General features: G+C 71.1%; 35 protein-coding genes (1 of these 35 cut by a window edge). 14 read left to right on the plus strand and 21 right to left on the minus strand.

Annotated features, from left to right (window positions below):
• Window positions 1-1,056, plus strand: the 3' portion of a protein-coding gene (locus tag MXD59_RS18345) for a thiolase family protein (protein ID WP_248813514.1). It extends 129 nt beyond the left edge of the window; 1,056 of the gene's 1,185 nt are visible here — the last part of the coding sequence; its start codon lies off the left edge, out of view; it ends in the stop codon at window positions 1,054-1,056.
• A 73-nt stretch (window positions 1,057-1,129) separates the two neighbouring features.
• On the opposite strand, the gene MXD59_RS18350 is transcribed toward MXD59_RS18345, so the two are convergent.
• Genes MXD59_RS18350 through MXD59_RS18360 form a run of 3 tightly spaced genes read right to left on the minus strand, consistent with a single transcriptional unit; the run spans window position 1,130 to window position 4,193 of the window.
• Window positions 1,130-1,951, minus strand: coding sequence for an SDR family NAD(P)-dependent oxidoreductase (locus MXD59_RS18350; RefSeq protein WP_248825910.1), 822 nt, complete (start codon window positions 1,949-1,951; stop codon window positions 1,130-1,132).
• On the minus strand, window positions 1,948-2,997 hold the full coding sequence (locus MXD59_RS18355) for a phosphotransferase family protein (RefSeq protein ID WP_248825911.1): 1,050 nt from the start codon (window positions 2,995-2,997) through the stop codon (window positions 1,948-1,950). Before MXD59_RS18355 ends, MXD59_RS18350 begins: the two co-directional genes overlap by 4 nt.
• A complete protein-coding gene (locus tag MXD59_RS18360; protein WP_248825912.1) occupies window positions 2,994-4,193 on the minus strand; it encodes an acyl-CoA dehydrogenase family protein in 1,200 nt (399 codons plus the stop codon). Before MXD59_RS18360 ends, MXD59_RS18355 begins: the two co-directional genes overlap by 4 nt.
• 298 nt (window positions 4,194-4,491) lie before the next feature.
• On the opposite strand from MXD59_RS18360, the gene MXD59_RS18365 reads away from it, so the two are divergent.
• Window positions 4,492-5,088, plus strand: coding sequence for a TetR/AcrR family transcriptional regulator (locus MXD59_RS18365; protein ID WP_248813508.1), 597 nt, complete (start codon window positions 4,492-4,494; stop codon window positions 5,086-5,088).
• A 121-nt stretch (window positions 5,089-5,209) separates the two neighbouring features.
• Here the strand turns inward: MXD59_RS18365 and MXD59_RS18370 are convergent, their stop codons facing one another.
• The 3 genes from MXD59_RS18370 to MXD59_RS18380 all read right to left on the minus strand — a co-directional run bounded on the left by MXD59_RS18370 (window position 5,210) and on the right by MXD59_RS18380 (window position 9,261).
• On the minus strand, window positions 5,210-6,112 hold the full coding sequence (locus MXD59_RS18370) for an IclR family transcriptional regulator (protein ID WP_248825913.1): 903 nt from the start codon (window positions 6,110-6,112) through the stop codon (window positions 5,210-5,212).
• Window positions 6,113-6,421: 309 nt separating this feature from the next.
• Complete coding sequence (locus tag MXD59_RS18375) at window positions 6,422-8,077, minus strand: AMP-binding protein (RefSeq protein WP_248825914.1); 1,656 nt, start codon at window positions 8,075-8,077, stop codon at window positions 6,422-6,424.
• Window positions 8,078-8,193: 116 nt separating this feature from the next.
• Window positions 8,194-9,261, minus strand: coding sequence for a phosphotransferase (locus MXD59_RS18380; RefSeq protein WP_248825915.1), 1,068 nt, complete (start codon window positions 9,259-9,261; stop codon window positions 8,194-8,196).
• Window positions 9,262-9,756: 495 nt separating this feature from the next.
• Here MXD59_RS18380 and MXD59_RS18385 point away from each other — a divergent pair, with 495 nt between their 5' ends.
• From MXD59_RS18385 to MXD59_RS18430, 10 genes are all read left to right on the plus strand, one after another.
• Window positions 9,757-10,965, plus strand: a complete 1,209-nt coding sequence (locus MXD59_RS18385; RefSeq protein WP_248825916.1) for a CaiB/BaiF CoA transferase family protein — start codon at window positions 9,757-9,759, stop codon at window positions 10,963-10,965.
• The gene (locus MXD59_RS18390) at window positions 10,962-11,516 is read left to right on the plus strand and encodes a Zn-ribbon domain-containing OB-fold protein (RefSeq protein WP_248825917.1); all 555 of its coding nucleotides are present in this window, start codon (window positions 10,962-10,964) and stop codon (window positions 11,514-11,516) included. The genes MXD59_RS18385 and MXD59_RS18390 overlap by 4 nt, the downstream gene beginning before the upstream one ends.
• Window positions 11,513-12,718 carry a thiolase family protein gene (locus MXD59_RS18395; RefSeq protein WP_248825918.1) on the plus strand — a complete coding sequence of 402 codons (1,206 nt, stop codon included), beginning with the start codon at window positions 11,513-11,515 and terminating at the stop codon, window positions 12,716-12,718. The genes MXD59_RS18390 and MXD59_RS18395 overlap by 4 nt, the downstream gene beginning before the upstream one ends.
• Before the next feature lie 94 nt (window positions 12,719-12,812).
• Complete coding sequence (locus MXD59_RS18400) at window positions 12,813-14,282, plus strand: aldehyde dehydrogenase family protein (RefSeq protein WP_248825919.1); 1,470 nt, start codon at window positions 12,813-12,815, stop codon at window positions 14,280-14,282.
• Window positions 14,283-14,385: 103 nt separating this feature from the next.
• Entirely contained in the window at window positions 14,386-15,606 is a 1,221-nt protein-coding gene (locus tag MXD59_RS18405) for an amidohydrolase family protein (RefSeq protein WP_163548067.1), read from the plus strand.
• Window positions 15,607-15,610: 4 nt separating this feature from the next.
• Window positions 15,611-15,868 (plus strand): ferredoxin, encoded by a 258-nt coding sequence (locus tag MXD59_RS18410; RefSeq protein ID WP_248825920.1) that lies wholly within the window; start codon window positions 15,611-15,613, stop codon window positions 15,866-15,868.
• 191 nt (window positions 15,869-16,059) lie between these two features.
• Entirely contained in the window at window positions 16,060-17,298 is a 1,239-nt protein-coding gene (locus MXD59_RS18415; protein WP_248825921.1) for a cytochrome P450, read from the plus strand.
• Window positions 17,299-17,334: 36 nt separating this feature from the next.
• Window positions 17,335-17,778, plus strand: a complete 444-nt coding sequence (locus tag MXD59_RS18420; protein WP_248825922.1) for a nitroreductase family deazaflavin-dependent oxidoreductase — start codon at window positions 17,335-17,337, stop codon at window positions 17,776-17,778.
• Between the two features lie 201 nt (window positions 17,779-17,979).
• Entirely contained in the window at window positions 17,980-18,729 is a 750-nt protein-coding gene (locus MXD59_RS18425) for an enoyl-CoA hydratase/isomerase family protein (RefSeq protein ID WP_248825923.1), read from the plus strand.
• A 60-nt stretch (window positions 18,730-18,789) separates the two neighbouring features.
• Window positions 18,790-19,656, plus strand: coding sequence for an LLM class flavin-dependent oxidoreductase (locus MXD59_RS18430; RefSeq protein WP_248813486.1), 867 nt, complete (start codon window positions 18,790-18,792; stop codon window positions 19,654-19,656).
• Here the strand turns inward: MXD59_RS18430 and MXD59_RS18435 are convergent.
• On the minus strand, window positions 19,637-20,620 hold the full coding sequence (locus tag MXD59_RS18435) for an LmeA family phospholipid-binding protein (protein WP_248825924.1): 984 nt from the start codon (window positions 20,618-20,620) through the stop codon (window positions 19,637-19,639). The genes MXD59_RS18430 and MXD59_RS18435 overlap by 20 nt on opposite strands.
• Before the next feature lie 890 nt (window positions 20,621-21,510).
• Here MXD59_RS18435 and MXD59_RS18440 point away from each other — a divergent pair.
• Window positions 21,511-21,852, plus strand: a complete 342-nt coding sequence (locus MXD59_RS18440; RefSeq protein WP_248825925.1) for a cupin domain-containing protein — start codon at window positions 21,511-21,513, stop codon at window positions 21,850-21,852.
• Between the two features lie 100 nt (window positions 21,853-21,952).
• On the opposite strand, the gene MXD59_RS18445 is transcribed toward MXD59_RS18440, so the two are convergent.
• From MXD59_RS18445 to MXD59_RS18490, 9 genes are all read right to left on the minus strand, one after another.
• On the minus strand, window positions 21,953-23,035 hold the full coding sequence (locus tag MXD59_RS18445; protein ID WP_248813481.1) for an S-(hydroxymethyl)mycothiol dehydrogenase: 1,083 nt from the start codon (window positions 23,033-23,035) through the stop codon (window positions 21,953-21,955).
• A gap of 99 nt (window positions 23,036-23,134) precedes the next feature.
• A complete protein-coding gene (locus tag MXD59_RS26565; RefSeq protein WP_283097108.1) occupies window positions 23,135-24,772 on the minus strand; it encodes an NAD(P)-binding domain-containing protein in 1,638 nt (545 codons plus the stop codon).
• A 33-nt stretch (window positions 24,773-24,805) separates the two neighbouring features.
• On the minus strand, window positions 24,806-25,129 hold the full coding sequence (locus MXD59_RS18460) for a hypothetical protein (RefSeq protein WP_248825926.1): 324 nt from the start codon (window positions 25,127-25,129) through the stop codon (window positions 24,806-24,808).
• A 155-nt stretch (window positions 25,130-25,284) separates the two neighbouring features.
• Window positions 25,285-27,063: a serine/threonine-protein kinase gene (locus MXD59_RS18465; protein ID WP_248825927.1), complete on the minus strand. Its 1,779-nt coding sequence runs from the start codon at window positions 27,061-27,063 to the stop codon at window positions 25,285-25,287.
• A gap of 116 nt (window positions 27,064-27,179) precedes the next feature.
• A complete protein-coding gene (locus MXD59_RS18470) occupies window positions 27,180-29,396 on the minus strand; it encodes an HsdM family class I SAM-dependent methyltransferase (protein WP_248825928.1) in 2,217 nt (738 codons plus the stop codon).
• Window positions 29,393-30,286, minus strand: coding sequence for a DISARM system phospholipase D-like protein DrmC (drmC, locus tag MXD59_RS18475; protein WP_248825929.1), 894 nt, complete (start codon window positions 30,284-30,286; stop codon window positions 29,393-29,395). The genes MXD59_RS18470 and drmC overlap by 4 nt, the downstream gene beginning before the upstream one ends.
• Window positions 30,283-32,217: an MrfA Zn-binding domain-containing protein gene (drmB, locus tag MXD59_RS18480; RefSeq protein WP_248825930.1), complete on the minus strand. Its 1,935-nt coding sequence runs from the start codon at window positions 32,215-32,217 to the stop codon at window positions 30,283-30,285. Before drmB ends, drmC begins: the two co-directional genes overlap by 4 nt.
• Window positions 32,217-36,365: a DISARM system helicase DrmA gene (drmA, locus tag MXD59_RS18485; RefSeq protein WP_248825931.1), complete on the minus strand. Its 4,149-nt coding sequence runs from the start codon at window positions 36,363-36,365 to the stop codon at window positions 32,217-32,219. The genes drmB and drmA overlap by 1 nt, the downstream gene beginning before the upstream one ends.
• Before the next feature lie 423 nt (window positions 36,366-36,788).
• Entirely contained in the window at window positions 36,789-37,163 is a 375-nt protein-coding gene (locus MXD59_RS18490; protein WP_248825932.1) for a winged helix-turn-helix transcriptional regulator, read from the minus strand.
• Window positions 37,164-37,309: 146 nt separating this feature from the next.
• On the opposite strand from MXD59_RS18490, the gene MXD59_RS18495 reads away from it, so the two are divergent.
• The gene (locus MXD59_RS18495) at window positions 37,310-38,080 is read left to right on the plus strand and encodes a globin domain-containing protein (RefSeq protein ID WP_248825933.1); all 771 of its coding nucleotides are present in this window, start codon (window positions 37,310-37,312) and stop codon (window positions 38,078-38,080) included.
• A gap of 7 nt (window positions 38,081-38,087) precedes the next feature.
• Here MXD59_RS18495 and MXD59_RS26570 read toward each other — a convergent pair whose 3' ends face one another.
• The 5 genes from MXD59_RS26570 to MXD59_RS18530 form a co-directional block, all read right to left on the minus strand.
• Window positions 38,088-41,870, minus strand: a complete 3,783-nt coding sequence (locus tag MXD59_RS26570) for an AAA family ATPase (RefSeq protein ID WP_283097109.1) — start codon at window positions 41,868-41,870, stop codon at window positions 38,088-38,090.
• 1 nt (window position 41,871) lies between these two features.
• Window positions 41,872-43,101, minus strand: a complete 1,230-nt coding sequence (locus tag MXD59_RS18515; RefSeq protein WP_248825934.1) for a metallophosphoesterase family protein — start codon at window positions 43,099-43,101, stop codon at window positions 41,872-41,874.
• Window positions 43,102-43,342: 241 nt separating this feature from the next.
• Complete coding sequence (locus MXD59_RS18520) at window positions 43,343-43,708, minus strand: hypothetical protein (RefSeq protein ID WP_248813458.1); 366 nt, start codon at window positions 43,706-43,708, stop codon at window positions 43,343-43,345.
• A 6-nt stretch (window positions 43,709-43,714) separates the two neighbouring features.
• Window positions 43,715-44,776, minus strand: a complete 1,062-nt coding sequence (locus tag MXD59_RS18525; RefSeq protein ID WP_248825940.1) for an EndoU domain-containing protein — start codon at window positions 44,774-44,776, stop codon at window positions 43,715-43,717.
• Between the two features lie 335 nt (window positions 44,777-45,111).
• The gene (locus MXD59_RS18530) at window positions 45,112-45,651 is read right to left on the minus strand and encodes a DUF4352 domain-containing protein (RefSeq protein ID WP_248813454.1); all 540 of its coding nucleotides are present in this window, start codon (window positions 45,649-45,651) and stop codon (window positions 45,112-45,114) included.
• Window positions 45,652-46,098: the final 447 nt, after the last annotated feature.

The following is a 46,098-nucleotide window of genomic DNA, read 5'->3' on the forward strand; positions in this document are numbered from 1 at the left end:
GGCCTCGACCCGGCGCTCGTCGGGCAGCTCGTCGTCGGTTGCGTCAGCCAGGTCGGCCAGCAGGCGGCGAACATCGCCCGTAACGCCTGGCTCGGTGCCGGCCTGCCACTGGAGGTCGGCGGTTCCACCGTGCAGGCCCAGTGCGGGTCGTCGCACCAGGCGACCACGCTGGCGCACGCGCTGGTCGGCTCGGGGCTGATCGACATCGCGGTCGTCGGCGGTATCGAGTCGATGAACCAGGTGCCGATCAACGCCAGTGTCGACGTGCCCTTCGGCACCGGGCGGGGCGAGCGGTTCCGCGAGCACTACGAGGTGACCACCCAGTTCGAGGGCGCGGAGCGCATCGCCGAGCAGTGGAACATCACCCGGGACGATCTCGATGCCTACGCGCTGCTCGCCCAGCGGCGCGCGGCCGTCGCCGTCGCCGAAGGACGTTTCACCGGTCAGATCGTCCCCGTCTCGGCGCCGGTCACCGACGACGAGGGCACCGTCGTCGGCCACAAGCCGTTCACCATGGACGAGGCGCTGCGGCCCACCACCCTCGAGGGTCTGGCCAAGCTGAAGACGAACATGCCCGACCGTCCCGGCGGCAGCCGGCACACCGCGGGCACGTCGTCCCAGTTCGCCGACGGCGCCTCGGCGATTCTGCTCACCAGCGCCGACCGCGCGCAGCAGCTCGGCCTGCCCGCCCGCGCCCGGCTGGTCCACTCGGTGCTGGTCGGCTGTGACCCGGTGACGATGCTCACCGGGCCGATCCCGTCCACCCGCAAGCTGCTCGCCGAGACCGGCCTGACCATCGACGACATCGACGTGTTCGAGGTCAACGAGGCGTTCGCGTCGGTCGTGCTGGCCTGGCGCAAGGAGCTCGGCGCCGACCTGGACAAGGTCAACCCCAACGGGGGCGCCATCCCGTTCGGCCATCCGCTCGGCGCGTCCGGTGGCATCCTGCTGACCCGTGCCCTGCACGAGCTCGAGCGCACCGGCGGTCGCTACGGCCTGATCACCATGTGCTGCGGCGGTGGCCTGGGCACCGCGTCCCTGATCGAACGTCTCTGATCCCGACCGGCTGAGACCCCGTCCCACTGACCGCGCCCGACAGGCCGCGCGGTCAGTGGGACGGGTCGCGCGGTCAGTGGCAGGACATGCCGCCGTCGACGGCCAGCGTGATGCCGGTGACGTAGGACGAGCCGGGTGCCGCGAGGAAGATCACGGCGGCGTCGAGTTCGTGGGACTCGCCGATGCGAGGCAGGATGCCGGTGTTGGTGATGAACGCGGTCAGGGTCTCGCGGGGGACGTCCGCGGTCAGTTCGGTCTCGAAGTAGCCGGGGGCGATGGCGTTGACGCGGATGCCCTTGCGGTCGGACCACTGCTGGGCAAGATCGCGGGTGAGGCCGATCAGACCGGACTTGCTCGCGCTGTAGGCGGCCTGCGGGGTGTACGACTTGACCAGACCCAGCACGCTCGCGATGTTGATGATGGACGAGCCAGGGCGCATGTGGCGGGCACAGGCCTGGGCGGCCCAGTAGGCGCCGTTGAGGTTGATGTCGATGACCCTGCGGAACTCGTCGGGCTTCTCCCGTGAGGCGGGGACGGCGGTGCCGATGCCGGCGTTGTTGATCAGGATGTCGATCCGGCCGAACTCGGCGAAGGCCGCGTCGGCGAGGGCCGTGCAGGCGTCGGGGTCGGCGATGTCGGTCTCGACGGCGAGGGTGCGCCGTCCGGTGGTCTCGGCGACCGTGGCCGCGACCTCGCGCAGCCGGTCGGCGCGGCGGGCCGCCAGCACCACGTCGGCGCCGGCCTCGGCGAGAATCCGGGCGAACCGGGCGCCGAGCCCGGAGCTCGCGCCGGTGACGACGGCGACCCGGCCGTCGAGCCGAAACAGATCGAGCACGCCGCCGACTCCGGCGGTGCTGGTGCCGTTGGAGCCGGTGGCGGGGCTGTCACCGCTCATGCCGGGACCGCCTTTCCGTCGTAGGTACGGTCCGCCAGGGCCTGCAGGCCGGCGGCGGCGAGCGGGGCGGTGGCCTCACCGACCCGGTCGAAGCCTTCGCCGCGGGTGAGGCCCTGCAGGTGACGGGCGTGAATGCCCTCCGCGATCACCGCGATCTTGAAGTAGGCCAGGCCGAGGTAGAAGGAGAACGCGCCAAGGCCGCGGCCGGTGGCGGCGACGTACCGGTCGATCAGGGCGTCGGCGGCGGGCATCCGCGGGCTGGTGGCGGCGGCGGAGCCGGCGAGTACCGGGGCGAACGCCGGATCGGCGTAGGCCAGGTGCAGACCGAGGTCCGCGAGCGGGTCACCGAGGGCGGCCATCTCCCAGTCGACGACGGCGCGGATGTCGGTCGGGTCGGCCGGATCGAGGATGACGTTGTCGATGCGGAAGTCTCCGTGCACGATCGACGCGCCGGACTCGACCGGGCAGAGCTCGGCGAGTCGGGCGTGCAGCGCGTCCACATCGGGCAGTTCGGCGGTACGGACCCGCTGCCACTGGTCGTACCACCGACGGACCTGGCGGGTGAGATAACCCTGCGGCCGGCCGAAGTCGGCCAGGCCCACCGCGGCGGGGTCGACGGCGTGCAGCCGGGCGAGCACGTCGACGAGCGCGAACGCGCAGGCGTCCACCTGGGCCTGGTCGAGCGCGGCGAGCTCCTCCTCGGTGCGGATCACCGAGCCGTCGACGAACTCGACGACCGCGAACTGCACGCCGAGCGGGCCGGTCGCGTCGCTGGACACCACCGCCCGGGCCACCGGCACGCCGCTGTCGGCGAGCGCCGAGACGATCCGGTACTCCCGCAGCATGTCGTGGGCGGACGGGGTGAGCCCGCCGAGCGGCGGGCGGCGCAGCACCCAGCGGTACTCGCCCGCGGTGAGCAGGTAGGTCAGGTTGGACCGGCCGCCCGAGAGCAGCCTCGCCGACAGCGGCCCGGTGAAGCCCTCGACCCGCTCGGCGAAATACGCCTCGAGCGCGGGCAGATCAAGTCCCTCGACGGCGCCGCTCACCGACCGGCACCAGACGTGGCGGCGTGGCGGGCGACGCGGCGGGCGATCGCCCAGCGGTGGGTCTCGGACGGACCGTCGTAGATGCGGAACGGCCGGACCTCGCGCAGGAAGCGGCTGAGCGGGATGTCGCCGGAGACACCGAGCGCGCCACAGATCTGCAGCGAGCGGTCGACGACCCGGTAGATCGCCTCGGCGCAGAACGTCTTGGCGATCGCGGTCGACTGGGCGCCGGAGCGGCCCTGGTCGAGCTCCCAACAGGCCTGGTTGATGAGCCCGCGGGAGGCGGCGATGTCGATCTCGTTGTCGGCGATCATCTGCTGGATCATGCCGAGCTCGACCAGTCGCGAGCCGAACATCTCCCGCTCGTTCGCCCGGCGCACGGCGATGTCGCGGGCGTGCTTGGCGATGCCCAACCAGCGCATGCAGTGCGTCATCCGGGCGGGACCCAGGCGCACCTGGGCGTAGCGGAAGCCCTCGTCCACCTCGCCGAGGACGGCGGAGTCGGGCACCTCGCAGTTGTCGAAGACCAGCTCGCAGTGGCCGCCGAACAGCGTCTCGTCCAGCGTCTCGATATGGCGAATGATCTTCATGCCGGGGTTGTCGGCGTCGACCAGGAACATCGTGGCGCCGCCGGTGGCGACCCCGGGTTCGCCGGAGGTACGGGCCATGCAGATCGTGAAGCCCGCGCCGTCCGCACCGGTGATGAACCACTTGCGGCCGTTGATCCGCCAGCCGCCGTCGATCCGCTCCGCCCGGGTGAGCAGCGCCCGCGGGTCGGAGCCGGCGCCGGGGGCGGGTTCGGTCATCGCGAAGCAGGAGCGGATCTCCCCGGTGGCCAGTGGCCGCAGGTACCGCTCCTTCTGCTCATCGGTCGCGACGATCTCGAGCATGTGCATGTTGCCCTCGTCGGGCGCGGCGATGTTCAGCGCGAGCGGGCCGAGCAGCGCGTAGCCGGCCTCCTCGAACACGGTGGCGCGACCGCGCATGTCCAGTCCGTGACCGCCGTACTCGGCGCTGACATGCGGAGCGAACACCCCGGCGGCACGGGCGGCGTCCTGCAGTTCGCGGCGACGCTCGGGGGTGGGAGCGACGACGCCGTCGCGGGCCTCGAGCGGCAGCACCACATCACGGACGAACGCGGCGGTGCGCCGGGCCAGATCCGCGACGGACGGCTCGGGGGCGAGGTCAATGGTCATCAGGTCTCCACCGGAGCGGCGTTGCTGGCAGCTGATGGCGACCGATACCGGCCGCGTTTAGCTAATGGTCGTTAGCGTAATTCTAGAAGGGGTATCCATCCCTCGCAACAGGTGCGGGCTAGGATCGGAAGGCCGCGAGAACATCACCTGGCTAGCGACCGTTAGCGGCCTTGGCAGCTGCCGGTGGCCCTTGGACGCCGTGGGTGGCCGCTGGACGCCGGATGGGCATCCGCATCGACGTTCAGGCGGTCACGCCGGCCGCCGGGCGCCGGGCGCGGGGGGATCGGGAGGGGGACGGATGGGCCGGACCGGCTCGGAGCGTTCCGGGGAGATCCTGGCCGCCGCGCTCGACCTGTTCACCCGCCTCGGCTACGAGGCGACCACGATGGCGGACATCGGCGCCGCCATCGGGGTACGCGGGCCCAGCCTGTACCGGCATGTGGCGTCCAAGCAGGACATCCTGGCCCAGATCATGACGCGGACGATGACGGAGCTGCTGGGCGCGCACCGGTCCGCGCTCGCCGGTCTCGCCGGCACCGCGCAGGACGATCCGGTCGAGCGGCTGCGCCGGGCCACCGAGGCGCATGTGCGCTACCACGCGCGGCACCGGCGGGAGGCGTTCATCGGCAATCGGGAGATCCGCAGCCTGGTCGCGCCGGGGCGGGCCCGGGTCCTGACGCTGCGTTCGGAGTACGAGCGCTGTTTCCGGGATCTGATCGAGACCGGTATCCAGGCCGGGCGCTTCGATGTGACGTCCGCGCGGCTGGCTTCCTACGCCATTCTCGATCTCGGCATGGGAGTGGCCGTGTGGTTCCGCGACGGCGGTGAACCGGGCGAGGACGCGGTGGTCTGGCAGTACGGCCAGTTCGCACTGCGCCTGGTCGGCGCGCGCTGAGTTCGATGGTCACGGTGTCAGGCGGTCACGGTGGTCAGGCGGTCACGGTGGTCAGGCGGTCACGGTGGTCAGGCGGTCACGGTGGTCAGGCGGTCACGGTGTCAGGCGGTCACGGTGCCGCTCAGACGCCGGCCGGGCCGCTACCGGTTGCCTTGCTGGCACGCTGGGCGGCTTCGGCGACCTGGCGGCCCAGCGCATGCATCTCGCGGCTGCTGAGGTCGTAGCTCGGACCGAGCAGCATCAGGGCGGCGACGACCTTGCCGGCGAGGTCGAGCACGGGTGCGGAGATCTGGGTCACCCGCCCACTGACCTCGTCACTGGCCTCGGGCACCGGAACCAGGTACTCGGAGTGCTGCATCAGGTCGACCAGTTCCTCCTGCTTGCGACGGGCGGCGCTCACATCGGGGGCCGCGTCCATCAGCGAGAAACCGGTGGAGAAGTCGGGAATCTGGCCGCTGGCGACAGTGATGCTGTAGCCCCGGGCCCGGATGGCCTGTAGGGCGTCCTCCCAGATCCGCATCTGGCCGCCGGGCAGGGTGTCATCGACGCGGGAGAGCCAGGCGACGGAGTCGGCCTCGCTCCAGGCGACGAGTACCGCCCCGAACGGCGGCACCAGGGGCATCGACTGGCCGGGCCGGGGGCGCAGGCCCAGCGGCGGGCCCCAGTCGGACACCGACATCACCCGGGTCTCGGTCCCCGCCCGGGCCGACACGGCCACGCAGGCACCGAGTTTCTGGGCGAGATCCTCCGCCTCCCGGCTGGCCGCGCTCAACGTCGGGTTGATCACCCGGGTGACGTCACCCAGCGCGATGCAGAACGCGCCCAGCTCGTAGCGCAGCCCCGGCTCGCGACGAACCACGAGACCGTGCTCGGCCAGGGCCTGCAGAATCGAGTCGCAGGTGGCCCGCGGAATGCCCACGGACCTGGCCAGCTCCGAGACCGAGTAGGACTCGGAGGGCCGCCGTGCCATGAGCCACAGCAGCTGGCCGGCGCGCAGAACGGCCGGGGACGGGTTGATCGGCATGTTCATCCCCAGGGGATGGTGTGAGTACGAGGGGTCTTGCTAGTATTTCAAACAGGACGCCCATATACTAGCATTGCTTTGACCGCATCTCCGCTGCGATCCACTACCGTCGGTGCAAAATGCTGACTTCGGGTGTTCATTCGGTACACAACGTTCACCTGGACGCCGCGCGGCCAGGAAAGGACTGCGGTACGCAGCCGAATCCCAGCCCGGATGAGCAACCCGAACGGGCGGGCCCACGACCAGACCGGCGACTACCAGTGGCCCTGGGCCCAGCCCGCTGCTACCCGGGACGAGCCGCGCATGCGGTCAGGTCAGGCGGGTCGCGGCCTCGCGCCGCAGGGTCGCCTTGATGATCTTTCCGGTGGACGTCCGGGGAAAGTCCTCGACGGCCTGGACGTACTCCGGCGTCTTCTGCCGGCCGAGGCCACCCTCGATGAGGCGCTCCCGCAGCACCGTCGGCGTCGGCGCGGTCGCGTCCGCGGCCAGCCGCAGCACCGCGCAGGCCTTCTCACCGAACCGCTCGTCGGGCACGGCGACGACCGCGACCTCGAGCACCTCCGGCGCGACCTTGAGGATGAGCTCCTCGACCTCGGCGGCACTGATGTTCTCGCCACCCCGGATGATGATGTCCTTCTTGCGGTCCGTGATCGTCAGGCAGCCCTGGTCGTCGAGGACGCCGACGTCCTCGGTGCGGTACCAGCCGTCATCGTCGAACGCCGTCAGGTTGATGGTCGCGTCGGTGTAGCCCAGGCACAGGTCGGGCCCCCGCGACCAGATCTCCCCCGGCACCCCGACCTCGGTCGGCTCGCCCGCGTCGTCCAGCAGTCTGATCTCCACCCCGGCCAGCGGCCGGCCGTCGGTGTAGAGCCGGGAGCGCTTGTCGTCCTCGTGACGACTGCCGGTGATCGACGGGTGCTCGGTCGAGCCGTACATGCGGACCACCGAGGTACCGGCCGCGGTCGCCCGGTCCGAGAACGCCTCGGGCACCGCCGCACCGCCAAGCCCCACGTAGGCGAGGTAGCGCATGTGCTCGGGAGTGAGGTCGGGATGGTCGAGCAGACTGCCGAGAAAGTACGTGGAGCCGGCACCGGTGGCCAGCTTGTGGCGCAGCACGATCTCCAGCACCCGCTTCGGGTCCCAGACGTCGATCATGTTGACCTCGGTGCCGCCCAGCACCGGCATCTGCAGGGCGGCCAGCATGCCCATGAAGTGACCGATGGGCGTGCCGGTGAGGTTGTTCAGGCCGCCACCGGAGTTCATGGCGCGCAGCTGGTCGGCCTCGAAGCAGATGGTGTTGTGCGAGTGGATGACGCCCTTGGGCTGCGAGGTCGTGCCCGAGGTGAAGGCGATGATGGCCGGGGAGTCCGGGTCCACCTGGGCTGCCCCGGCCAGGGGCTCGGACGCCTCGAGCTCCTCGAACGCCACGGCGCCGGCCGGCAGCTCCGCGTCACTCGCGCCGACCACGGCCAGCACCCGCAGTGACGGCAGGTCCGTGACGACCTCACCGAGGTCGTCCAGGTAGGTGCGCCGGCCGAAGCGGGCCGCCGTGACGAAGGCGGCGGCCTCGGTGCGACGCAGGATGAACGCCACCTCCTTCGCCCCGTAGAAGTGCACGATCGGGACGACTGTGGCGCCGAGGAAGGCGGTCGCGTAGAACGCGACGGCCCCCTCGACCCAGTTGGGCAGCTGGAAGGCGACCGCGTCGCCCGGTCCCACCCCGCGCGCCCGCAGGCCGCCGGCCACCGCCAGAGCGCGGGCCCGCAGCTCACGGAACGTGCCCTCCCAGGGCCGTTCCAGGGAGTGGACCCGCAGAATCTGATCACCGTGTTCGCGCAGCGCGTCTTCGATCCGTACGCCCATCGGGACGTCGCCCCACAGGCCGTCCGCCCGGTACCGTTCCGCCAGGTGAACCGGAACGTCACGGGTGACCCATTGCTTTTCTGACCTGGGCTTGTCTGACACAGCAGCTTCCTCGTCAACGCAGTTCGACAGTGGTCAACGCAGTTCGACAGTGACGGCTCGGTGGCCGGTGGATCGCGTGCCGCGGACTACGGGCCGCGGACCACAGCTGCCGGATGTCAGAGGCCGACAACGGCGAACACGTCATGGTCCGCCGCGGCGCTGCCCAGGCGGTGCAGCAGTTCGGCGCGCACCTCGGGCCGCACGATCTGCGTGATCCCCCACAGGTAGAAACCGTGCAGGATGCCGCCGCGCAGATCGCGCCAGGCGGCGTCCCAGGCGGGCGGTTCGACCCCACCGGCACGCAGTTCGTCGAGATAGTGGCGCAGCAGGTCCTTCTCGTGGGTCCGACGCTCCCCGGGGGACAGCGTCGACCCCAGGTGGTAGCCCACGTCCAGGTACCAGGGACCGCGCTGGGTGAGCTGCCAGTCCAACAGGGCCGGACGACCGTCTGCCTCGAGGTACAGATTGCCGACGTGCGCGTCGCCGTGGATCACCGACCAGACCGGAGCGGCGGCGGTCTGGTCGGCCAGCGCCCGGTAGGCCGCCACGAGCCGGTCGGCGTCGCGCACCTCGGCCGGGACGCCTGCACCGACCTCGGTCTCGAAGTTGATCTTCCGGATCACCTCGGCGCTCATCAGGCCGCAGAGAGTGTGCAGCCGCGGCGCCAGCCACGGCGTGTCCGCGATCTTGGGGCTCAGCCAGGTGGCGGCGTGCAGCCGGGCGAGCTGCGCGAGGCTCTCGGCGACCCGTTCCGGGCCGTACTCGCTGGTCGGGTCGAGGAAACGGGCGCCCTGGGCGACGACATCCTCGGTGATGACCACGCTGTCGTGGGTCCGCGGATCGACATCCGCATACAGGCTGTTCAGGGTACGCACGCCGGTGGCATGCGCCAGGTCACGATAGAAGTAGACCTCGAAGGCCCCGACCGCGCGGGCGGCCGCACCGCCCTCGGTGAAGTATCCCTTGCCGCACAGATGAGCGGACAGGCCCTCGGGAAGGCCGCCCGCCGCCTCGATCTCGAAGCGGGCGTTGGTGGAGACCCGGCTGACGATCGGACCAGGCGTGACCTTGGTGATCTGCACGCCCGGAAAGCGCTCGGCAAGAGCCGTGTTCAGCCACTGTGGCGACTGCAGCTCCGCCAGATCGGTGGGGATCGGCACGATGCGTTCGCTGCTTAAGCTCATCCGTCACCTCGGAATGCTAGCATTATAGCGCTGACGATGGCATGTTAGCGCCCCCATCACCCCCTTGCCAGGCTTCGTCGTGATCCGGGTCGCATCCCAGCGCCTAAATCGGGCAAACAGGGCGAAGTCCTTCGATGGGATCGCATCAGGAAGTCAACTGGACACGCGCAGCAATATCGACTGGAGTCGGTGCTGCCGGTCACATAATTACGGCCGTCCCACTGGCGCATGACACGGCTTGTTGCTACGATTTCCGCAAAGCTGTTGAAATGCTAGCAGGTGCCGGCTGACACGGATCTCGATCGGCACAGGTACGGGCTGACACAGGTAGCCGCTGGTGCAGGTACCGGCCTGTCCTGGCGGTCGCCAGCAGGTGTTCGGTGCGGGGTGGCCCGCGTGCATCCGCCGGCTCTGGTGGCATGTGACAGCGGTGGCGCGTGACAGTGGTGGCAGACGCAGTCCGCGGGCAGTCGCCCGCTGGGAGGAGAAGTCACAGTGGACCAGGGTGCATTCGAGGGCTTACGCGTCGTCGAGCTGGCGCAGTGGGTCTTCGTCCCTGTGGCCGGCGCGCTGTTGGCGGACTGGGGTGCGGACGTCATCCGGGTCGAACGCCCCGAGGGCGACCCGTACCGGGCGCTCGCCACACAGGGCATCGGCTCGGATGCCGGCGGGGTGAACCTCTCGCTGGCGCTGGCCAACCGGGGCAAGCGTTCGGTCGCTCTCGACCTGCGCAACGAGCGGGGCCGCGCCATCCTCGAGCGGCTCCTCGAGACCGCCGACGTGTTCCTGACCAACTTCCGCCCCGGGGCGCTCAAGCGGCTCGGCCTGGATGCCGAGAGCCTCACCGAGCGCTTCCCCCGGCTGGTCTACGCCCGCGGCAACGGCTACGGCTCCCGTGGGCCCGATGCCGGTCTGCCCGGCTACGACTCCTCGGCGTTCTTCGCCCGGGGCGGGCTCGCCCACGTCCTGACCCCCGCCGACCGCGACCAGCCGATCGGCCAGCGCGGCGCGATGGGTGACCGCAACGGGGCGATGGCGCTGGCGTTCGGGATGGCCGCGGCGCTGCTGCGCCGCGAGCGCACCGGCAGGGGCTCGGTCGTCGACGTCTCCCTGCTCGGCATGGCGATGTGGACCCTGTCCTCGGACCTGCTCTCGGCGATGCAGGGCCAGCGGCCACGGGCGATGTCCAGCCGCGAGCAGATGCCCAACCCGCTGGTCAGCAGCTACCGCACCAGCGACGGTCGGCACATCCAGCTGGTGTTCCTGCAGCCGGACCGCTACTGGCCGGACTTCTGCCGCCTGATCGACCGTCCGGACCTGATCGAGGACCCGCGGTTCGTCGATCTCGCCGCCCGCGGGAAGAACCGCACGGAGTGCATCGCGGTGCTGGACGAGGAGTTCGCCAAGCGCACCTACGCCGAGTGGAAGGAGCTGCTCGCGGGGATCGACGCCCCGTGGGCGCCGGTCCAGGCCGTCGAGGAGCTGCTGACCGACCCGCAGGTGCTCGCCAACGACTACATCGGCGAGGTCGACGAGGACGGGTTGAAGTACACCCTGCCGACCGTCCCGGTGCAGTTCGACGAGCTGCCACCCGAGCTGCACCGCGCGCCGGAGCACGGCGAGCACACCGAGTCGGTGCTGCTCGAGCTCGGCTACAGCTGGGAGGACATCTCCGACCTCAAGGACGCGGGAGCGCTGCCGTGACCCCGGCGGGTACCGCGGGCGCCACGGCGCCCGCCGGTGCCGGCACGCCCGCCGCGGAGTTCCCGCGGCCGGTACCGGTGCCGGACGAGCGGTCCGCCCCGTTCTGGGCGGCGGCGGCCAGCCATGTGCTCACGGCGGCCCGCTGCGCCCGGTGCCGGTCACTCGCGATCCCGCCGGACCAGGTGTGCCCGCACTGCGACGCCACCGATCCGGAGTTCGTGTTCGAGCCGGTGAGCGGCCGGGGCCGAATCCGGTCCTGGACGGTCGTCCGGCAGTCGTTCCTGCCGGGCTTCAACGCCGAACTGCCATATCTGCTCGTCGACGTCGAGCTGGACGAGCAGCAGGAGCTACGGATGATCGGGCGGTTACTCGACGGCCCGGACAGCCCCGTGCGGCTGGGAACCCCTGTCCGCGTGGCCTTCGAGGACCTCGCGGACGGCGTCTCGGTCCCCGCCTTCGTCCTCGCGAGCGACCCGGGCAGCACGGGCGGCTCGGACAGCACGGGCGACTCGGGCAGCACGGGCGGCTCGGACCCGCGGGAGGGTGCATGAGCGGCAGACTGACCTCCAGTAACAAGGTCGCCGTCGTCGGCTACGCGCACAGCGTCGTACAACGGCACAACCCGCGTCCGCTGGGCGCGCTGACCGTCGACATCGTCCGGGAGGCGATCGCCGACGCGGGGCTCACCCCGGCGCAGGTCGACGGGATCGTTGCCGCCACCCTGTTCCCGTCCGCCGGTTCGCACACCGTCGAGGACGGCGTGCACACCGTGACCACCAACTGGCTGGCCGAACGCCTGGGCGCCTCGCCTCGCTATGTGGCCGGTTTCCAGGGTGTCGGGCAGGTGTCCGGCTCGGTGGCGCTGGCGGTCAACGCGATCGTCAGCGGGGCCGCCGACCACGTGGTGCTCTACCGGTCGCTGCACAACCCCAGGGGCAGTTACCACGCCAGCTCGACAGACGCCTTCGGCGGCCCGGCCCAGTGGACCGCGCCGACCGGCTACTTCGGTCCGCTGGCGATGATCGCTCTGCCGTACAACGAGTACCTCCAGCGCTACGGCGCGACCCGCGAGGCGATGGCCGCGGTTCTGGTGGAGGCGCGCAAGAACGGCGCGCGGATCCCCTGGTCCTACTGGTACGGCAAGCCGCTGACGGCCGAGCAGTACCTCGCCGCGCCCACCCTCACCGACCCGATCTGCCGCTACGACTGCGACATCCCGGTCGACGGGGTGGCGGCGTTCGTCCTGACCTCGGCGGATCGCGCGGTGGACGGGCCGAACCGGCCGGTGTACGTCTCCGGCTACGCCCACGCCGTGCCGAAGACCAACAACCGGCTGCCGTTGCACTGGCCGCTCGACGACATCATGACCGCCGGTCTCGACACGGCCCGACGGCTGTGGGAGAGCGCCGGGGTGAAGCCGGGCGAGGTCGACCTGCCCCAGATGTACGACGGGTTCTCGCCGTTCGTCTGGTTCTGGCTCGAGTCGCTCGGCCTGTGCCCGGTCGGGGAGGCGCACCGGTTCGTCCAGGACGGACGGATCGACAGCGACCGGCCCGACGCCCTGCCGATCCTGTCCGGTGGCGGCGCGCTCGGTAACGGCCGGATGCACGGCATCCCGCAGATGCTCGAGTGCTACCTGCAGCTGGCCGGCCGAGCCGGCGACCGGCAGCGGGCCAAGGCCACGCTGGCCGTGGCCTGCCAGTCCTCGCCGCACTACGGCGGGGCGGTCGTCTACAGCGCCGATCCCTTCTGACCCCGCCCGAGCGACCCCACCGGGGTCGTCCAGCAGGCACGGTTCACGGCGGGGACGCCGCAATCGTCATCCAGCGAAGGAAAGGGAGAGGCCGGTGGCACTGATACCTCAGACGTCGTCGTACGTCGCCGGGAAGTGGATCGACAGTGGCGATGCCTTCGCCGTGGAGAACCCGGCCGACGAGTCGCGGGTCACCGATGTGGTGAGCGCGCCGGCCGCCGAGTTCGAGCGGGCGATCGTCGCGGCGCGCCAGAGCTTCGACTCCGGTGTGTGGGCGGATCTGGTGCCCCGGGAGCGGGCCCGGATCCTCAACGTGTTCCTCGACGCGATCGTGGCGACCCGTGCGGAGCTGGTCGACACGATCATCGCCGAGGCGGGCCTGCCGCGGTTCTTCACTGAGGGCGTCCAGGTCGACGGAAGTATCACCCTGGGTCGGGAGACGCTCGACCTCTATCTGGCGCTGCCAGAGGAGGACTTCAACCCGGTTCCGGTCAACCAGCTGGTCGCCGGCGGCGCGAAGCTGAGCGTGCGCCGCTACGAACCGGTCGGTGTGGTGTCCGCGATCACCCCGTACAACGCGGCGATCATCATGGGCATCCAGAAGATCATCCCGGCGCTGGCGGCCGGTAACTCGGTGGTGCTGCGGCCGAGCCCGCTCACCCCGATCTCCTCGCTGGTCTTCGGCGCGGCGGCCGAGGCGGCCGGGCTGCCCCCGGGTGTGCTCAGCGTGCTGATCGAGTCGGGTGCGGCCGGCGCGGAACTCATGACCACCCACCCGGCGGTGGACCTGGTGTCGTTCACCGGCTCGACGGCGATCGGCAAGGCGATCCTCGCTCAGGCCGCGTCCACGGTGAAGCATGTGGCGCTCGAACTCGGCGGCAAGTCCGCGCAGATCTATCTACCGGACGCGGTGGACGCCGCCGCCCGCGGTGGCGCGGCTGTGGTCGCGGCGACCGCCGGGCAGGCCTGCGTGGCCGCGACCCGGATGTTCGTCCCGGCCGACCGCAAGGCCGAGGTCGTCGCCGCGGTCAGCGCGACCTACCAGCACCTCAAGGTCGGCGACCCGGCGGTGGCCGGCACGATGATCGGCCCGGTGATCAGCGCCGGGCAGCGCGAGCGGTGCGAGCGGTTCGTCGCCCTCGCCCAGGAGCACGGCGCCACCGTCGCCACCGGTGGACGTCGTCCCGAGGGCCTGGAGCGTGGCTACTACTTCGAACCGACCGTGCTGGACCTGCCGGACAACACCAACCCGGCCGCGCAGGAGGAGATCTTCGGCCCGGTACTCGGCATCATCGGCTACACCGATGTCGACGAGGCGGTCCGGATGGCCAACGACAGCATCTACGGGCTGTCCGGCCAGGTCTACGGCGCCGACGTCGCCGCGGCCACCGCGGTGGCCCGCCGCATCCGCGCGGGCGCCGTCAATGTCAACGCCAATGGGGGGCTGAACGCGTACGCCCCCAGCGGTGGATACAAGCAGAGCGGTCTTGGCCGGGAACGCGGGCCGGACGGCATCCGCGCGTTCCAGGAGATCAAGAACCTCACCGTCGGCTCACTGGGCTGACCAGCTTCGGCCGGCAACCACCCGGGGAACGCTCTGGCCGGCCCGGCCAGAGGACACACTCCGGCCGGGTGACGGCCGAGAAAACAAGGAAGGGAACAAGGAAATGGCATCAGAACTCAACCTGGACTGGCTGATCTCCGTCGACGACCACGTCCTGGAGCCGCCGACGGTGTGGACCGACCGGGTCGCGGCCAAGGACCGCGACCGGGCGCCGCACATGGAGATCGACGACTCCGGCATGGACTACTGGGTCTATGACGGCAAGAAGTTCCCCAGCTCCGGCCTGTCGGCGGTTGTCGGCAAGTCGAAGGAGGAGTTCAGCCCCGAGCCGCTGCCCTACAGCGAGATGCGGCCCGGCTGTTACGACGCCAAGGCCCGGCTCGAGGACATGGACCGCGCGGGCGTGCTGGCCTCGCTGTGCTTCCCGACCATCACCCGGTTCTGCGGGCAGCTGTTCATGGAGGCCAGCGACCGTACCTTCGGGTTCGAGTGCCTGCAGCACTACAACGACTGGATGATCGACGAGTGGTGTGCCGCGGCGCCCGGCCGCTACATCCCGTTGATCCTCATCCCGATGTGGGACCCGCCCCTGGCCGCCAAGGAGATGGAGCGCTGCGCCGCCAAGGGTGCGACCACCTTCGCCTTCTCGGAGAACACCGAGCCGCTCGGCCTGCCGACGATCCACGACGTGAACCACTACTGGGACCCGGTGATGGCCGCGGCCAACGAGCTCGAGATGGTCGTCTCGATGCACGTCGGCTCGTCCTCGCAGCTGCCGGCGATCGCCAAGGACGCGCCGTTCATGGCGAACCTGACCTGGGGTGCCTCGCGGACCTCCGGCACGATGCTGGCCTGGCTGTTCAGCGGCCTGTTCCAGCGGTTCCCGAAGCTGAAGATCGCCCTGTCCGAGGGTGAAGTCGGCTGGATCCCGTACTTCCTCGAGCGCGCCGAGCAGGTCGTCGACAAGCAGCGTCACTGGGTCAAGCGCGGCGGGCGCTTCGACACCCACGCCGGCGCCGGTGACCTCGACCTGGACACGTTCAACGTCCGGGAGACGTTCGCCAACCACGTGTACGGCTGCTTCATCGACGACGCGCACGGCATCGCGAGCATCGGGGAGATCCCCGAGGACAACCTCATGTGCGAGACGGACTACCCGCACTCGGACACGACCTGGCCGGACAGCATCAAGGTCGTGCAGAGCCGGATCCAGCACCTGCCGGACGCGCTCCAGTACAAGATCCTGCGTGGCAACGCCGAGCGGCTCTACCGGTTCACCCCGGCCGAGCCGCCCGTCGCCGCCACTGTCACGAGCGGAGTCTGAGCCGATGGCGGGCCACGTTGTCATCGACCGAGAGCTGTGTCTCGGCAGTGGCATGTGTCTCGTCTACGCGCCGAACACGTTCGCGCATGACGAGCAGAGCAAGGCCGTCATCGTCGACCCGGCGGGCGACTCGGCCGAGGAGATCGACACCGCGGTCGACGCCTGTCCGGTCGGCGCGCTGAGCTGGGCTCCCGGCGACGACACGGGCGGCGCTACTGATGACGTGCCGAGCACGGCAGGTCACGGCTCCACCGCGGGATGACCCGGATGCCGCTGGCGGGCACGGCCGACGAACCGACGGTCGTGCCCGCCAGCGGCGATGTCCCGGTCCAGGCAGCGTCGACGCGGCAGGTGACGAGATGACCCCGGCAACCGAGACAACGACCCTGATCACACATACGAGGCGAGCGGCGAAGTTACGTGAGTGGCTGTCGCCGGAGGTGAGCAGCTGACATGACCACGGCGATCCTGGACCGCGAGCGGATCAAAGCCCTTTTCGACCTGCGCAGCGCCGCCAACGTGTGGACGGGCGGTGACTTCGAAGCCGACCCGTACCCGATCTGGGCGAAGCTACGGGAAGACGCGCCGGTGCACGAGGGCACTCTGCACAAGCTGACCGGCTACCCGGGCGAGGCGATGTTCCAGGGCCTTCCCGAGCCCGACCGCGCGCATTTCACCGCTTTCAGCTACGCGGCCCTCGACGCGGCCTACCGCGATCCCGAGACGTTCGCCTCGTCGGGATCGGCCATCGACCCGACAACCGCCGGGCTCGAGAACAGCATGATTTACATGGGTGGCACCCAGCACCGCCGGTACCGCGGCCTGGTGCAGCCGTCCTTTGTTCCGGCCAAGGCCCAGTGGTGGCTCATCAACTGGATCCAGGAAGCGGTCCAGGAGCTCATCAACAACTTCGTCAATGACGGCCGGGCCGAACTGAACGTCGACTTCTGCGCGGCGATTCCGGTGCTGACGATCACCGGAAGCTTCGGCATCCCGCCGGAGGAGGCCCTGGATCTGCGGGCCGTGCTGCAGGATTCGGCGGCGGTCATCCAGCGGCTGGTCCCGATCGTCGCCGCGCGCCGCGAGGAGCCGAAGGACGACCTGATCTCCATCCTGGTCCAGGCGACCATGCAGGACGAGGACGGCGTCTCCCACCAGCTTTCCGACGGCGAGATCTACGCCTTCGCGCTGCTGCTGCTGCACGCCGGGTCGGGCACGACCTGGAAGCAGATGGGCATCACGCTGGCGAACCTGCTGGCACGTCCCGAGGTGCTCGCGCGGGTCCGCGAGGACCGGGCGCTGCTGCGCCCGGCCATCGAGGAGTCGCTGCGCTGGGTGCCCACGGACCCGATGTTCTCCCGGTACGTCACGAAGGACGTCGAGTTCTTCGGCACCGAACTGCCCAAGGGCGCCGTGCTGCACCTGAACGTGGCCTCGGCGAACCGTGACCCGGCCCGCTGGGACAACCCGGACGAGTTCGACATCACCCGGCAGGCCCGGGCGTCGTTCGCGTTCGGCGGTGGCCCGCACATCTGCCTGGGTATGCATGTGGCGCGCGCCGAGATCCGCGCGGGCGTCTCGGCCCTGCTCGACCGGCTGCCGAACCTGCGCCTGGACCCGGACGCCGAGGCGCCCCGCTTCATCGGTATGTACGAGCGCGGGGTCACCGAGATCCCGGTGCTCTTCGGCTAGGTCCCCGATCAGCCCGCCCACCGACAAGAGGCAGAGATGACGACTGCAGAACCCGGCTACACCGCGCCGGATGCCACCCTGCTCAACGCCGAGCATGTCGCCCGTTACCGTGAGACCAACGGCGAGGTCGGCTACATCTGGAACGGCGTCACGATCCTGCTGCTCACCACGACGGGCCGCAAGTCGGGACAGCCGCGGACCACACCGCTGATCTTCGCCAAGGACGGCGACGACTTCCTGGTGGTGGCCTCCCAGGGCGGTGCGCCCACGCACCCGCTGTGGTTCCTGAACCTGGAGGCCGACCCGAAGGCCGAGGTCCAGGTGCTGGACAAGACCATCCCGGTCCTCGGTCGCGCCGCCTCCGAGCAGGAGAAGCCGCGGCTGTGGGAGATCGTCTCCGCCGCGTGGCCGAACTACCACGTCTACCAGACGCGCACCACGCGGCCGATTCCGGTTGTGGTCCTGACGCCCCGCGGATAGGACGTCACGTCCGCGTTCCGCCTTGTCCCGCCCTCGTCACGCCCGCCGCTGGTGGGCCTGACGAGGGCGGGTTCCGTTGCGGGGGGCGTCCGGGAACGGCTACGTTGGCCAATATCGACATCGATGTCGATGTCATTTGGCAGCCGTCCAACGGCGGAGATCCAATGGCAGGGGTCCGGCAGTGACGAAAGGATCATTTCGGTGACGGTGGGTTACGAGGTTACGGACGGAATCGCCTATCTCTCGTTCAACCGGCCCGACAAGCACAACGCCCTGCGGGACGAGGATGTCCTGGGCCTGATCAGCGCCCTGGAGCGCCTTGACCAGGACGATGACGCGCAGATCGGCATCCTGTTCGGCCAGGGGCGGTCGTTCTCCAGCGGCGGGGACGTGAAGGACCGGCTGCAGCGCTCGATGGAGGAGGGCAGCACCGGCGGCCGGGCGCACGAGCGCGAGGCCTTCCTGAACACCGTGAACTGGAAGCCGGTCATCGCCGCGACGCACGGTTACTGCCTGGGTCATGCGCTGGGGACCGCGTTGTTCTGCGACGCGATCGTCGCCGCGCGCAACACCCTCTTCCAGGTGGTCGAGATCAAGATCGGTCTACCGATGGCCTCGTTCGTCCCCCGGCTCGGCAAGGCGGCGTTCGCCAACGAGGTGTGCCTCACCGGCCGGATGTTCACCGCCGCGGAGGGCCTGGACGCGGGTTTCGTGACCCGTCTGGTCGAGGACGGTGAGCACGTGCGGGAGGCGACGGCGCTGGCCCGCCTGATCCTGGACAACCCGCAGCCCGCCGTACGCGAGCATGTCCGCGTGCGGCGCCTTGTCGCGGCGCAGGACGTGTCCCGCTTCGGGGATCTGTCCGCCACCTTCGTCGACAACTGGACGTCGAACACCGCCGCCCAGGCCGCCGTCGCCGCCCGCACCGCCGGTCTGGCCGCGAAGAGCTGACCGGCCCGCCGCGGGGGCCCGTCCCGCGGGCCCGACTGGCACGTTGACGGAGGGATCGCCGTGGAGTTCCATCTGTACCTGCCGCAGATGCGGTTGACCCCGGACCGGCTCGCCGAGCGGGCACGGGCCGCGGAGGCCGCGGGCTTCGACGGCATCGCCGGGATGGACCATCTGGCCCCACCCCTGGCCGAGGACCAGCCGATGTTCGGTGCGGCCGTCACCAATGCCTGGCTGGCCGCGCAGACCACCCGGCTCACACTCGGCTCGCTGGTGTTGTGTGACGCGTTCCGCCATCCGGTCATGCTCGCCCAGGAGACCGTCAGCCTCGACCACCTGTCCGCCGGGCGCTACGAACTCGGCATCGGCTGGGGGTCACGCGGCGGCGAGTTCACCACCTACGGGGTGACGCCGACCGAACCACGGGCCCGGGTACGCCGGCTCCGGGAGACCCTTGAGATCCTGCGCGCCCTGTGGATGGGCGGTCCGGTCGACTACGACGGCGAGTTCTTCCAGCTGCGCGGTGCCCGACAGGCGCCCGCCCCGCTCGGCCACATTCCGATCACCGTCGGCGGCGCCGGCCCGCGGACGATGGAGCTCGTGGCCGAGTACGCCGACTGGTGGAACGTCCACGTCGGCATCCTCGACCGGTTCGACGAGATGCGCCCGCGTGCCGGCAGGGCCCGGGTGTCCCTGCAGCACATGGTCGCCCTGGTGCACACCGAGGCCGACCGGGAGCGGGTGACCGCGACCGCGACCCGCCGGTTCGGCACCAACGGCGTGGTCGTCGGCTCCCCCGCCGAACTCGTCGACTTCTTCGGTGGCCTGCGTGAGCGGGGTGTCGAACGGGTCTACGCCTGGTTCTGCGACTTCGCCGACCCCGCCACCCTGGCCGCCTTCGGCGCGTCCGTCATCCCCGCGCTGCGCTAGCCGCCCCGCTCCGCGCCAGCCCGCCCACTCCGCGCCGCGCCGCGCCCTGGGCCTGGGTGCACTGCTGTTCGGCCTGCTCCATCGAGGGCAGGGTGACGTCGCTGGCCGTGGCCGTGACCGACAGTCCGGTCGCGTCGGTCTCGGCCGTGGTGATGATCAGATTGAACGGAAGATCACCCAGGGGGATGGGCAGGGCCGCCAGGGCGCCGGCGAGGAAGTCGAGCGGGATGGTGAGGTTCACGATCCCCTTCAGCGAGATCTGACTGGGGACCAGTGTCAGCTGGTTGTTGTGCACCGCGAAGGTGACGATTCCGGCGACCTGCTGCGTTCCCAGCAGCGGGACCTCCACCGTCGCCGAGATCTCCAGCCGACTACCGCCGTCCACCGCGGTGATGTGGATCCTGCCGGTCTGGGTGGCCAGGTAGGTGTTCAGGTCGGCGTAGGTCATCCGTACGGCCGCCCGCATCCGGTCGACCGTGATCTCGCCATCCCCGCCGGTGGCCAGCTTGAGGATCGGAACGTGCACACCCTGCAACCGGGCGCTGATCGCCTCGATCCGCGGCCCGGGTGTCGGCATGTCGGTCAGGGTCATGCCAAGATCGCTGAAGGTCCCGGTGAGCACCTGGGTGAGGAACGGGAAGCCCCCGATGCTGACGTCCCGCACCGTCGGTGGCCGTGTCCCGCAGGGCATGCCGGCCACCACCCCGGAGCGGATCTGCCGGGCCATCTCATGCTCGACCAGCTGGACGCTGACCCGGTCCACCACCACGAACTGCAGGATCAGCGCGATCGGCAACACGATCGACAGCACCCGCCGCCGCGACGCGTGCAGCGTCCAACCTCCCCCGCCGCCCTCGGACGTCCCACCGCCGTTCGTCCCACCGCCGTTCGAGCCGTGACGGCCCAGGCGCGCACCGAGCTGGCCGAGTCGTCCACGCCAGCCACCCTCGACCGCGGTGGGCACGGGCCCGGCGAGGTTCGCCGTCGGAGCTGGTTCGGCGTACCGGCCCGGCGAAGCACCGCCGTAGCCGGCTGGCAGATCATCGCTCGGCTCTGACCACTCGACATCGTCCGATCCAGACCGCCTGGTGTCGCCGGATCGGAGCGGGTGAGTCTCGCCGGGATCCGCCGGCCGGGATTGGTCGTAGCCCCGTGACCAGGGCGGTGGCACGTCCGAAGAACCCGCGGGGTCAGGCGGGTGGTCCCAGGCGTCTCCCGGCGTCCGTGCCTGCCCAGCATCCACGTCCCGCACCCTCCAGCTCTGACGCCCCGCGCTCCGCCCCTCGGATCATCTCTCGGCCCCCGGCGCGGCCGTCGTCACGGCCCCTGGACGCGCAGGGCGAGTGACACCGAAAGCGTCCGCGGCACCACGCGGAGCAAGCCTGCGGCGCACGGGGCGGGCGGCTCCACTCGGGGCGGTCCGGGTACATGATGGATCTCCTCTGGTAGCGGACCAATCACCCGGCGAGCAGCGCGGTGGATGAGCGCCGAGACGCATCAGTGCGGGCGGTCCGCCCAGGTTGACAGTTTCCGGGGAAAGTGATGAAGTTAATCCCGGTTAGCCGTTCCAATTTCAGCCTCCCACGATACCCGAGCCATACTGATGGCACTACGCGTCAGATCTTCGACGCTGCGAAGCCGTGACTGACAGGCATTGCGTCGCGGTCGAACCCTTCATGCGCCGACATAGGTGCCGCCAATTCTGCTGACGATGTGTTCGCAGGGGCCGGGTCACCCTGGGTGCCATACTGAAAGGACACTTCCGTGCCGCACTCGAAGCCGAGTGAACTAAAGCCGGGTCACCTCCGCTGGCCGGTCGCCGGACCATCGTTCAAGTCGGAGCAGTGGGGCGACATGGAAGTCGGCCACACAAAGGTCGAAGAACCCCTTGACTGCACGGACCTCTACAAGATCGGGGGCCTTCCGGGCGGTGTCTGTCAGTGTCCGCACTATGGTTATGTCTTCAGCGGTTCCATCCGCGCGGTCTACCCGGGCTCGGACTGGCCGGATGAGGTCGCGGTGGCCGGCGAGGCCTACTTCTTCCCAGCCGGGCACGTCCTGATCTACCCGGAGCCGACGGAGATCCTCGAGCTGAACCCGGCCGCCGCGCTGGTCTCCTGCATGGAGGCGATGCAGCGGGCCCTCGATCGGGGCGCGTTCGACCAGCCCGTCGAGGAGCCCGCGGCGGCGAGCTGACATCCCTGGTTCGTCAGGCCGGCGCTTCGGCCGGCCGCGGAGGCATCAGCGCTCTCCCGCGGCCGGCCGAGTCCGGCCCCCGTACCACCGTTCCCGATGTTCAGAGGACGACGACGGAGCGGAGCACGTCGCCGGTGTGCATTTTCGCGAACGCGGCCTCGACCCCGTCCAGGGGGATCTCCTCGGTGACGAACGCGTCGAGGTCGAGGCGTCCCTGCTGGTAGAGATCGACGAGCAGGGGGAAGTCCCGCGAGGGCAGGCAGTCGCCGTACCAGGAGGATTTCAGCGCGCCGCCGCGGCCGAACACGTCGAGCAGCGGCAGTTCCAGGGTCATCTCGGGGGTGGGGACGCCGACGAGGACGACCGTGCCGGCCAGGTCGCGGGCGTAGAACGCCTGTTTGTAGGTTTCGGGGCGGCCGACGGCCTCGATGACGACGTCGGCGCCGAACCCGCCGGTGAGTTCCTGGATGGCGGCGACCGGGTCGGTCTCCTTCGCGTTCACCGTGTGGGTGGCGCCGAAGCCCCTGGCCCATTCCAGCTTGCGCGGATCGGTGTCCACCGCGATGATCTTCGCCGCGCCGGCGAGACGCGCCCCGGCGACGGCACCGTCCCCGACTCCGCCGCAGCCGATCACGGCGACCGAGTCGCCCCGGCCGACCTGCCCGGTGTTGATCGCCGCGCCGAGGCCGGCCATCACCCCGCAGCCGAGCAGACCGACGGCCGCCGGACGCGCGCTCGGGTCGACCTTGGTGCACTGGCCGGCGTGCACGAGTGTCTTCTCGATGAACGCGCCGATGCCGAGCGCGGGGGCCAGCGGCGTGCCGTCGGTGAGGGTCATCGGCTGGGTCGCGTTGTGGGTGTTGAAGCAGTACCAGGGCCGGCCGCGCAGACAGGCCCGACAGGTGCCGCAGACCGCCCGCCAGTTGAGGATGACGAAGTCGCCGGGCGCGACGTCGGTGACGCCGGCGCCGACGGTCTCGACGATCCCGGCCGCCTCGTGGCCGAGCAGGAACGGGAAGTCGTCGTTGATGCCGCCCTCGCGGTAGTGCAGGTCGGTGTGGCACACCCCGCAGGTCTGCACCCGGACCACCGCCTCCCCCGGGCCGGGATCGGGCACCCGGATCGTGGTCACCTCGACCGGCGCCCCCTTACCCCGGGCGATCACCCCACGGACTTCCTGCACGGTCGTCTCCTCTCGACGCTGAGATCACGCATCCACCTGCTCGGCGCACCACGCGAGCCACCGAGATCTCCACGCCACCCGACCGCGCCAGCTACCCGACTACCCGGCTGTTCCGGCTCCGGCGTCCGGGCCGGGCACGGATCTGGTCTCGGTGGCGTTCGGTGGGCCGGCGGCGGTGAAGGTGGTGCCGGGTGGGTCGATGGCCCAGGCGGGGGCCTCGCCCCAGGTCTCACCGTAGACGAGTTCGGCCAACGGCCGGCGCCGTACCGGGCCGTGCTGCCCGGCGGGCCGGCCGAGGGTGATCGCGCCGGCGATGACGGTGCCCTCGGGCACGTCGAGCAGCGCGCGTAGCTCGGCATCGACGGCGAGGCCGAAGCCGGTGAGCGCTCCCCCGTAGCCCAGCGCGCGTGCCGCGAGCAGCAGGTTCTGGCACGCCGGATACACCGAGGCGCCTTCCATCAGCGTCGGCTCCCGGTAGCGGACCAGACAGGGCAGGATCAGGACCGGTACCTGTTCGAAGGTGTCGACGTAGTGCCGCATGGTCCGCGCCAGCCGGGCCCGGGGCGATGCGGGTTCGGCGTCGGCCCGGTCGTAGCCGTCGGTGTGCTGCTTGGTCTGCCAGATCCGGCGGGCCGCGTCACCGACGAGCCGTTTGGCGGCGTCGGCGTTCGGGCCGTCGGCCAGCACGACGAACCGGAACGGCTGCCGGTTGGATCCGCTCGGCGCGCGGGTGGCCGCGAACAGGATCGCCCGCAGCGCCTCGGCCGGCACCGGTTCGTCCCGGTAGCGGCGGATCGCCCGGGTGGTGGTGAGCCCGGCGAGCAACCCCACCGTGTCGGCCGGTAGCCCCGCCTCGAGCGGGGACGGCCCGCCCGATGCGGCGGACTCGAGGGTGTCGGCGGCGGGTTCGAGGGTGTCGGCGGCGGTGGCGAGCAGGCCGAGGTGGGTGCCGGCGGCGGCGGCGAGTTCCTTCGCGGTGGCCACGTCCTTGGTGATGTACCGGCCTGCGGCGGCGTGCAGGCCGGCGGACGAACCGGCGGCGCGCACCGTGCCGAGGGCGTAGCTGGCGCCGCTGCAGTGGCCGATCGCCTCGAGCGCGCGGGCGGGATCGATCCCGAGCTCTCCGGCGAGCCGCTCGGCCTCGGCGACCAGGGCGACGTTCGCGCCGAACAGGGCGTTGTTGACCAGTTTGACCCGCTGCCCGTCGCCAAGCCCGCCGACGTGCAGGATCGGCGACGCGTAACTGGCGAGCACCGGGCGGACCCGCTCGAGGACGGCCGCCTCCCCGCCGACCAGCAGGGTGATGCGGCCGGCCGCCGCGTCCGCCGGGCCGCCACTGAACGCGGCGTCGAGCACGCTGACCCCGCGGGCCTGGCCCACCCGTGCGAGCTCCGTCGGGGTCTCGGGGCTGCAGGTGGTGTGAACGACCAGGGTGCTGCCCGCGGGCAGCGTGGCGAGCAGACCATCGTCGCCCCCGCACACCTCGTGGACCTGCGCGTCGCTGAAGACGCAGACCACGGCCACGTCAAGGGCGGCGCCGAGCTCCGCGGGCGACGCGACGCTGGTGGCCCCGCAGACGGCCACCTCCCGGGCCACCTCGGGCCGGCGGGCGTGGAACGACACCTCATGCCCAGCCCGAACCACCTGCTCCAGCATGGGCCGACCCACGCTGCCGACACCTACGAAGCCGACCCTCAACCCACGCTCCCGATCCGCCGGTGACCGCCCACGCACCATCCTGCGCCCGGTGCACCGCCTCGCGAAAGCGGTTCAGACCGCCTGGGCCAGCGTGGGGCCCCGCCGACCCGCGCGCTCCCGCCGGCGGGCGAGAAGCGCGTCGGCCAGGGCATCGGCCCGTTCCATGTCATCGAGCGTGGCGCGGGAACGGCCCTCGACCGTGAGGATGGCGGCCAGCAGCTCCGCGGACAACCTCGTGCGCCCGGCCACCCGGGCCACGCTGGGCGGCAGAACGCCCGCGGCGGGCTGGGCCGCTTCGAGGCCGTCGCCGGTTTCGGCCCGCTGGGCGGGTACCTGCTCGCCAGAACCAGCCTGACCCTCGGACCCGCCCCGGGGACGCGCCCGGACCGCGAACACATCACGAACGCCGAAGGCACGCGCCGCGGAGGCCCGACTTCCGGGCGCACGGCTGTGAACGACACGAGATCCGGAGGCATCGAACATACATTCGATAATGCCCGGTGGGAGATCGTCCTGTCAAGGACGCCGACGCGGACCCGAGCCGTGCCGGGTCAGGGTCGTCCGGTGGCGCCGGGCAGGACAGTCGTCGAGGCGCCGGCGGAGGCCGGATCGGCGCCGGGCAGCAGCTGGCCGACGGCGCTGGCCATCGGGTGCGACGCCCCCCAGATCCGCACGATGTCGGCGAGCAGCGCGGCCAGCGTCTCGCCGGCGGCGACGCGCTGGCCGGCACCGAGCTGCAACAGCCCGATCTGACGACGCAGCTCGAGCACCCGGGGGTCGTCCACGCCGAACTCGCGTTCCTGGTCCGGCCGCAGGGCACCCAGCTGCGCCAGTGCCCGCTCGACGTCACCGGTCATCGCTCGGCAGGTCGCCTCCCGCAGGCGGACGTGTAGCAGCCGCTCGCTGTCCCGGTCATCGCGGCGGGTCAGTTCGTCGACGAGCTGTGCGTAGCCTCGGGCGGCGCGGTGAAAGTCGCCCCCGTCGAACAGGATGTCGGCGAGCTCCAGACGCAGCGCGAGCACGTCGGCACCGGCCACCGAGGTGGCCCGCGCGGCCCGGTCGACCGCGTCGGCCAGCACGGCGGCGGCCTGGCTGTAGCGGGAGGCACGGGCGAGCCCGCGTGCCTCGTCCCGGGCCTGACGCAGCTCGGCGCGGCTGACCTCACCGGCGCTCCCGCCCTCGCGCGCGGCGGGCACCACCGGCATCGTCGGCCCGGCCGTCGTGGCTGGCCCGACGGTCACCGACGCCCCCACCGGACCGGACGGGCCAACCAGGCCAACCGGACCGGACGCCGGTGGCGAGGTGGCCGAGCCCGGTGCGTCGCAAGGCCGGGCTGGATCGGTCCGCGCGCCGGCGACAGCCGGCCCACCAGCACCGGCCGGCACCACCGGCGGGGGTGCGGGTGCGGTGTCCGGATGCACCTGGGCGGTGATGCGGGCGTAGGTCCGTACGGGATTGTTCGGCTCGGGGTCGATGACGCCGGGCAGCGGTTCGAGACCCGTGGCGATGCGGGCCAGCACCTCGTACACCGCCTCCACCCGCGCGGGACGATCCCGCGGCGCCTTGTGCAGCAGGTCGGCGACAAGCTGGTCGAGCTCTGCGGGCACGCCCGAGCGCAGGCTGGCGACCCGGGTGGGTATCTCCTCCACCTGACGGTGCATCACCGAGTAGGACGACGGACCGCCGAACAGCCGCCGGCCGGTGAGCATCTCGAACAGCGTGGCGCCGAGGGCGTACAGGTCGGTGGCCGGGGTGCTGAGCCCGGCGAGGACCTGTTCGGGCGCCATGTAGGCGGGGGTACCCAGATGCTGCCCGGTCAGGGTGATCTTCGAGAGGTCGGCCCGGTCGAGCCCGACGGCGAGGCCGAAGTCGAGGACCTTCACGGTGCCGTCCGGTTCGAGCATCAGGTTCGCCGGCTTGAGATCACGGTGGACGAGCGAGGCCCGGTGCGCGACGGTCAGCACGGAGGCGACCTGCGCGCCGATCGCGGCCGCCCATCCGATCGGCAGGGCCCCGGCCTCGGCGACCAGATCCGCGACGCTGATGCCATGCACCCGCTGCATGACCAGATAGGGACGCCCGTCGTGCATGCCCGCGTCATAGACCGCCGGGACCCCGGGATGCACGAGCCGGGCGGTGATCCGTGACTCGCGGACGAATCGGCGCACCAGATCCTGATCGGTCTGGCCATCGGGAAAGCGGACGAACTTGACCGCGATCTCCCGGTCGAGTTTCACATCCCGGCCCGTCCAGACCTCGCCCATTCCGCCTTTGGCCAGCGGTAGCGCGTCCAGCTCGTACCGCCGGTCGATCAGCCGACGTTGACTCATCGGATCAACCCCCACCCCGCAGATCGCCGAACTATTCTCGCACGGACGAACCTCCCGTCAGGGGACGCATCCCCCGGATGCCCATCCGCTGTGTGGGGCCGTCCGGGTGGAGCTCGTCAGAGCGTCTCGGGCGGTCCGTCGGCCGGGGGGAACCGGTGGTCGGTGAAGCTGAGATAGCGCAGTCTGAGCAGCTCGGACCCGACGTTGTCGATGGTGCGGATGGCCGCCTCGAGCGCGGCGAGCTGACGCTGGTCGGCGCCCAGCTCCCGCTGGTCGGCAGGTTCCAGGACGGGGATTCGTACGCGGTGGAGGTCTCCGCCGACGAGGGAGGCCGTGGCCGCGGCGGGCCGCGCGGAGGTACGGGCCGTCGCCGTGGCGTCCGCGCGATGTCCCGCGGCCTGGAGGCAGCCGGCGAGGAAATACGGGTCCAGCCGGCGGGTGTCGCCGCGCAGCAGGACGACTTTCGGCCCGAGCAGCGCACCCGGTTCCTCGATCACCCGCGCCACGATCAGGTCCGGTTCCACCAGGCAGACCACATCGGCGGGGCGTAGCCGCAGCATTCCGGGAATGTGTTCACCGCGGCCGGAGGCGGGCCGTCCGTGGCGCATGTCGGCGGCGGTGAGCATCGACAGCTCACCATTGTCCGTTCTGGTCCGAACGGGCGCCGTCAGTACTGCCAGCACACCCTGTCGGGCCAGTTCGCCCACGGTGCACCATCCGGGCAGGGACGCGTTGGAAGGCGGAGCTGGACGAACAGCGGCCGCGGCGTCGGTGAGGGTGGCGGTCGCGGCCAGCAGGTCCGCGCGTACCGCGGTGAGATCGCGGGACCGCTCGGTGGCGGGATACGCGCTCCCCGGGGAGGTGACGGTGCCGTGGCGGCGCGGGCTCACGTCGGCGTCGGCGTCGAGCAGGTCGGTGACCGCCACCCGGTGCACACCCGCTGGCAGCGCCAGCTCAGCCGCGGTGGGCGCCACGGCGGTGTCGGTATCGGCGGGTGCGGGCAGGACGGACGACCAGGTCCGGGCGAACGCGTCGAGGTCGGCGGTGGTCTCCCCGAGCAGCAGCACGCCGTCGCCGGGAACGCCGGTGGTCGCGCGCAGCAGCCACAGGTCCTGCGGGGAACCGGCGGTGAACAGCTCGCTCGGCAGGGCCAGCACCGCGCGCAGCACGCCGGCCCGCAGCAGGTTCGCCCTGATCCGCCGCCCGGCGGGTCGGGACGCGGCGGCCGCGGGCATGAGCAGCAGCACCGGCGCGCCGTCGGCGGCGTGTGCCAGGCAGTGCTGCACCCAGGCCAGTTCCGGTTCGCCGCGCGGCGGCACGCCATAGCGCCACCAGGGTGATCCGACCAGTTCGTCATGACCCCAGCCGCGCTGACCGAACGGCGGGCCACACAGGACGGCATCGGCCCGCACGGCGGCGAAGCCGTCCGCCAGCAGCGAGTCGGCGGCCACGATCCGGGCCCGCGCCCCGGCCAGCGCCAACCCGACGGCGGTGAGACGGGCCGCCGTGGCATCGACGTCCTGGCCCAGCAGGTGGCGCGCCCCGGTGTCCTGGGCGGCCCGCAGAAGACCACCGGTGCCGCAGGCGGGGTCGAACACCCGCGGCCGCGCCGGGTTCGTTCCCACCTGCCCCTGGCCGGACTGGCCGGGCAGTCCGGCCAGGCCGGCGAGGGCGACCATCAGCCGCGCGACCGCCGGTGGTGTTTCGGCGAGCTGGCGGGCGTACACCTCGCGGTAGCGGGCGCGCAGCATCTCGAACACCGGGTGATGTCCCTGGCGGTCCGCGGCGGTGGCGGCGACCCGGGCCAACGGGATCAGGGACGGCGGCCACGGCGCACCCGGTTGGTCGGGCAGTTCGGGTGCGGCCCCTGCGATCGCCGCCGCGAGCTCGGCTGCCAGGGCGTCGTCGGGCTGGCCGAGGCGCCGCAGCGCCCCCGGCCGATCCCGCTGGTGGTAGAGCAGGAATCCACCGAGCTGCCCGACGACCGCGCCGAGGTGCGGATCGTCGGCTGCCGCCCGGATCTGCTGCCAGAGTCGATCGCCGATGTCGACCTCGAAGGTGCGGTCGTGTCGGCCGAACCAGCCTTCGACCGCGTCGAGCGCGAACAGCGGGCTGCCGGACGTCCCCCCGACCGGCCGGGGGAAGTCGTCGAAGCGCCGCCGCCAGTTGCTGACCGCCGCGCGTCCCACACCGGCCAGCCGGGCGATGTCGGACGCGGTCACCGTCGCCGAAACGACCCCCGCGCCACCCGCGCCCGCGCCCGCGCCCGCGCCACCGTTGCCATCACGGCCGGTGCCGGTGCTGCCGCCCTCGCCGGGCCCGGTCACGGTCACGGTGGGGTCTCGCGCTGCCGGGTCGAGGTCGGGGGCGGACCTGGGCTGACGGCCAGCCGGGCCAGTTCGCCGCTGGCGCGCAACGCGTGCACGTGTTCGGCGGCGCGGCGCGGCGGGATGCCGCCGCGGACGAGCAGGCCGGCCTCGATGCTGTCCTCGACGCCCGTGAGGGTCAGGTTGGCGCTGGACACCAGCAGCAGCCGCCGGTCGGCCACGGCGATCTTGGCATGCATGCGGGCACCGGGACGAGGCCGCCGCGCGGTGGGCCAGTGCCACAGGTCAATGCCACGAACCTGCGCGAATGCCGCCGCCGGTTCGCTGCCGGCGAGTCCGGAGCCGGCGCCCTGCAACGTCTCGACGACGACGCTGACCGCCACACCCCGCGCGATCGCGGTGTCCAGGGCGGTCAGCAGCGGCGGATAGGGCCGAGCCGCGTAGGTCATCAGCATCAGTTCCGTGGTGGCCTCGGTGACCAGCTCCATGAGCACCCGCGCGGTCGCCCGCACCGGCACGGTGTGGCTGCCCGGCCCGCTCCAGACAGCCTCGACCTGGGATTCCTGCGCCCGCAGCCCGTAACCGGCGGCGACCCCCCGCAGGTAGACGGCCGCCGGCACGGGTGCGATCCGCTCCGCTCGCCGGGCCGCCAGCACCGCCTGGACGGCCTGGCGCGCCGATGCCCCGGCGACCGCCGCCACCGTCGCCGCATCCTGCCCGGACGACCCGGATGGCGCGGTCGGGTCCGTCCCTTCCCGCACCTGGCCGGCGGGTGGGTCGATCCGGTCGGCGAGCTGGCCGAGCCGGGTGGGACCGAGCTCGCGCACCGCCGCGGCCACGGCCGCCACGAACCCGCCCTGGCCGGCCCCCGGGCCCGCGTCCGATCCGTGGGTCAAGGCAGGTCGCCGAACAGGGCGAGGGCGCGGCTGTCCGGGTCGTCGGCGAGGGGGACGACGAAGCGCCGGTCGAGGAACCGGTTACCCCGTTCGCAGGTGGTCTCGGAGACGAACAGGCAGACGTGGCAGGCGGCGCCGTGCAGGGCGTCGGTGGGGGCGTAGGGCAGACGTTCGGCGCACAGCGGGTCGGACGAACAGTGCCGGGCGTCGGTGAGGGCCCGACGGGTGAGCCGCAGCAGTTCGGCCGGTTCGGCCAGTGACACCAGACCACCGAGGGTGCCTTCGGCGTCGGGGACGGCGGTGTAGATGAGGATGCCGCCGCGCGGGTCGTCGTCGGTGCCGGCGTAGATCCGTTCGCTCAGGCTCGCGGAGCTGTAGCCGCATTCCAGCGCGATGGTGCGGATCAGCAGATGGGACAGCGAGTGCAGGGCCAGGTAACGTTCGCCGGGCCAGCCGTGCATCGGGTCGAAGTCGCCGGTGAGACGGTCGGAGAACCGGTTCGCCCGGAACCGTCCGAAGGCGTCGCGGTGCTCACGCATCTCGGTGGTGTCGGCGACCCGCGCGGCCCACGGGCCGACGATCTCCTCGGGAATCCGCAGGAAGATGCCTTCGCCGCGGACCTCGCTGGCCGGCACCCAGGTGGCACCGCCGCGGCTGATCGGTGCGCGCACGACAAGTTCGGGGTCGTCCGGGTCGGGCGCGTCCAACCGGGTGAAGCCGATCAGTGCCCGCACCTCACGGAGCCGTTCGGCCTGCACCACGTCCGCGTAGAACGGGGTGAGCCGCGGCGGCACACCGTCCGGTTCGCGACGCAGGGTGAAGTCGGCGGTGGGTTCGGGCAGCTCCGCCGCGGCGAAGATCTCCCATTCCGGGGTGCGCAGATCCGGATAGCCCTGCTCCGACGTGGCGTCGCCACCAGCGCCGTTGCCAGCGGTCTGGCTCAGCGTCTGACGGTGACGTTCGACGGCGGCCCAGATCTCGGCGTCGGTCCAGCGGTCGAAGTACAGGTGCACGGGGCTGGTGACCTGGCCCCGTGCGTAGGGCACGAAGCCCTGGTCCGGCATCGGTTCGAAGGCCACCCAGTGCTGCTCGACCAGGGTGGCGAGCGCGCTGGCGGCGGTGCGCGGGACGGAGAGCACCGACAGGGTCTGGGCGAACCACTGGTTGGACGCGCCGACGACGAGCACCCGTGATTCGACCGGGCAGCCACCGTCGGCGAAGGTGGACAGGTGCGGATGCCGGCCGCGGCAGCGGGGCAGGTTCTGCGCGCCGCGGCGACCCATCGCGTCCCGGATGTTGCGGCGCGCCGAGCAGGCGGCGCACTGGATCTCCACGTTGGCGCCGAGGTTGCCGCCCCGGTCGTCCATCCGCAGCCGGGGATGGCTCGCCTTCGGGCACTGCTCACCCCGGTGGACGAACAGCCGGTACGGGAAGTCGTCGAGATGCCCGTTGGTGCAGGCCAGCACGAACCGCGCGGCCACGGCGAGCGGACGGCGGGCGGCGCGGTTGCGTGGACAGCCGCCGTGGAAGAAACGGGCGTCCTGTGGGCGACTCAGCCACGGGTTCTCGAAGGTGAACGTGCCGGACGAGAGCACGTCCAGCTCGTTGCAGGCGGTGCAGCGCAGCCAGTTCGGGAACGGGACGGTGGGCACGCCGACCCGGGCGCCCTGCCCGCTGCGGTCGCCGGGGGTGGTGTCCGCCCAGGGCGCTGACCGCAGCTCGCCGACGCCCCGGTCGTGGATGCGCCGCACGGCGGCGAGCAGCCGGGGCTCGCTGATCTGGTAGTCCTGGGCGTCCCGGTAGTTCCAGTCGTCGAGCCCGCGGACCAGGGTGGCGAAACTCGGCAGGTCGACGAGGGCGCCGACACCGCTGGTGAACATCAGATGGCTGGGGCGGACCGCGCCGACCCGCGGGTGGAACGCGGCAGGCATCAGGCTCCCCTCCCGTTCTCGTGGCGGGCACGCGGTTCGCCCAGCTGTGTCTCGCCCAGTTCGTCGCCGACCGGCGCATCCTCGGTGCCGGCCGGGTCGGCGGTGCTGTCGGGGGGTGGGCCGAACGTCCAGTCGGGTTCGTTGTAGCCGACCTCGTAGATCTGGTCGGGGCCGGGGACGAGCAGGCTGATGTCATGCTCGGTCTCGCGCATCGACTGGGCGACGGTGCGCCGCCCCCAGCGGCCCTGCCCGGCCGGTTCGAGGAGCGTGCGCAGCCTGCTCGCGCCGGTGCCGGGCTGGTAGCCGAGCCGGGTGTCACCGGTGCGCCGCAGTTCCCAGCAGTCGATGAACTCGGCCAGTTTCGCGCCCAGGTACTCGGCTCCCCGTGGTCCGGCGACGGCTTCGGCGCGGGCCAGCAGCCGGCCGATCAGCGCGGTGACGGCGGGGCCGGTGAGGTCGACGTCGTGGGCGTCGTGGTTGCGGCTGTTCGCGTCCTCGAGGTGGCGTACCGCGGCGACGAACATGCCGGTGGCGGTGCGGTCGAGTGAGCGGCGGGTGTACGGGGTGACCGACAGCGCTTCGACCTGCCGGTAGAAGCTGGCGTGGTAGGGCTCGAAGTCCTCGTAGTGGGCGAGGTCGCGGGGCCGCGCCCAGTTGTACAGGGTGACGACGAGCCCCGGCCGCTTCTCGTCACGGCCGACCCGCGACGACGCCTGGATGTACTCGGCGGTGTTCTTCGGTTGCCCGATGACGGCCATCAGCCCGAACCGGGAGACGTCCACGCCGACCTGCAGCATCGAGGTCGCGAGCACCACGTCCACGGGCACGCGGTCGGCCCGGCCGCGGGCCCTGGCGCGTTCGGCCACGGGATGCCCGTCGGGGATGTCCCGGCCGCCGCGGCCCGGGCGGGATCGGCCGTCTCGGGCGCTCAGCAGCTCGCGCCGGTGATCGACGATCGCGCGCCGACGGGTTGACGTGTCGAGGTCGGGGTCGAAGGCGATCTCGAGGCGCTTCAGCACGTCGCTGATGTCCGCGGAGGACACCCGGGAGGTGAGCTCGGAGATGGTGAGCATGCCGGAGGCGGGGACGATCCGGTTGGACAGCCCCTTGCGGGTTCCATGGGTGCGCACCCGGGTGGTCACGTCGTCGTCGAGGTAGCGACGCATACCGGCGAGCTCGCGGGTGGCGTTGAAGTAGCCGACCAGGGTCTGGTAGGCCTCGGCGGCGTCGCCGTGGCGATCGAACAGGGTCTGCCCGGCGATCAGCAGGATCTCGGCGAGACGGATCTCCGCCGACTTCATCCGCGTCCCGTGGGCGCAGACACCGAGGTAGCGCCGCCCAGGCGTGGCCGGGGTGACGGGAACCTGCCGGGAGAAGAACGTGTCACCGACATCGATGACCTGCGGTGGGAAGACCGCGAGCTGCCGACCGAACACGCCGAGCACCTGGTCACGCGCCCGCCTGGTGGTCGCCGTGGACGCCACGATCTTCGGCCCGACCAGTCGCGAAGCCACCGGCCAGGTGCACAGTTCGTCGACGGCGGCCTCGAACAGGCCGACGGTGGTGCCGAGCGCACCGGAGATGAGATGCAGCTCGTCCTGGATGATCAGATCGGGTGGCCGCAACCGGCGCACCGGGGTGCTGGTGACGGCGGGCAGGCCGCCGCGGGCGCGGTGGCGGCTGCCGCAGCCGGTGCGGGCGTCGAGGTCGTCGTGCCGGTAGCCATGCCGGGAGCAGTGCTGGTGGACCCGGCCGAACAGGATGCCGGCCTCACCGCGCCAGGGCAGTTGGGCGAGCTTGTCGACGGTGGCGATGACCAGGCTCGGCGCGTACCGGTAGATCTCCTCGTCGACGGTGAGCACGGGCAGCCCCTCGCCGCGGGCGAGCCGCTGGGAGAAGGGGCAGGCGTCGCTGCCCTCGCCGTTGGGGCAGTAGAGCAGAACCCGACGGCGATCCTCGTCGACGTGGGCGTCGGTGTGGGCGGCCAGTGCCGTGCCGCACCACGGGCAGCTCAACGTCTGCAGGACGTTCGCCCGCTTGCTGTTGCCGGCTTCCCGCGCCTGGCTGATCTGGTCGCGGGCCTCCTCGAACCGGTTCGGGGAGACACCCCCACCGACCCACAGTCCGATCCGGAACGGCTCCTGCCCCCAGGTGGCCGGGTCAGCCCGGCGCAGCACCTCGGCGGCGCAGACGAGGGCCGCGGCCCGCTGGAACTGCTGGGCGGTGAGCAGTCGCAGTGTGTAGCGCATGAGCACGGCGACCCCGGCCGCGCCGTCCCGCGCGTCCGGGCCGGTCCCGATGACGCCCCGCAGCCGACGGATCGCGAAGGTGAAGGCGGTCAGGCCCAGGTAGGCCTCGGTCTTGCCGCCGCCGGTCGGGAAGAACAGCAGATCGACGACGGCGCCTGCGTCGGCGGCCCGCTCCGGGTGCGTCGGGTCGACCAGCGACGGCAGGTTGACCAGCACGAACCCAAGCTGGAACGGCCGCCAACTGGCCGCTGCCGCACCCCTTTCCCGGACCGTCAGCGCCGCCTCGGCGTAGCTCAGACCCCGCTCGTCCCGCAGGCGGGCGATGGCGGTGTGCCGGCGCTGGGCGGCCATCGCGGCGTTGGCGAACCGGAACGCGGCGAGCGTTTCGGCGTGGCCGGGCTGGCTGGTGTCGGTGAGCAGCTCGATCCCGGCGCGGATGCGTGCGGCGGCGACCCGTGCCTGACCGAGCGCCGTGCGCGCGGCCGGCTGCAGCCGCGGCGGCAGGCTCGGCACCTGCGCGTCCCGCTCGTCGAGCCAGGTGACGTACTGCTCGACGAGTGGTGCCAGCCCCGTGCCGAGTTCCCGCGCGTCGGCGACAGCGAGCGCGTCCATGGACAGCTCAAGATCCGCCAACGGGCTGCCCGCGCCGGCCGGCGCGGTGGTGGACGGGACGTCGTAGACCGGCAGCCAGGTCGTCTCGAGCCGGTAGGCGCGCCGCTGCCCGTCGCGCACCGACGGATGCACGGCCACGTTGCGACCGTTCGCGTAACGGCGCTGCTCCCGGTAGAGCAGCCGCAGATGCAGATCCTCATGATCGCTGTCGAGCTGGTCGTCGCCAGACCGACCAGCGGCATCGCCCTCGTCGGGGTCGCCCTCGTCGGGGTCGCCCTCCTCCGGGTCGTCGATGGGCAGGAAGATCGCACGCTCGCCGTCGAGGGCGGTCACGGTGAGCTGGGGCTGGAACAGCCAGGCGGTGTCCGCGTGCGACGGCGGCTCCGGCTGGCTGTTGACCAGGGTCAGCTCGACGATCCGCCGTCCGCCCCGCTCCCGCAGCACGACCGCGAGGAAGACACCGGACTCGGCACTGAAGCCGCTCGCCCCGCCAAGCCCGCTACCACCAAACCCGCTGGCACCACCAAACCCGCTGGCAGCCCCGAAACCGCCGGCTCCGCTGAAGCCGCCGGTCTGGCCGAAACCACCAGGCGCGTCCAGCGGGACGCGGAAGGCGTCGGCGCCGAGCGAGCCGTCCAGGCGGATCTCCCGGTTCGCGTGGACGACCGGCTCACGGGCCCAGACCGGGTGCGCCCTGCCCTCGTCGTCCTCGACCTCGCGGCGGACGTAGCGCCCCCAACTGGCGGTGACGGCGACAACATCGACCGACGCCCCATCCGCACCGGCGGAAACAGCGAACGACAGGCCCATCGACGAGGCCCAGATCCGCCCGCGGTTCTGCGGGGTGAGGATCTCGGGCAGCTCGCCCTCCGCATCGCCCTGCACCGCCGTCTCGGTATCGGCGACAGCCTCCACGGCCGCCGACTCGCGGGCTCCCCGCGGCGCCGGCTTCGGGCCGAGCATGCCGACGAGGTAGCGCTCCCGCGGACCCATCGCCCGTGGATGAAACTCCTCGTGCTCCCCCTCCCAGGGCCCGAGCAGATCACGCCGGACGAGCTCCTCGAACGCATCCCGCACCTCATACGGCGTCGCCGGGGCGAACGGCTGGGCCTGGTCAAGCAACTGCTCCGCCGACGGCCCGGACGCACCGCCGCCCCCACCAGCCCCAGCCCCAGCAGCCCCGCCGGCGGCACCTACGCCGCCCGCGCTCGCACCCCCCGATGCGAGCGTGAGCCCGGCGCCCTCACTCGAAGGAAACAGCCCGCCCTGACCAGCTCGCGTCACCACGGCGCCATCTCCCCCTCCGAAGCAGCCGGACCCCGCGCATCACACGCCAACCCCGGCCGGGTGTGTATCGAGTTCACACGCTACACGATCTCACCCGACCGACACACCCGGACCCTCCCACCCACCTCCGACAACTCCACCGATCCACCCGAAGCACACCCACCCAGACCCCCACCGACTCCCGCGGCGACGGCCGGAGCATCACACCTGCGCTGTTCCACCACACCCCGCAACCAGCCTCCAACAAGATCCGCCTACACGGGTCGTCGTGGGGGGCATATCGGACACGAACGGCCCCACGACGACCCGCGTGCACTCTGCACACCCGCAGCCCCTACAAGATGCGTCACGGAACGTGACCCCGGTCAGGTCGTGGGCGCCGTTGCCGCCCCGGGAACGGGAACGGGAACGGGCGTCAGTCGGTCAGCCGGTGGGTGGGCCGGGGTGGACCTCGGGCTGGACGGGCGTGATCGTGAGGCCCATGGTCGTCGCGCGCTGTTCGCCCCAGGCCCACATGGCGGTGAGCACGGGTGAGAGGCCGCGACCGGCCTCGGTGAGTCTGTACTCGACGTGGGCGGGGGCGGCGCTCACCAGGGTGCGGTCGATGATCCCGGCGCGCGCCAGCTCCCGCAGCCGCTGGGTCAGCATCTTGTCCGTGATGTCGGGGATCAGGCGCCGGATCTGCGCGAAGCGAAGGTGATCGTTCTCCTTGAGGTGGGCCAGGATCACCGGCGTCCACCTGCCACCGATCACCTCGAGGGTCACCTCCACCGCGCAGTGGTAGGCACGCTCGGCCATCGACTCTCCGTTTCGTCGTGCTCCGGCCTGCGCCGCACCGCCGCTCGACCACACCACACCGCCACACACCGTGGCTACGCACCAGAAAGTGCGTACCCACGGTACCGCAACCTTCTGATAGCGTCTGCCGCGGGAGGTTCTGAAGAATGATTCTTGAGTACATCCGATATCGCATCCCAGAACATCGGGCGGGCGAGTTCGAAGAGGCCTACAAGCAGGCATCAAAATCTCTCGAAGAATCGCCGGAGTGCCTGGACTTCGAACTTTCCCGGGGAGTCGAGAGCCCGGAGAGCTACATCCTTCGGATACGCTGGGAATCCCTCGAAAGCCATCTGAACGGATTCCGGAAAAGCGCACTGTTCCAGCCGTTCATCGCCCAGGTGGGCCAGTACATCGAGAGCATCGAGGAGATGCGGCACTACGCACCGACCGAGGTCGTGGGCGTGGCTGCCGGGACTCCCCGGCCGCCCACCCTCTACGAGTGGGCCGGTGGTCAGGATGCCTTCGAGCGGCTGTTCGCGCGTTTCTACGAGACCGTCGCCGAGGACGAGCTCCTCATTCCGCTGTTCGCCGGTATGAACCCGGCCCACGCGCACCACGTAGCAATGTGGGTGGGTGAGGTCTTCGGCGGCCCGGCCGCCTACACCGATCTTCGCGGCGGCTACGAGAAGATGCTTGCCCATCATCTCGGCAGGGCCATCACGGAACAGCAGCGTCGACGGTGGATCAATCTGCTGGTCGATGCCGCCGACCACGTCGGGCTGCCGGACGATCCGGAGTTTCGCGCGGCTTTCATGAGCTATCTCGAGTGGGGAACCCGCCTCGCGGTCGCCAATTCGCAGCCCGATGCGACGCCGATCCGGCGTGCTCCGGTTCCCCGCTGGGGATGGGGTGTGGCGCCGCCGTGGTCGCCGTGACCGGCTTTCAGGCGTGCTGGGCCTGGTGGTAGGCGTCCTGGATGGACTGGGCGATGCGGCCTCGGTCGGAGACCTCGTAGCCGTGGGCGCGGGCCCACGCCCGTATGTCGCCGGCATCGTGGTCGGCTGCGGCGGGCGGGGTCCGGCGTCCGGATGTGGGCCGCTCGGGGGGTGGCTGGGTGTCGGGGGTGGGGTGAGCGTCGGTCGAGCCGTCGGTCCACTGGACGAGTGAGGCTCTGACCTGGTCGGCGTCACGCAGGTCCGCGGGCATGACGACCGGGGCGAGGCGGCTGATCCGCACGGATTCGCTGAGACTCGGATCCTCGAAGGAACGGATGATCTCGGCGAGATGGTCGTGGTGGGTGAAGACGATGATCTGCCAGTTCCGGGCCAGTTCCGCGAGGACCCGCAGGGTCGCGGCGGCGCGGCGGTCGTCGAAGGTGATCAGGATGTCGTCGAGGGCGACGGGTAGCGGTACCTCCCCGCGGGCGATCCGTTCGTTCTGCAACTGGCTGATCGCGGCGAGGCGCAGGGCGAGGTAGACCTGGTCGGCGGTGCCTTCGGACAGTTCACCGGGTTGACGCTCCACCTCGTCCGCACGAACGACACGCAGAAACCGCTGGTTTCCCTGTTCGATGGCGCGCAGACCCACGCAGAATCCGCCGGTGAGACGTTCGAGAACACGTCCGGCGGCGTCGAGCAGGGGGGAGGCGTGGCGGCTTTCGTAGGCTTCGAGCTGATCGCGTAGCAACCGGTACTGCATGGTGGTGACGAGGTAGCTCTCGGCCCGTTCGGCGACCAGTGCGAGGTGTTCCCGCGACTGGGCGAGCAGGACGTTGACGCTGGGTTTCTCCTGTAGCTGGCGCAGAAGCGCCTCGCTGGCACCGCAGGCGTTGTCGGCTTCGGTCTGGGCGGCGGCGCAGGCGTCGCGATGGTCGCGGGCGGCTTCGAGTTCCTGGTCGAGGGTCGCCTCGTCGCGGGTCGCGAGGTGGTCGACGAGATCTTCGAGGTGGTGGTCGGGGGCGGTCGCCCGGATGCGCGCCGCGCTGGTCGCTTCCCTGTCCTGCCAGGTGTGGGCGGCGTGACTGCGTTCGAGGACGGGCGGCAGCGGCTCGTCGCCGGGGAGACCGGCCTCGGCGCGATGCTTCGCCACGGCGGTGATCGCGAGGCCATGGCGGGTGTGGGCGTCGGCGAGTTCGGTGCTCAGATCGCCGATGACGCGGCGCACGGTCTCGGCGGCGGCCAGGTTCCTGCTGGCCGTGCCCAGCCGTGTCGCGAGGCGGTCCAGGGTGTCGGTGGGTGTGTCGGCGGCCTTTTCGCCGTGTCGGTCGGCGAGGACGGTGATGTCCTGGGCGAAGGTCTCGATCCGGCCGCGGGCCGCCGCCGCCCGGTCGCGAGCCTCGGTGGCGCTGTGATGGGCCGTTTGGGCCTGTGCGAGCCCGGTGTGCCAGGCCGTCCAGCCGTCGGCGGTCATGACGGACGGCGGCCAGGTGGCAGGGCCGGTGGCGGTGGCGGCGGTGGCGGGTCGGGTGGCGGCCCATCGCTGCTGGGTGTCGGCCCATGCGCGCAGTGCTTCGGTCAGGTCGCTTTCGGCGCGGGTGCGGGCGGTGCGGGCGTGCGCGGTGGCGGCCGCGTGGGTGGCGGCGCTGGCTCGGACTTCGCGGGCGCCGTCGTCCTCGGCGAGCAGGTGGCCGGCGGCGGCCAGGGCGGTGTCGAGGTCGGCGTCGGGGTAGGGATGGCCCAGCCGGGCGAGGGCTTCGGTCAGGGTGGCGCGTTGGGCTTCGGCCTGCCCGGTCAGGGCGGTGATGCGGCGTTCGGCGGCGAGCAGGGTGGTGTGGGCCTGGTGGGCCTCGTCGAGTGCGCGGTAGGCGTCGTCGGCGGCGTCCACCGTGGGCGGGGTGAGGCCGAGGTCGCGCCAGAAACCGTCCCACTGCTGGTGGGCCTGCTCGGCGGCGATGTGCGCGGCCGCGGCCGCGGTGGCGGTGGCGGTCCGGTGCTGCTCGGCTTCCTCGAGCAGGCGCTGTTTCTGAGCCTGTTTCGTGGCGGCGGAGGCGTGTTCGATCAGGTCGTCGGCGATCTCGTCGGCCCGGCTCGTCGCGAGGGCGAGGCTGGGCAGGAGTTCGGCGGCCCGCTCGGGGGTCAGGCCGCCCGCGGCGGCGGTGACGAGCCGATCCCACAGGTCGGCGCGGTGGGCGCGGGTCTGGGCGAGCTGGCCCGGGTCAGGTAGCCGCTTGCGGGTCGCGGCGGCGAGCTGGGTGCGGGCCGTGTCCACGGCCCGCTCGGCGCTGGCGTGCTCGCCGTCGCACCTGGCCACGTCCGCGTCGGCCTTGACGCGCTGCTCGCGGGCGGTGCGCAGGGCGTCCCGTCCGGGCAGTACGGACGGCTCGGCTTCGGGAAGCTGGGCGCCGGCGCGGCGCAGGGCGTCCCGGCGATCGGTGTAGGCCCCGGCGGCCTGGTCGGCCGCGGTTCGCTGCGCCCGGGTGGCCGATCCCTCCTGGTCGATCGCGGTGACCACTTCGCGCAGCAGCACGACGAGCAGCGGGTCGCGGGTGGCGGCGAGGGTCGGGGCGGCGGCGCGTTCCCGTTCCTCGGCCGTCTGGACGCTCTGGTCGGCGCGCGCCAGCTCGTCTCGCAGGGTGGCGATCCGGGTGCTGAGGGCGTCGAGGTCGGCGGCGACGTCCACCGGGACGTGCAGGGCGCTCAGCAGCTCCTCGACCGGGTGCTGGTCCTGCGGGCCGACGAGCTCGGCCAGCAGCGCGCGGGCCCGCGCGGTGAGTTCCTCGGCGCGGCGGTCGTCCTGCTCGGCCTGCCCGGTGTCACCGACGCGGGCCTCCACCAGCCGTTGCAGCCGGGTGATCTCGTCGTTGTCGGCCAGCAGTCGCTCGTCGACGGGCAGCGCGGCGAGGTTCTCCCGCTCGGTCTCGATGGCGGCGAGCAGCCGTCGGACGTCAGCCGCGGTCACACCCGACGTCTCGTCCGCGTCGCTCAGCGCCGTGACCTGCTCGGGTGTGAGCACCATCCCGGTGGCGAGCAGCTGGTCACGTGCCGCCCGCGCCTCGAGCATCGCCTGGACCTCGGGCAGGGCCCGGCGGCGCTGCTCGGCTTCGGTGTGGGCCCTGGTCGCCGCCGCCAGCCGGGTCTGCGCGGTCCGCGCGGCCAGCTGCCGGCGCGCCTGTTCCTGTTCGGCTTCCTGGACGGCCTGCCCTGAGCTCATCGCGGCCTTCGCTTCGCCCTGCAACCGGTCGGACTCGGCCCAGGCCAGCCGGATCGGGCTGCGTTTGTTGCCGCGATGCGTCTTGTACAGCGCTTCGCTTTCGGCCTGCAACGTCCGCACCAGTTGGTGTACCGCCCGGCCGCTGCGGGCCGCGAAGACCAGTTCCGCCAGATCGCCGCTGCCTTCGAAGACCCGACTGCCGCCCTCGCGCAGTTCCCGTTGGGACAGGCCGAAGGCCCGCCGCCACTGGTCGCGGGCGTCCGGCTCCGGCGGCCCCCAGAGCGGGTCGAACGGACTGCCGTCCGGGATGGTCTGCAGGCCGGTGCCGCGCCGACGGACGCGGACCTGCCGCCCGTCGGGGAGTTCGAGATCGGCGGTGAGACTCAGCCGGCCGGTGGAGAAACTGTAATCCCGGTGGCCGCGGCGAAATCCCCACAGCAGATCCGCGAGGCCGCTCAGCGTGGTGGACTTCCCGGTCTCGTTGTCGCCGATCACCACGGTCAGCCCGGGGCCGAAGGTGACCTCACGGTCCTCGAAGGCGCCGTACCGCTCCAACCCGAACGAACGAATCAACATCTCAGATCTCCACGTCGCCGGTGAGGCGGGCGAGCAGCCCGGTGCCGGCACGCTCGGCGAGCTCGGCGAGCACCGCGGTGTCGCGCAGGTTCAGCAGCTCCGCGTTCCGCAGGAGACGACCGAACTCGCGGTCCAGCGGCTCGGCGAACGCTGCCAGCCGGTCGCCGTCAGCGGCCAGATCCGCCCCGGCGGCGCGGATCGCGGCCACCAGATCGGCATCGACCGTGCTCGGAGCATGTGGGCTCTCGACCCGCACCCGGATCTTCTCGAATGCCACCGCCAGCGCGGCCGCGGCGCCGTGCAGCTCGTTTCGCAGCCGTTCCTCGTCCGTCAACGCCCCGGCCACCGCGGAACGCCCGACGAGTACCAGCCGGGCGGCCACCGGCCGTTCCCCCGCGTCCGCGCGGGTCGCCCGCAGCCGCTCGTCGACGTCTTCCAGGACGTCATCCAGCGTGCGGCAGGACGAGACGTCGATCGTCAGCGACGCCCAGCGGATGTCATCGCAGGGCTCGAACCGGGTCACCGGCCGCCGCCCCGGTTCGATCTCGACGACGAGCGCCCCCTTGGGCCCGCTCTCCCGCGGCATCCGCCCCTGAAGGTTCCCGCTGAACGCGGCCACCCCCTCGCCGAGAACCTGATGGGTGTGGACGTGCCCCAGGGCGAAGTAGTCGTAGCCGGTGCGGGTCAGATCCTCCACCGTGCACGGCGCGTAGACGGCGTGCCCCTCGGCTCCCCCGACCGCGGTGTGCAACACCCCCACGTTGACCAGACCGCTGATCGCGTCGGGATAGGAACGGGCCAGGTTCGCGTACACATCCCGGGTCGCGTAGCTCTGGCCGTGCACCGCCAGACCGATCTCCTCGACGTGGGCGGTACCGGCGTTGTCCGCGTCGAAGACCGTGACGTTCGGCGGCAGGCTCAACGCCCGGGTGATCTCGCTCTGCGCGTCGTGGTTGCCCCGGACCAGGAACACCGGGATGCCCTCGTCGTGCAGCCGCCGCATCTGCTCGACGAAGAAGCGGCCCGTCCCGTAATCCTGCCAGTCACCGTCGTAGATGTCGCCGGCGAGCAGCAGCGCATCCGCCCCGGAGCGCACCGTCAGCTCGACGAGGTTCTCCAACGCGCGCCGCGTGGCCAGCCGCAGCCGATCCGCCAGCGCGGGGTCCTCAAGTCGGCTCAGCCCGCGAAGAGGACTGTCCAGATGGACGTCGGCCGCATGAACGAGACGCACGCTCGATACCCCCAGAATCCATCGAGCCTTCCCCGGTGCCGGCGAAAAGCCGACTTGACCGAAGGAGTCTGGTACCGCGCCAGCCCGAAATCAACCCACCCCGACCACCCGAACCGCAACATGTCTGCAGATCGTTCAACTATTGTTTTCCTGTAGCGCCGACCGCCGAGATGGCACGCAAACGGCCGACCTTCCGACCCTGCGCACCCGGCCCCGTCGTTCACGGCAGCAGGCCGAACACTCAGTCGGTACTGGCGACCTGGCGGCGAGTCGCCCGCTCATCGAGGTATTCTTCGAACTTGTCAAGGATCGCGAACATCTCAGCGACTGGCATCGAGAACTCGTCCCACCTCTCGATCAGCGAGTCGAAAACAACCTCATCCCCAGCCAGAGTCTGATCGGTGACATTTCCAGAGGTTCCTTCGTACTTTCCCTGGAGAACCTCCCGCCAGCTCTCGCGAAACTCTTTCAGCGATTCTCGATTACGCTGGATATCTCCCATCAGCCAGTCGCGTACGGCAGTCATCCTGTTCTCGGAAAACACATCCGCAGGGTCGGTGTCGAGTCGATCGCGAACACCATCGACAAATTTCCATTCCACCACCATTTTCGCCTACCCTTCGTCCATGTCCGGAAACGCAGTCCGAACCGCGCCGTCCTGCCCTACAAAAAATTTGATATGCACACCCTCGTACGAGCCGCGCCACTGCTCGCCCACAAGATTTTCGCCTCGCTTGAGCATAGGGGCCAGCGTGGAATCATACACATCTTCGTATGATTTCTGCACCGCCTCGCGAACCTTCTCCCTACTCCAGGAGTCAGGAAACATTGTATGCTTTGGAACCTTCTTCTCACGCCATTCTCCCGAACCTGGCTCGAGAAAATCAACCTTGGCTCGGTAGACCCCTTCCGGGCTGGGGTCCCCGATCCGAGTCAGGCGCCGGTCAGGTGGTGCAACCCCGTCAGGGGCGCTGTGAAATCCGGTTGGCCTCCCCTTTTTGTTCCATTCCCCGTCAAGGATGTGAGTGAAGACCTTCTCTGGAATCGGGGGGCGCTGGTCGGTGGGTGTCGGGCGGTCCCTACCGGTGGAGGGCTCGCGGACGGGGCTCTGGTCTGCCGCGGGGGCGGATGAGCGCTCCTGCGGTGCTGGTCCGGGCGCCGCGGACGTACGCTGATCGGCTTGGCGGAGGCGGGCGACGGCCTGGTCGAGCAGGGACGCGCTTCGCTCGGCAGAGGAGACCTCCCGCGCAGGGGTGGATGCAAGGCGGCGAGGGTCATCGGCGGAGACCGTTTTGGCCTCGTGGGGAACGGGATTCGCGGTGCGTGGGGTGGGCTCGGCGGCGCGGGGGCCGAGTACCAGCCGGTCCAGCGCCTGCGCCTTTGCCTCCGGGCCGCGAAGAACCGCGCCGGCGCGGTCGGTGGGAGAGCCGAGGCGGTCAGTGGAGACTCCCGCCTGGTCGGGCTTGGGCACGGACGCGCCGGGGCGGTCGGAATCCGCGGAGCGGTCCGAGCCGGACGTTTCCTCGGGGTCGGCGTTGCCTGCCGCGCGGGCCACTGCCCGGTCCAGGAGTTGTGCCTTCGCTTCGGCTCCGGTGATCTGCTCGGACAGGTCGGACGCGCCGTCCGAGGAGCGCCCGGAGACATCGGCGCCTGACGGCAGGCGATCACGCGGCATCGGCACCCACCGCACCAGTATCGCCACAATATGCGCGATGTGTAGCGTACTAGCCACATAAAGTGCAAACAGTGGTTGCCGGCGCGGAGCAGGATCAGCGGCAGGACAGTGGACAGCGAGCCTGCGGGTAGGCAGCTTCGCAGGTCAGCGGCAGATCCGCTGCGTCCGGCGGAACGAGGTCGGGCGGGCCACGGCTCGTGCCGGCCATGACCCGCCCGGCCGGCTGTGGCGGCGCTAACGGCGCCGAGCTTTCAGCCAAGCGTCGATCTTTTCGTAGCTGTCCTCGCCGGGCCGCACCACCCGCATGGCGCCCAGCATGCAGTACTCCTCGGTGCTCAGTAGGACGGCCACTCGGCCAGGCTGGTGGAGGTGAACAGGTTGGACGCGTAGACCAGGGAGCCATGCGGGGCGTCGAAGGTCAGGCACCCCTGGTACTTCTCCCCGGCGCTCAACGTCGCCGCGCTGAACTGCGGCTCACAACCGATCGCCGGCTGGGCCCGCGCACCGTCGGGGGTCCGGACGTAGAAGTCGAACGCGTTGACGGTGAAACCCTGCTTCTGCGCGGTGAACGACACCAGGAAGGTCGCGAACGCCGGCCCGCTGGTCGGCTTGGTGAACCCGCCGAAGAACGACGACACCGCCTGCGGCGCGGCCACGCTCACGGTCGCCGCGACCGCACCGTCCTTACGGATCTCCAGCACCTGCCCGTACTGGGCCTTCGCGGCGCCGCCCGATCCGGAACCGCCGGACCCGCCGCTCTGCCCCGGTGCGGCGGTCGCCCCCGTCGCGGTGACGGACGTGTCCTCCAGACAGCCCGTCAACCCCACCATGCCAACCAGGACACCGACAAGAACAAACAGACGTGCCTTGCGCATGTGAAACCCCCGTGTGAGAAAGCTGCCGGAATCACCTCACGGCAGCATCGAGAAAGCCTGCCCGAACTCCGGGTGAACCAGGAGCGGGGAGACGTGATTTCCGCCAGGTCAGATCCGCTACCTGGCGGTGTTCGGCCCCTTATCAAAGGAGCTCGACGAGCGGTCTTCTACCGGAACCCGCCGGCCACAGCCATGGGCGAGTACAACGGCAGTGCGTGACGCATGGATCCCCCCAGAACCAGCGCGCACCAAGCGGCGTCCCAGCCACTCGGCAACAAAATGATCAACAGATGCACTCGATGCGGTCAGATGAGCACCGGCACCCGGCTACAAAAATATCCTACCAAGAAGAACGAAAGTAACTGGACACGGATGGCACATTGTGATTTAATTCTTGCATGCGGGAGACGGACGGCCGGAAACTAGACCATGCCACGCTTGAATCTA

Source organism: Frankia umida (assembly GCF_023242945.1).
GTDB classification, from domain to species: domain Bacteria; phylum Actinomycetota; class Actinomycetes; order Frankiales; family Frankiaceae; genus Frankia; species Frankia umida.

Bases quoted from the DNA above. Each gene is read 5' to 3' on its own strand.
- MXD59_RS18350 (WP_248825910.1), bottom strand. From the start codon at position 1,951: ATGAGCGGTGACAGCCCCGCCACCGGCTCCAACGGCACCAGCACCGCC.
- MXD59_RS18360 (WP_248825912.1), bottom strand. From the start codon at position 4,193: ATGACCATTGACCTCGCCCCCGAGCCGTCCGTCGCGGATCTGGCCCGG.
- MXD59_RS18365 (WP_248813508.1), top strand. From the start codon at position 4,492: ATGGGCCGGACCGGCTCGGAGCGTTCCGGGGAGATCCTGGCCGCCGCG.
- MXD59_RS18370 (WP_248825913.1), bottom strand. From the start codon at position 6,112: ATGCCGATCAACCCGTCCCCGGCCGTTCTGCGCGCCGGCCAGCTGCTG.
- MXD59_RS18380 (WP_248825915.1), bottom strand. From the start codon at position 9,261: ATGAGCTTAAGCAGCGAACGCATCGTGCCGATCCCCACCGATCTGGCG.
- MXD59_RS18395 (WP_248825918.1), top strand. From the start codon at position 11,513: ATGAGCGGCAGACTGACCTCCAGTAACAAGGTCGCCGTCGTCGGCTAC.
- MXD59_RS18405 (WP_163548067.1), top strand. From the start codon at position 14,386: ATGGCATCAGAACTCAACCTGGACTGGCTGATCTCCGTCGACGACCAC.
- MXD59_RS18410 (WP_248825920.1), top strand. From the start codon at position 15,611: ATGGCGGGCCACGTTGTCATCGACCGAGAGCTGTGTCTCGGCAGTGGC.
- MXD59_RS18415 (WP_248825921.1), top strand. From the start codon at position 16,060: ATGACCACGGCGATCCTGGACCGCGAGCGGATCAAAGCCCTTTTCGAC.
- MXD59_RS18420 (WP_248825922.1), top strand. From the start codon at position 17,335: ATGACGACTGCAGAACCCGGCTACACCGCGCCGGATGCCACCCTGCTC.
- MXD59_RS18440 (WP_248825925.1), top strand. From the start codon at position 21,511: ATGGAAGTCGGCCACACAAAGGTCGAAGAACCCCTTGACTGCACGGAC.
- MXD59_RS26565 (WP_283097108.1), bottom strand. From the start codon at position 24,772: ATGGTGCGTGGGCGGTCACCGGCGGATCGGGAGCGTGGGTTGAGGGTC.
- MXD59_RS18465 (WP_248825927.1), bottom strand. From the start codon at position 27,063: ATGAGTCAACGTCGGCTGATCGACCGGCGGTACGAGCTGGACGCGCTA.
- drmB (WP_248825930.1), bottom strand. From the start codon at position 32,217: ATGCCTGCCGCGTTCCACCCGCGGGTCGGCGCGGTCCGCCCCAGCCAT.
- MXD59_RS18490 (WP_248825932.1), bottom strand. From the start codon at position 37,163: ATGGCCGAGCGTGCCTACCACTGCGCGGTGGAGGTGACCCTCGAGGTG.
- MXD59_RS18495 (WP_248825933.1), top strand. From the start codon at position 37,310: ATGATTCTTGAGTACATCCGATATCGCATCCCAGAACATCGGGCGGGC.
- MXD59_RS26570 (WP_283097109.1), bottom strand. From the start codon at position 41,870: ATGTTGATTCGTTCGTTCGGGTTGGAGCGGTACGGCGCCTTCGAGGAC.
- MXD59_RS18520 (WP_248813458.1), bottom strand. From the start codon at position 43,708: ATGGTGGTGGAATGGAAATTTGTCGATGGTGTTCGCGATCGACTCGAC.
- MXD59_RS18525 (WP_248825940.1), bottom strand. From the start codon at position 44,776: ATGCCGCGTGATCGCCTGCCGTCAGGCGCCGATGTCTCCGGGCGCTCC.
- MXD59_RS18530 (WP_248813454.1), bottom strand. From the start codon at position 45,651: ATGCGCAAGGCACGTCTGTTTGTTCTTGTCGGTGTCCTGGTTGGCATG.